The organism is Lactobacillus xujianguonis (genome assembly GCF_004009905.1).
GTDB classification, from domain to species: domain Bacteria; phylum Bacillota; class Bacilli; order Lactobacillales; family Lactobacillaceae; genus Lactobacillus; species Lactobacillus xujianguonis.
In genome coordinates this window covers 1-57671 of record NZ_ML136878.1, presented here as the reverse complement: position 1 = coordinate 57671, position 57671 = coordinate 1, and the positions used below count along the sequence as shown (strand labels likewise).

The following is a 57671-nucleotide window of genomic DNA, read 5'->3' as shown; positions in this document are numbered from 1 at the left end:
CTTTCTTTGCAGGATTATTATTAACCAATGGTTGGCATCAAGCTTACTGGGTTAATGCAATTGCTTTGCCAGTGTTACTAATGTTTGCAGCCTTTATTCCTCATACTTTGAAGATTGAACAAGCTGGAAATGTTGATGATGTTGATGTCAAAGGAAGTAAGAAAGTTGATGGCAAGATTTGGGCTTTAGCAATTTTCATTTTCTTCTTTAACACTACTTTTGCCTTTGTTTCAATTAAGTTTGCATCATTAGTTATTGAACAAGGTTATGGTAATGCTCAAAGTGCAAGTACCTTACTTGGAATTATGTCCTTTGCGATGGCTGCTGGTGGTTTTATCTTTATGGCAATGCCACAAGCATGGAAGAGATTCTCTTTAACTATTTCAATTGCGGCTGGTTTGATTGGGTTCTTTATTTTTACAGTTTCTAAATCACTGGTTTTAAGTGGTGTTGGCGTTGTTTTAGTAGGGATTGCTGTTTCAATGACCATGGTTTCTACGATGTCTTGTGTCGGAATGTTTACTTCACCAGCTCAAGTACCATTTTCAACTTCAGTCGTAATGACAACTGCTAATGTGGGAACTTTGCTTGCTCCATATACTGCTCAACTTTTAGCTAAGATTTTCCACGATTCTAGTTCTCACTTCACTTTTGTTTGCGGAACGATCATCTTTGCTTTATTGTTGATCTTTGTTCTTGTGATTGGATTTAATTACGAAAAGTTAATGTATCAAGCAAAGAAATAAGGAGAAAATAAATGCTAAGTAAAGAAGCACAAGAAGCGATTGCTTTTTCAAGAAAATATATTAAGCCAGATCAAGATAAACCATTAACTCCAGAAATTGCCTTAGCTGCTAGAAAAGGTGGCGATGAAGGCAATAAGTGGGATTTGCCAGATGAAATTGAATTGAAAACCATTGATCAAAATGGCGTCAAAGGTGAATTTTATGGTCGTAAAGATCAGACTCCAACAAAGACAGTGCTATTATTTTTGCATGGTGGAGCTTATGCAACTGGGACGCTTTATTCTCGGAGAAAACTGGCAGTTAAATTAGGTAAAGCAGCAGACATGGATGTCTTCGCTTGTGATTATACTCAATATCCTGAAGGACGACATCCCGATGCCCAAAACGACATCTTACGAGCTTACAAATATTTGCGTGATAAATATGATCATGTAGTAGTATTTGGTGAATCAGCTGGTGCAACGCTTGCTTTAACTTTAACTTTGCAATTAAAAGATGAACAGCAAATTTTGCCAGATCGCATTGCTGTTTTTTCACCGGTTATTAATCAACTGAATACAGCCGCTTCAGAATACTTACGCAATGAGAGAGACCCAATGTTAGTTGGCGCAACCGATCCAGTACCTTATTTTGATGAACCAGCTAAAAAAGATCCTTTGATTTCACCAATTTATGGCGATTATCGAGGATTTCCTCCTTTGTTAATCAATTGCGGAAGTGAAGAAGTTAAGTATGATAGCTCGGCGATTTTAAATAGTTTATGTGAAAAAGCCGGTGTTGATGTGCAATGGCATGTTTGGCAAGACTTATTCCATGTCTTTGTTTTATTTGATATGCCAGAGACAGATTTGGCAATTAAACAAATTGGAGAATTTTTGCAAATGGGGATGAGCAAGAATGACTAAATATCTTGCGATTGATATTGGTGGTACGAATGTAAAGTCAGCCTTACTTGATCAAGCTGGTAATATTTTAAGTAAAGAAAAAATGCCGACAGCACAAGATAAGCAAGCTTTTTTACAAAAGATGGATCAATTGGTAAAAAAGTATGCTTCGGATGTTCAAGGAATCGCATTTTGTGCTCCAGGAAAAATTGAGGAAACTAAGATCAGGTTTGGTGGCTCGTTACCATTTTTAGACGGGATTGATTTTGCTAAGCGTTATGGCAGTGAATATCGTTTGCCTGTTGCGGTCATCAATGATGGTAAGGCCAGTGTTCTAGCTGAAAATTGGCTAGGCAGTTTAAAAGATGAGCAAAACTGTATTGCCATCACTCTTGGAACAGCCGTCGGTGGCGGAATTATTGTCAATGGCCGACTTTTACGCGGAGTTCATTACCAAGCCGGCGAATTGAGTTTCATGATCCATGATTATCAACATGCCAAAGACATGGTTGGTAATGTTGGTGGCAGTGATTCAGCGGTTGGTCTAGTTGAACAGATTAATCAAGCTGATAATTATGATGATTTGATTGATGGTTTGCATGCTTTTTCACTGATTAAGCCAGGCAATCCTACAGCGATAAAACTTTTCCAGCAGTATTGCTTAAAAATTGCAATTTTGATTTTAAATATTCAAAGTGTAATTGATGTCGGTAAAGTGGCAATTGGCGGTGGAATTAGTGCTCAACCAGTTCTAATTAATGGGATTAATGAAGCATATGATCACTTAGTTAATAAGAGTAATCCCATGATTGGTGAAACTTTAGTGAAACCAGAAATTGTTAAAGCTCATTTCCAAAATGATGCCAATTTATTCGGCGCTCTAGATAATTTGCTCCTGCAGATTAATCATGAAGACAAATATTAGAATAGTTGATGAGAGACTTAGGATTTATTCCTAAGTCTTTTTTAGTCCGTCATTTACAGGACTTTCATAATGAGTCTAATATCCGAAAAATAGAGGAAAAGATCACTATTTAAATGTTATTTGAAAGAGCCTGTAATATAGATGAATACAAGGCTTAAGTTAAAATTAATGACGATGATTTTGTTATTAAAAACAAGACAGAGAATGATATAAGTATAGAAAGAAAATAAGTCTTCTTTCGGAGAGGATCACTATGTTTAATAATCAAATGAACTCAAGACAACGTTTTAGCTTGAGAAAGTTGACGGTTGGGTTAGCTTCAGTGATGCTAGGCTTGACTTTTATTACTAGTAGCAATCAACCAGTTAAAGCTGATGAAACTGAAACAAACCAAGTTAAAGTGACCAAGGTTGAAACGAATACTCAAACTGCGGTAAAAGAAGAGCAGAAAGCTGCGGATTCTAAGCAAGCAGAAGTAGCTTCAACTAAGAGGGTTGATCAGGACTCAGAAAAGCCAGTTGCTGTTAAAGCTGAAGATACTACTAAGGCTGATAATCAAGCAGACCAAGCTGAGCTTGAAAAACAAAAGAAGCCAGTTGATCAAGAAACAGCGGCTCACATTGTTCAAACGGAAAAGAACTTGCCTGATTTTCAAAAGGACATTAATAAGGATTGGGTCAAGCGTCATGATGGAAAGAATCCTGTTACTCCAATTCCAAATCAAAAATTAGCAAAAGAAGTTCTAGGGATTAATCGGCAAGATTTGCCTGAAGAACAATTGAAGAAGTTGGGCTTAACTAAAGATACCTACATTTACATTGAAAATCCTAATGAACAAGACGCTAAGAAGCAAATTAGGACAATTGTGAAGTATGACAAGATCTACTTAGCTTATACTTCTGCAGATGGTAGATGGGCTTCTAAAGTTTACGTTGTTAACCCGACTCATGCTAGTGATGGTACCTTATATGATGCTGATGATGATTTCTTCATGGAGATCGATGACGAAGGTACAAATAAATTTATGAAATCCAACGTTGGTGGTATCTTTGAAGAATTATATCCAGTGCCATTAATTAATGGTAAAGATATTTATGTTAATAAGGGTCACAAATTAAGCGAAGCCGATGCAGTTAGAGCGTTAACTTCAGAAGCAGCGATTAAATATGGGACACATGTCTGGAGTAATGATGTCGCCCACATTATTGACACGAATAAGGCTGGTCAATATCCAGGGATGATTGATGTTGTTTATACTACTAAAATTGGTGATTCTGTCGGGACCACCGTTCACGTGGTTGATTTGCAAGGACAAACTTTGCATGTACAATTGAATGATCCATTAACTGATTTAAAGAATAATCCAGCTAAATACATTGATGGCATCCCTGCAGGCTCAACAGCTGTAGATTGGATCACGCAACCAGTCACAAACAAGGTGACAACTGAAACCGATCCAGCCAAAGGCTTGGTTAAGGTAGTTTATCCAGATGGCACTAGTGGAGAAGCATTGATTAAGGTGATTGTCAGTGATAATGGTGAAAAGCATGACCCAACTCCTACACCTGATCCAGATCCGCACCCACAGCCAACTCCTCAACCAGATCCAGAGCCGGTTCCAACCCCAACTCCTGAACCGGAACCAGCTACACCAGAGCAACCAAGTACTCCAGTTGAAGCTGAGGATCCAGATAACGCTGCTCCCGTTAAGGCGCAAAGTACTGACGATCAAGACCAGCAACCTGCTAAAACGGCAGCAAAGCAAAACTCTAAGCAGTCAACTAAGACTAAAGCTGTTAAGGAACATAAAGTTGGTCAAGCCGCTCCTGTTAAAGCAGCAAAGCCAGCTGGCAAAGCTGCAACTGCAATGACAGTAGCTAATGTCAAGAAGACTAATCGGGCTACTTTACCACAAACCGGTGAAAATGAAGATAGTTTCATCCAACTTGCGATTTTAGGTGGTTTGGCAATCTTCCTGAGTTTCCTGGGCTTAGGTAGCGACGAAAAGAAGAAATAAGATAATTAAGGCAGTTCGAATTGATGAGCTGCCTTTTTCTTTGCCCTCGAATTACGATAAAATAGATTTATTAGAAAGTGACTAGTGGGGAAAGATAATGAGAAAGATTTTAGGAAAAATTGGTTCAGAAGATCGGCACACTTTTCAGGCTGACTTTGGTAAATATGGCTACAAACGTTATCACGATAGTATGCGTGGAGAATTATATAGTCCAACGATGGTTGTTCGTAATTTGATCATGGTCGATGATCCGGAGCATCCGCAAATAATTGCTGATCATTTGTGGCTTAATCTGACTAAGGGCTTTGCTGACTTAGGTTTGCTGCAAGAAGGGGATCGGCTCCAGTTCAACGGTCGGGTTTCAGAGTACAGCAAAGGCTTCATTAACAAAGACAAGAAGGATTATGAATTGTCTTATCCAACTAAGATTCAACTTTTGAATGAACGGGAGACGAAAGCTATTCCTGAAGAACACGCTGCGATTATCGGGATGATCATGAACCTTAACTATAAGTTCTATGACAAAATGGGTCGACCACTGGTGCCGTACTTCATGGATGCTTTTGTAAAATGGCAAGACCAACAAGAAAAGCCACTACCCATTGAATGTCACAAGGGTAATGACTTTGAGAGTGATATTAAATACGATGTGCTTGATTATGAAACAGAAAAAGCTGAGCTAGAAAAGAAACAAAATCTGGTCAAAGAAAAGCAGGCACAGTTGCAAAAAGCCGGCGTTGAATTACTTAAAAAGCATGATGACTTGGTTGAAGAACTAGTAAAAATCGGTAAACAAGCTAAAGAAGATAAGGCTAATTCTAATAGTGAATACTGCTATATTTCTAACAGTAAGTTGGCTAAGGCTTTAGAAAAATATGGCTTAGACAAGGACGTTCAACCGAAAATCAAGCAGGCACTAGCTTCAGATTGGTTCCATGAGCAGTTTTCGGGTTCTAATAAGCAGGAATTATCACCGCTCGAGGCATTAGCGCAAAAGTTTAACCAAAAATAGAATATATTCAGAGACTCCATTTTGATGGAGTTTCTTTTTTGAATTAAATTATAATAATTATGTTTACGATAATTACGATTACAGTAATCATAATTACGTAATTGTAATTACTGAAAAGTAATATAAATCAGATTTTTAATACTTCTTCAAAGAAAAATCAAATTTGCTTGCTAACATAGGACAACAAACTAACAAAAAGAGGGGATTTTTGTTGAATATTTACGGAGAGTACGCACCCACATTGGATAAATTGTTGACTCAAATGATGGGGCAATTTAAAGAACTTAATCAAAATTATGAAGCACAACATCATGAACGATTGTATGAGCACTTACGTGGCCGCGTTAAAAGTGAAAAGAGCATGGAAGAGAAGTGTCAACGTAAGGGCCTGCCGCTAAATGAACATTCAGCTTTACGAGTAAATCGCGATAGTGTTGGCTTACGTGTTGTTTGCAACTTCATCGATGATATTTATCTTTGCATTGCTGCAATTAAAAGTTGGGATAATGTCAGTGTTGTTAAAGAAAAAGACTACATTACTAATGCCAAGCCCAATGGTTATCGCTCTTACCATATGATCTTAGATGTTACAGTTCCCGACAAAGATCTTGATGGCAATATTCCAGGACACTACTTTGTTGAAGTACAGCTCAGAACGATTGCGATGGATACTTGGGCAAGTTTGGAACACGAAATGAAGTACAAACATCAAATCAAAAATCCAGAGATGATTGGACGAGAATTGAAACGTGTCGCTGATGAATTAGCATCTTGTGATGTTAGTATGCAGACGATTCGCCAACTAATTAGGGAAGAGGATTAATGAATGAAGATTTTAGTAGCAGAAGATGAACCACAACTATTAAGAGTGTTGACCGTAGCAATGGAAAAGTCCGGCTATGAGGTTGATCCCGTTGATAATGGTCAAAAAGCTGTTGAACATGCCAAGGAGAATTCTTATGATGTCATGATTTTAGATATCATGATGCCAGTGATGGATGGAATTACTGCCTTAAAAGAGATTAGACATAGTGGTGACAAGACCTACGTGATCATGTTAACTGCTAAAGCAGAGGTCGATGATCGCGTAACTGGCCTAGATAGTGGTGCTGATGATTACCTGACCAAGCCATTTTCTCTAAAAGAATTGTTGGCACGTCTGCGTTCAATGGAAAGACGTGAAGATGACTATACCCCTGATGAATTAGCGGTCGGGGATGTTAAACTCAAGGTCGCTGAGCAAGAATTAGACAGTCACAATTCGATTCGGTTAAATCGACAAGAAACACAATTAATGACTTATTTCATGTTAAATGAAAATAAAGCATTATCAACGCAAGAGATTCTAAACCATGTTTGGAAAAATGATGAAGATGCTAATAGTGAAGTGGTCTGGATTTATGTTTCTTATTTGCGCCAAAAATTGCAATCAATTCAAAGTTCAGTTCACATTGAAGGTGAAAAGGGCGGTAGTTATCAGTTAGCTAAGTAGGTGAGAACATGATTCAGAAATTTCGCTGGAAGTTTATTGGCGCGGCCATCGGTGCGCTATTTTTAGTCTTAATCCTTACTCTTGGCAGTTTAGTTGGTGTGTCTTATGTTCAAAATCAAAAAGAAGTTGATCGGGTATTAACTACTTTAGTTAAAAATGAAGGCCATCTTTCACCACATAATGCTCAACCAGCTTTCGGAAATCAAAATGACCCAATTAACCGCAATTTTTTAGCAGGTAAATATAACCCAGAAGCAGTTTATCAGTACCGGTACTTCTCCGTTGTGGTCGGTAGTGATCAGCGAATTAAGATGATCAATGATAATAATGTTTATAAGCTGAAAAATTCTGAAATCAATAGTTTTTTAAAGAAGGTTTTAGCAAGAAAAGATAAGCGTGGTAACATTAAATCAGGCGAGAATACTTATGCTTATCAAGTTTCTAAAGATTCAATGGGACATAAATTAATCGTTTTCTTAAATGAAACTTTAATTTATCAACGTTTTTGGTTGATTCTTCGTTTGGCGATTGCCTTAGGAATTTTAGCCTTATTAATTTTCTCGTTGGTGTTAATTTTAGTATCTGGTAAAGCAATCAAGCCAATCAAAGATACTTATCATAAGCAGCAAGAGTTTATCACTAATGCAGGGCATGAATTAAAGACGCCATTAGCTGTCATTTCAGCCAATACCGAAATGGAAGAGATGCTTGGTAATGATTCTGAGTGGAATCAGAGTAATAAAGAACAAGTAGCCAAATTAACTAAATTGGTTAATCGCTTAATTTCTTTAGCAAGAGCTGGTGAGACAGGTGAATTGACCTTAAGTAAAGTTGACTTTTCCAAGATTGTGGAAGATGGCGCGCAAGACTTCAAATCAGTTATGAAAAAGAATGACCTAACTTATCAAGTTTCCATTCAAAAGGACTTGAAGGTAATCGCAGAGCAGCATTCTTTAGCAGAGGTGGTTAACATCCTGCTTGATAATGCTCGTAAATATTGTGATCCACATGGTAAAGTACGTGTTGAGTTAGCTAAAAGCACCTGGAGCAAAAATGTGGTTTTGCGGGTAAGTAATACTTATCGCAAGGGTAAAAATGAAGATTATACTCATTTCTTTGATCGTTTTTACCGTGAAGATGAATCACATAATTCGAAAAAAGACGGCTTTGGCATTGGGTTAGCTATGGCACGTGAACTAATTGAAATCTTTCATGGTAAGATTTCCGTTAGCCATAAGGGCGAAGACATTATGTTCACGGTCAGCTTGAAGAATGTGAAGTAAATCTAATTTAAATCAAAAAGCAGTTACTCTCAGAAGAAGAGTAGCTGCTTTTTAACGCATAAATTAAAGCGAATATGTGCATAAGTTTACTTCACTTTTGCATAACTTCTGCAATAATATGCAGAAAAGCCGAATTTTATGGATATTAGAACAGGTATGGAATATCATTAAAACCGTAAAGAGATGCAAGCGCTTACTTAACTGGAATGATTCCTAACCTCTTTACTCATAGTTTAGGTGATACTCCCGTGAAAGGAACTATCTAATGGCAACTTTAAAAGATATCGCAAAACTGGCACATGTTAATGAAAGTACGGTTTCGAGGGCTTTAAACAATTCAATTTACGTGCATCCTAGTACGAAGAAAAGAATACTAGAAGCTGCAGAAAAGTTGAGTTATAATCCTCAAACTTTACGTAAGGTAATCGAAAGGGGTAAGACCAAAACAATCGGAATCATAGTACCTAATTTGCAATATAACATCTTTATGGATTTTGTCCAAAATGCAGAAAAAGATGCGAATGCCATTGATTACAAAATTATTATTGGAATTTCTGATGATGATGCCGAAAAGGAAGCTGATCTTTTAGAAAGAATGCGGTATGGCCTAGTTGACGGCATATTGATTGCAGGAACTGGAGAAAATAACCATTTACTGGAAGACATTCAAATAAGTGGTGTCCCAATTGTTCAGATCTTTAGAAATGTCAATAAAAATTTAGATAGTGTTTCCGTAAACTATAAACAAAGTATACAAATTGCAATTGAAAATTTGAGAAAAAATGGAGCTAAAAATATCGGATTGATCAATGGTTATGCTAAAGATCAATCTTATCAAGAAAAACTACTTGCCTACAAGCAAATTACTAAGCAACTTCATATGACTCCAGTTTATAAGTGTTTGAATGAATATCCAAAATCTTATAATAAATCAGGATATGATCTAGCTTCTGAATTATTTACTGATTGTCCTTCTTTAGATGCACTCTTAGTAGCAAATGATGTGCAGTCTTTAGGTGTAATGCAATATCTGAAGGCTAACAAGTATAAAGTTCCTGAAAAAGTTAAAGTAGTTAGCTTGGCAGGGTGTAGTGCAAGTAGTTTTTCGCAAACACAAGTTAGTGCAACGATTTTCCCAATTAAAAGTATTTCAATGCGGTCATTGAGTTTGTTGATTTCTAGAATTGAAAATTTAGAGGATTTACCAGTTCAACATCAAGCATTGAATACTGAGTTTATGAGTCGAATGACTTGTTAGGAGATTTAAAATGGTTAAAGTTAAGAATTTTAAAACTATTTTTCCAGCTATTTCCGTTCCAATGAACGATGACGATTCAATTAATGAACCAGAATTTAGAAAGTACTTAGATTGGCTTGAAACTTTTTATGATGATGGTGTTCAAGGAATTGTTACCAATGGTCATACTGGTGAAATCACTGCTTTGAGTAGAGAAGAACGTAAACGCATCACTGCAATTGCTGCTGATGAAGTCGGTGACAAGATGACGATTGTATCAGGTGTAAGTAGTGAAAATACTAGAGAAGCAATTGAAACTGCTAAAGATGCTAAAGAAGCAGGTGCAGATGCTATCTTGCTTATGCCACCACATATGTGGTTAAGATTCGGTATGAATCCTAAATCACCATTTGAATGGGTTAAAGATATTGCTGAAGGAGCAGATATTGATATTATTATTCACCTTTACCCAGCTACTACTAAAGCATTCTATCCATTAGATACTTTAATTAAAATGTGTAAGGAGATCCCTCATGTAAAGGGAATTAAGATGGGTACTCGTGTACAATCTGTTTATGAAGAAGAAGTACGTACCTTGAGAAAAGAAACTCCAGAAACTGCTTTGCTTACTTGTCACGATGAAACTATTTGTGATTCATTATTCCCAGGCATGGATGGTGCTATCTTAGGATTTGCAGGTTGTATTCCAGAATTAATCTCTAAAGCATTCAAGACTTATCGTACAGGGTCATGCCAAGAATTACATGATGTTGATGATAAGATCTTCCCAGTAGAAAGAGCAATTTATAGAGGAGGTCAACCTTCAGGTGAAGCACATGCTAGATTAAAGCAAGTATTAGTTGACCGTGGTGTATTTAAGAATGCTCATATGCGTAAGCCAGTATTACCTTTAACCGAAGAAAGCAAGAAAACTATTGCTGAAGGTGTTAAGGCTAGTGGATTGAGTAAAGTTGATATGAGTAAGTTTTAAAATGTTTAGCAAATAAAAAAGGCGTTGTTAGGGTTATAACACAACTTCTAATAACGCTTTTTTAGTAAGAGGAGATTACGCCATGTCTATTATGAATCCTAAAATGTCAATAATTATTTTGGCAGTTGTAGTCATTTATATTGTGATAACGTCTTATTTAAGTTACAAATGGAGTGGACATTCAAATTCCGATTTCATGCAAGGTGGGAAGGGAATACCATACTTCGTAGTAGCGGTTATGCTATTTTCTAACTATAACGGTATTATGGCGGTAATAGGAACTGCTCAAAGAGCCTATACAAGTGGCTTTGCAGCTGCTTGGTCTGTGTTTGCTGCAGCTATTGGTTTCTTTTTGTATGGGATGTTCTTTGTTAAAAGATTATACAAAACTGGCAGTTTTACGATTTCTGGAGCTGTAAAGCAAAAGTATGGCCGTTCGACTCAAATAATAGTTTCTTTAATTATGATCTACGCAATGTTGATGCTTAACTTAAATACTTATTTCAGTGGAGCAAGCGTGTTGCATGAAATATTAGGGACTAATCTACCAATTTCAATGATAATTATTGCAGTGGTAAGTACTATTTATTTCAGTATTGGTGGGATGAAGAGTGTAGCTAAAACTACCATGATTCATACATTTTTTAAGTATTGCGCAGTATTAATTGTTCTTGCTGTAGCATTAGTACTTTCTCACAATGCTAGTGGTGAAATGATTAAGTTACCAAGTTATTACTATAGCATCACTGGTAAAGTAGGTTGGGGAACGATTATTGGTTGGATTTTGACTTCAACTGGTGCCATTTTTTCTACACAATTTATCGCACAAGCGATTGCTTCAACTCCATCTGCTAAAGACGCTCAAAAAGCGTCATTCTGGGCAGCATTTTTAGTAATACCTTTTGGCATCGGCTTGGGCTTGATTGGTGTTTATGCAAAAATGTTGTTCCCACATATTAATCCACTCTATGCTTTGCCTGTTTTCTTAGGACATATGAACGTGGCCTTAGCTTCAATAACAGCTATTGGTCTTTTGGCTAGTGTGTTTATTGGTGTAAGTGCTTGTTCGTTAGCGATCGTTGCATTAGTTGTCGATGACTTCTATGTACCACATTGGAAGCCAGAAGAACATACACAGTTAAAGGTAACTAAGATAATTTCAGTAATAGTTGGCTTCTTACCATTAATTTTCATGTTCATGTCGCCAAATATTTTGGCATTATCATTCTTTGCTAAAGCCTTAAGAGTATCAATTGCTATTGTTGCTGTATTAGCCTTCTATTTACCATCCTTTAGAAATACTACAGTAGCTAATATTGCTTTAATTGGGACTACGATTTTGACAACTGTTTGGTATTTACTAGGTGATCCTTTTGGAATAAATGATACCTATATTGCTATTTTTACTCCTTTAATCGTAATGTTGATAGGGAGATTGTTTAACAAAAAAGAAAAGGTGGTATAAATATTTAAAACAACCCTTTAAACTTTAAAAGGTTGAATTGTATAATCAAAAAGCAGCTACTCTCAGAAGAGTAGCTGCTTTTTTTGCTGGATTTATTTCAAATATTTTTGTGCATGTTGAGCAGCGTTTCTACCTGAGTAGAATGCATAGCCAGCACAGGTACCAGGCATGTTTGGACCATAAGTATCTCCAGTTAAACCTGAAGCATCATTTCCGGCTGCATATAAACCAGGAATAACCTTCCCATCGTTGTCTTCGACTTCGTTTTCAGGAGTAACTTTTAAACCACCCATTGTACAGAAAGCACCGATATTCAACTTAAAGCCATAAAATGGACCTTCTTCAACGGCTTGTAAGTATTCTGGATCTTTACCAAATTCCTGATCTTCACCGCTTTTGGCAAAATCATTATATGTCTTAATAGTCTTGACTAATTTGTCTTTTGGTAAGCCCATCTTTTCAGCAAGTTCCTCAATTGAATCTGCTTTGAAAATAAATGGTTTCTTATCGGCAACCGCTTGGTCAATTTCAGCTTGCAGCTTATCCATCTTTTGACCACGCTTAACATAAACACCGAGGCCCATAAAGTTGCCGTCTTTTGCCATCTTCTTGATAACTTTAGTGTCGAGAATGCTATAAACTTCATTTTGAGTGTATAAAGCATTACCAGCCATAGAGAAGTTGTAAATTACCGATTCATCAACAAAACGTTCACCATTTTCGTTAATCCATAATAATGGTTGTTGACCAGCAGCGGCGTTCATTTGGCTGCCCATCATCTTGAAAGATGGTTCGTTAGGATCCTTTAAATATCCACCAAAGAGCATTGCCATGCCAGTTGAGTATTTGCGAGCACCAACACTCCAACCTAAACGTAAGCCGTCTCCAGTCCCCTTACCAGAAGAAACTGGAATTAAACGAGATAAGTCGTAGTTAGTTTCTTCAGCCATCATTTTTTCATTGTTCAAGTAACCACCGGCAGCTAAGATAACCACTTTAGCAGTGATATCTTCAGTTTCACCAGTAGCTTCATCTTTGATGGTTACGATTTTAGTATGATCATCATTAACTTTTAAATCTACTGCAGAGGTTGAAGTAAGTAGTTCACCACCTAGTTTTTCAAATTTAGGTTGTAAAGCTTTGTGCATGACTGCATCCCCAAAGCCTTTGTAGATGTGCCAGGTAGCTTCACCAGCACCCATAGCTTGAACACCTTCGTATTCAACGCCTTCATCATGGAGCCATTTAACGTTTTCGGCGCTTGAATCCACATAATCACGCCAAATTCGTGAATCAGCTTTATATTTTGAATATTCTACTTCTTCTTTTAAGACATCAGTTCCAGAAACATTGATACCTTTTTCTTGTTGTAAATATGAGTTAACAGCGAAAAGTCCTTCACTGTAATTTGCGGAACCACCAGTGTGGCGTCCTTTTTCAAGCATTAAAACACTTGCACCATTTTCGCGAGCAGTTAATGCGGCAGCTTGACCAGCTGCACCCGAACCAACAACGACAACATCATAGTTTTTATTTTTAGCAATCATTATTGTTATACTCCTTTGTTAATCGCTTTCATACTTTTATTATAAGGAGAGTGTAGTTATAATTGGAGTGAGTAAATAGTTTAACAGTAGAAGTAGGAGATTCGGGTAAATGGACTTTTCAAAACTAAGAACTTTTGTCAACGTAGTGGAATCAGGAAGTTTTCAAAAAGCAGCAGCTAAGGAATATATTTCCCAAAGAGCTGTTTCTCAAAATATGTTTAAGTTGGAAAATGAATTAGGCTTTTCTTTATTTATTCGAGGAAAAAATAGAATCAATGTTACCAAGCAAGGAGAAGAGTTTTATCTTAAGGTTAAGGATATGCTTCATAGTTTCGATGTTGAAGTGAATTCACTAAAGTATCAGCAAAAAGAAAAATACACTGAAGTCAAAGTGGGATACTTTTCCCCATTTGAAGGTAGTTTGTTAAAGCAACAACTTTTTGCATTTTATCAGAAGGAAGAACGGCATCATTTTGTAGTTTCAGAGCAGAGTATTGAAAATCTGATTTCCAACGTTTCTTTAGGATTGCTTGATTTTGCCTATATTCTAGATTATGGTTCACAGAATTTTTTAGCTAACAATTTGACTAATATGACCATGTTTGAAAGTGAAATGATTATGGGCGTGTCGCGTTTGAATCCGATCAGTAAATTAGATAAATTTCCCAATGAAGAGCTAGAGAAAAAGCCAATTCTGTATTTTAGTTTGGAAAATTCTAATTATATTAAGCGGTGCTTTTTAAAAACGTTGCCGCAAGATTTACAAGATCTACGTGTTTCACGAGTTTCTAGTATTGAACAAATGCAGATGATCGTTGCACTAGATGATGCTTTTGCTTATTATCCAAAAGATTTAATTGATTTAACTTGGAAGAATGAGAATCAGATTCACTTTATGCCACTTGCGACTAAAAATGAAAATCAAAATTACAGCATCCAAGCTATTTATCAAAAAGATTCCGCAAAGAAAAGAAGAATTGAGAAGTTATTACAAACTTTGAAAGACTAAATTAAAATTAAAAAGCAGTTACTCTCAGAAGAAGAGTAGCTGCTTATTTTTATAAGAAAATATAATGTAAAATCATCAAAATCCATAAGTGGACAGGGTAGATGATGTAGAAGAAGTATTTGGTGATCCAGCTTTTCTTACCGCGTTGTCCATTGTAAAGCAAAATCAACGGTATAACGTTGATCACATCCATTCACTATCAAAAGTTAGACTAGAATAAAGTGAAACCCCGGGATTATTGGCGTTCATCACTGCTTTAATGAAGAGCAAGAGACACCAGATGAAAATTCCAATTGATTCAATTGCAGGCTTGTGATAGGCGAAGTAAAAGATTAATAGAACTGGCAGTAGGTAAAGCCTACCTTCAAACATCAAACTAATGACCATTAAGACAAGTGCTAGTAGAAGATAATACCAGCGTTTTTTATTTTCTCTGAATAATTCCAAGGCCCACATGATACCTAAGTAAATTGCTAAGGTGACCAAGATATTATTGCCTTCAAGTAAAGAATAAATCGTCATCTTATGAGTGAGCGGATCGACATTATGAAAGGCAAAGTTGATGATGATTTCACCAATCCAAGTAATCGCTGCTGCTTCAATGATTCGAATTAAGTGGCGCTTGCGACTAGAAGTATGGAAAAATCCTTCAACTAGCATAAAAACAAATAGAGGCGCCACAAAGCGAGCAATTAAACTGCACCAGGCTGGCAAGACATCAAGGAGCAGATAGCTGTAGATGTGGTCAAAAATCATGAAGACAACCGCAATTAATTTTAGCTGATTGCCGTCAAGACTAAAATTTCGTGATTTCATTCAAAAAATTCCCTTCTGTTTAATCATCTTTATGATTATAGCGGATCAGATAGACTAGGCAAGCTACTTTAAAGAAAATTAGAAAAGTTAAATATAGAGGTTGTATAGATAAATTATATACAATATCTATAATTTTATAGAAGGCGAAGCTATTTATGGTTCGTTTAATCAAGAATTATAGATAAACTATATAAATTGTATAGATGATCTATATGGTTTTATAGAAGAATAAAGTCTTCGAAATTTTTAGTCTAAAATTGTATAGAAATTATGTATATGAAATATAGAGCTTGTATATAACATTTTAAATTTTACTCAAACTTTACTTTAGTGTGTGAATACTTTGGGGTATTTAAGCTGGCAAAAAGATTCAAAAAAATAAGTAAAAAATGCAATTTGTTTTTGCAATTTTTTATACCCAATTTTGTGCAAATGAGAAATTCAAAAATGCTTTAGTAACCCCGTTGTAACAATGTTTTGATTCCACCTTTTTTGCAATTTTTTAATGCCCTACTCCTATACCTTTTAGCACCCCAATTTTGCGCATCGAGATGATTAAACATCTTCCTAATAATCAATTACCAAAATTAAACAGGATTTTTTAGCTATTTCTGAATGAAAAACAGCCTAAAACCCTTTCAGGAGTAGTCATCGAGACGATTTTCTGCTATATTTAGGAAAACAAGATACATAACAGAGGAAAATACGTATGAAAAGAATAACTAAGCTCATCACTTTTTGTACGATGCTAATTAGTTTCCTGATAATTAGTAATCAACCAGTCAAAGCTGATGGGCCAGATTACGATATTACGTCGGTTCATGTCAAAGCCAAGGTGCAGTCTAATGGTTCTTTGCAGATGGAACGACGAATTAGTTATAGCTTCAATGGTAAGGCTCATGGTGTATTTTATAGTCAAGATTTGGAAGATTATCAGACACTTGAACAACCTAAAGTTGCAATCATTAGTAAGGGCAAGACTCAACAGATTAAAAAAAGCAAGAGTAATGCCAACAACACTTATGAGTTAGAACATTATAGTGGTGGAGATTATGATTTCAGAATCTACCACCGCATTAAAGATGGCAGCAAACTGACGGTTGTTTACCGCTATCTTAACTAATGCGATCAAAAATTGGGCTGATACTGCCGAGCTTAATTTTAAAATTATCGGATACGGTTGGGATGTCCCCTTGCACAATGTTAAAGCTGAGGTAATATTTGCTAAACCTGTTAAAGGTCTGAAGGCATGGGCTCACGGTGACTTAAATAGTTATATTGATGTGTTGCCACGCCAAGGAAAAATCGTTCTGACTGACAAAAAGATGGCAGACCACCAGGATATCGAAGTTCACGCACTGTTTCCAACAAGTGTCACCGAGTTAAATGAATCATCTGATTATCGGCGCCAAGATGTTCTTGATGAAGAAAAGCAGTTGGCCGACGAAGCTAACCGTACACGTCATATTGCGGAATTTAAGTCCTTTTTCGCTTGGGGAATTAGTGCCTTTTTCTCAATTTGGGGAATTTATGCTCTCATCAGAAAGAAAAAGAAAGGTGCCTTTCCCAAGAAAGAGTCTGAACTAAAGCGTAATTATGAAATTCCAGCAGTTGATCCAGTCATGGCCTTAGTTTTAGATAAGGGTCGAGAATTTGCCTTTCCTACCAATGATAAGAAATTTCCCGCTTTTACGGCTTATCTAATGTATTTGGCGGGCAAGCATAAATTAAAAATCGAGCCCTTTGAGCAAGGTAAACTCCATAAAACGACCTATTATTGGATTACTTTGCTTGATAGTTCATTATTGAATCGCCAGCAATTGCTAGGATATCTCTTCAGAAGAATTGGTGATGGGAAGAGTTTTACTACCTATGATCTGAAGCATAATAGTGAAGCAAGGCACTTATATGATATCTATCTCAGGTGGCTAGATGCTGGAGAAACCAGAGCTGAGCGCGAAGGCTACTTTGATAAAAAATGCTTGATGATAAATTCTTTTTTCAGATCTTTGATGGCTTTGCCGTGATGATTAGTATCGGAGCGGCTCTCTTTAGTCTTGCCTTTGCCAAATTACCAATTGGCTTCTTAATTGGAGCTTTAGCCTTAGCTCTACTAAATCTAATTCTAATGATTTATATTTCTAAAAAACGGATTTCCATATACACCCAAAAGGGTGCGGAGATGACTAACCAAGTGCGCGGTTTTAAGAAAATGCTGGCGGATGTTGGTCATTTTAGAATGAGAAATGTTGGCGATATCATCCTGTGGGAAGATATTATGCCTTATGCGGTTGCCTTTGGTTTAGCTAAAAAAGTCTTGAAGCAATTAAAGGTAGAATTCGGTCAAGAAGTGTTATACAGCGCTGGCTTTGACTTTGCAGCAACCTATTACAGTCCTGGCAAGGTGGCTTTGCTCAAAACTTCTCGTCATGCTTTGGGGCTGGAGAAGCAGCGATCGATGTCTCTAGTGGTTCCAATTCCAGTTCAAAGTCAGGGGATTCAGGTGGCTTTTCTGGCGGAGATTCCGGAGGTGGTGCCTTTAAAAAAATATTTTACAAAAGTATTCGCAAACGATATGCATTCGATATATAATATTAATAAGCTCAAAAAGGAGGGATTCATATGGCTGAAAAAACATCTGGCCTTTATGTCCGCATGAGTCCAGAAAAGAAGGAAAAAGCAGAAGAGATTCTGAAGAAGCTTGGTCTTAACTCTGCAACTGCAATTAATATGTTTTATGACCAAATTATCTTACACAATGGCATTCCCTTCAGAGTGGAAATACCAAATGCCTGGGATAATCTTGATCAGATGAACAAGTATGAGTTTACTGAATATATTAATCAGAAACTCAATCGCTTAAACTCAGATGAAGATATCTCTTTAGGCAGATTAGTTAGTGAAGCTGAAAAAGCTAAAGATTCAAAGAAAGAGGAGTAATGCTCCTTGGAGGAAATATGATGGGTATTATTTTCGCTATTCTAGTTGTTTTAATTTTAGTTTATGTTGTATGTGGTTTCCGCATTGTCCCACAAAACAATGAAGGTCTGGTAGAAACTTTGGGTAAGTACTCCAAAACAGTTAAAGCTGGTTTTGTGTTTATCTGGCCACTTTTCCAAAGAATTCGCAAAGTTCCTTTGGCCTTGCAACCACTTGAAATTTCTAAATATTCAATTATTACCAAAGATAACGCCGAAATTACTACTAGTTTAACTTTAAACTACCTAGTAACTGATTCATACAGATACTTCTACAACAACACTGACTCAGTTGAATCAATGGTGCAATTAATCCGTGGTCACTTGCGTGACATTATTGGACGGATGGATTTAAATGCTGCTCTTGGTTCCACTAAAGAAATCAATGATCAATTGTTTACGGCAACTGGTGATTTAACCGATATCTATGGTATCCGTGTTGTCCGGGTTAACGTTGATGAATTGCTTCCAAGTCCTGAAATTCAAAAGGCCATGGACAAGCAATTAACTGCTGACCGTGAAAAGACAGCTGCCATCGCTAAGGCTGAAGGTGAAGCACGGACAATTGAAATGACTACTAAAGCTAAGAACGATGCTTTAGTGGCTACTGCTAAAGCCCAAGCTGAAGCGGTTAAGACGCAAGCTGATGCTGATGCCTACAGAGTTAATAAGTTGCAAGAAGCTTTGTCTAACGCTGGTGAAGGTTACTTCAGAAACCAAAGTTTAGACAGCTTTAACCAATTAGCTCAAGGTCCAAACAACTTAATTGTTGTCGGTAAGGATGAAATGACCGATTTAGGTAAGGTTCCAGTCATCAAAAAAGTTTGGGATCAAAGCGGCGACAATGCTGAATAAAAGATAACGAAAAAAGATATTAATTATTATATTTATAATCATTAATATCTTTTTATTTTGCGTAAAATTGTTTATTTAATAAACTTCAAAAGAAAGTCAATAATGGTACAACTTGCAGCCGCGATGGAAATGGCTGTAGTTATCATCCAGACTTTTTGCTTTTCGAATTAGGTGTTGACCTGTTCGAATTTAGAATTTATCTGTTCGAACTTAACGTCAATATCATCAAAGCGCTTGTCGATATGGCATAGCATTTTTTCGTTGTTAAGTTCTTGGTTAGTATTATTCGTCATATTTTTTACCTCTATCTTTATTATGCCTTGGAGATATTTGAATATCTACATGACTAAAAAATATTTTATTTCTAGCTAAAAAAGAGCAAAGAACTTCAAGAGAAAAATCTTTGCTCTTTTTTTTATTAAAACTAACTAACTTAATCGTTGTGCTTTCTGTAACCTGAAAGGCCAAAGAGAGCAAGAGCTGCAGCAAGACTTAAACCAATGATACCAAGGTTAGAGTTGGATTTCTTTTCACCAGTTTCTGGCAATACTGTTTGACCAGAGTGAACTGGGACTTGATGATCATTGTGGTTTTCATGCGTTGCAAATGGAGTGTAGGAATTAGAGTGATGGTTAGAAGTTTTATTAGTCTTCTTGGTTTTATTATTTTTGCCATTCTTATTAACCAAATTAGAGTGAGGAGTTACATAAGAATCAGGAATATCTGATTTTGGTTGAGAGCTTTGCTTATCCCTGCCTGTTGGAATGACCGGTTTATCAGGAAGTGGTTCAACTGGAATTGATGGTTGAACTACTGGATTAGTAGGAGTTGGTGGATTGGTTGGAGTGCCAGGGTTATTTGAAGGTGAGGTAGTTTGAGGTGTAAGGAACCACGATCTCAAGTTGAGCGACACCTTTTTCTGGCAAATTGTTGATCATATCTTGGGTGAAGTTGATAGCGTTGACTTGATCAGCAGTGATAGTTGCAAAGGATGTGGTTGAACCATTAAGCTTTTGACTAACGTTCTTGGCATCAACGGTGTAGTTGGCAACTTTAGGATTATTGACTGCTGCAAAGGTATTAATTGATGCGTTCCAGTTTGACCATTTAATAAAATCGCCAGTTACTGCATCTTGTTCTTCTGTTCTGGTGAAAGTAATCGTTGAAGTTTGATGAGCTGGAGCAATCTCATGGTTAGTACCTTCTTCAACATAGCGAATTACTTCTTGAATTTGCTTAGTTTGAGTTTGACCGTCTTTAGTGCCGTGGTAAAGGTAAACGTAGTAGTTTTGGTCATCTGGATCTTCGGTGTTATCGAAGGTGAGGTACATACTGTCATATGAATTACCATTTTGATCAGGTTTAAAGTTCTTAGTGGCTAGATCTGCAATAGTTTTATGACTATCTGAACCATTGACTGTAGCATCCCTGTCAAAGACATAGCCAAGATCAGTTAATTGTTAAACAGAAGCTGGGGCGAGATTGATTCTTCTTTCGTTTGGCTTACCAGTGTATTCTGTGATCAATTGTGAATCATCAACATTCGGATTATTTTCATGATTGATTTCGTCACCAGTTTCTTCATCGATGTAGTGAACGTGGATGTTCTCATTAAGTTTATATGGAACGGTGATTGTGAATATAGTAGTTACGCCGTCGCTTTGATAATCAGAAGGATTTATTTCACTGATTTTAACTTCATCATCTTTTTTGTTAATTGAAGGGATGGAAGAGCTGGTTTTAGAAGAATTGTCTACAGATTTAACAACAGTAATTCCTGACCGATCAAGTTTGTATAGTCCAACTTGATTACCATCATAGCTAGGCATGGAATTAGGTAAAGTAATAGTATCGAAGGAAGAACGGTTATTATCGGTAGATTTCCATGATGACCGGGTACTATTATTGTGGACATTAACCTTATCGACGGTTCTGCTTCTGGTATAGGTGATAGTCTTATTAGTTATAGTTCCAGATGGCAAATTGTGTTGAGGAATTGCACCTTTATGTGGTCCGTTGCCATACTGATAATTAATGATTTCTTTAATAGTAGTTTCTTGAGTTTCTGTTGTTGTTTTATGAACAAAATGTAAAACAAAGTTTTGGTCAGTATTTTCGTCTTGATCAAAAGTACCAAAAGAAAGTTCAGAACTATCGGCGGCTCTTACATTACCTTGATCATTCCTATGGATTATAGGATTTGAATCTCCATATTTTGTAGCACCTACAAAAATATATCCTTGAATTTGCAAGCTAGAGATGATGTCTGCTACAGATTCAAATTTTATAGGATGATTGGTGTCAAAATTTGTGGTGTACTGATATTGAGTAGAAAGGTAATCTTTACCTTGGTTTCCCACCGGCTTTTCTTCAGAATCAAGAAATTGGCTAACCTTCTTACCACTAGTAGAAATATAGTTGTTGTTAGTATCATCATGAAAACCTAAGTAGGCATATTGATGATGAACATCAGAACTAGTACCGCTTCCTGTACCATGATTATTCCAATGAATAACTTCTGGTGCTTTTTTAGATCCTTCAGCCCAGAAAGTACTGGTTACATTATATGGGATACCGTTAGAAGTATCAGTGCGTGGTAAAACTATATCTAATTGAATAAAATACGCATATTTTGAATAACTAGAGTCGTTATCGATAGTGAAAAGCTTATCTGTCCCTGGCTGAGAAAATACAATCGAAGTCTTATCTTGAGATGTGTGATCTCGTAAATATTTATCAAAAGGAGTTCTTTTATGAGCGGCAGTTATGATCTCTTGATAGTATGTTTTGCTATTTGGATGGTTAGGGTCAATTTTGTCATCAATCCATGACGGATATCGTTACCATTATCATGAACTAATTCATCAGGTACTTCATAAACTTTGATTGAAGACGGTAAGATGACTTGATTACCTCCAAAAACTGCTTTGAAATAGGTGTCTACTAAATCTTTAATTTTTGGTACTCTATTTCCGTAATTAAAATACATGCCCCATTGAAGGACAGAAATTGTAGTATCATCTGCGGAAAGATTGTTGGCTTGTAGATCTGTGTTTGAGATATTTCTATAACCAACTTCTTTTTTTACAGTAGTTTCACCAAGTTTAAAGCCTTTGAGAATTTCTTCTTTCTTTATATGATCTTGATAAGGAGTGAACTTAGCTGTGAATGCTGACTTAGTTTTGCTTTGATTATTTGGATATGATAATTTAATTTCGATAGGGATGTCGGTATTCAGTTGAATATCTTTGTCACTTCTGACACTAATTGTTGCGGAAAAACTTTCAGGTTGCTTATTAGATTTAAGAAATGTGGCAATATATGTGTTATCGCCAATATTCTGGAAACTCCATTCGCTGTCATTGCTATCGATAGTATCAGAAGTTATTAAATGGTCAGCATTATTTTTAGCTGTGACTTGGAAAGTAATTGGTTAATTAAATCCAATAGGTGCATTATTAATATCGACTTTAATCGTGATGTCTTTCCAACTGATACCTGCTTGCATGTCTTCCGTTGGATTGTTTTTATTATCGACGCTTACTGTTGATTTATAAGTTGTAGTTGATTCTTCCTTATTCTCTTTAAAAAATTGCTTTAAAAGAGAACCAGACTCAGAATTACGCTCTACCTTCAAAGTAGTAGTTTTAGCAACATCTTGTTCAACATTTTCTTGATTATCAGTTTGATTAGCTTTAACTAATTCATTAGTATCTTTTTTATTGGTATGAGCATCTCCGGCAGAAGATTGAACACGATCTTCAGTTGTAACTGAACCATCATTATTTTGTTGATCAGCAGACACACCTTTATTTGAAGAAAGGTAATTTACGCCATGTTCACTTGCTTGATTACCTTGCTTTTGGTCTTGAACTATTTCAGCTTGATCGCCATTCTTAGCAGCATCAGCATGAACTAGTTCGCCGTTACTGATTAAAAAGCTAGTCCCCAAAGCCACTGCAGCTAAGCCAACAGATAACTTTCTGAAACCAAATTTTTGTTTACCATATAGTTTCTCATTGAATAAATTATCATTCTTATGTTTCATATCTCTCGCCTTAATTTCAATTACTCATCACTTAATTTAATAACAGTTCTCATATATCATAGTATCTGCAATTGAGTTAAAGTAATTTTAAATTCTGTTATTTTTGTTTATACAAGCCTATAAATATCTATACATCAAGCTGAAAAATGAAAAACAAGCCTGTAATGTTTGGAATAACATACGTGGATATAATTAATATTATTGAATAATAGAATAACACTTATCGATATTAGCTTTTAATTATATACAAGTGCCCAAATAATAAAATTCAGCACAAACAGAATGAATATAAAGCACTTGTATAGCTTTAAATTGATAGTAATAAACGAAAGATTTACTAATCTTTACTAAAAAATCCTTTTTACCATCATATGTAAGCGCTATAATAGCGGCATGAGGGAAATAGAAAGGAAATGTATGCAAGCAGATATTAAATGGCTGGATGACCCAGAAACTTTTCGGGTTAATCAATTGCCGGCTCATAGTGATCATTGCTTTTATCGCAATTATCGTGAATGGCAAGATAAACGTAGTAGTTTGAAACAAAGCTTGAATGGTCAGTGGAAATTTAAATTTACCAAAAATCCCATGGAAAGGCCAACCGGCTTTTATCACACGAACTTTGATACCAATGATTTCACTCAAATTGAAGTGCCAAGTGAAATCGAGATGACAGGTTTTGCCCAAAACAATTACATCAACGATCGCTATCCTTGGGAAGGAAAGATCTATCGCCGTCCTGCTTATGCCCTTCGTCCAGATGACAAGCAAGAAGGTTCTTTTAGTCAGGGAAAAGATAATACGGTTGGTTGCTACCTTAAGCATTTTGATTTAGATGAAAAAATGCACGGCTTACCAATTCATCTTTATTTTGAGGGAGTAGAGCGGGCCATGTACGTGTGGCTGAACGGCCACTTTGTTGGCTATGCCGAAGATAGTTTTACACCATCAGAATTTGATCTGACGCCTTTTATTAAGGACAAAGATAATCTGTTAGCCGTCGAAGTATTCAAACACAGCACTGCTTCTTGGTTAGAAGATCAAGATATGTTCCGCTTCTCTGGAATTTTCCGTAATGTTAGCCTGCTAGCATTACCAGAAACACATTTGGAAGACTTGGCGCTGAAGCCACTGGTCAACGATGATTTTAAGTCCGGCATTTTTAATGCTACGCTGAAATTGACTGGTAAGTTGGCAGGTAAAGTTCGTGTCAAAGTTCAAGATGAAGAAGGCAAGAGTCTGCTTGATTGTGAGTATCCTCTAGCTAAAAAGTTAGAACTTAAGGATGAAGAGTTTAAGCAAATTCATCTGTGGGATAATCATGATCCTTATCTATATCAATTATTAATTGAAATCCATGACGAAAGCGGTCAGTTAATCGAATTAATTCCTTATCAATTTGGCTTTAGAAGAATTGAAATTGATGAAAACAAGGTAGTCCGTTTGAATGGTCAGCGCTTGATCATTAACGGTGTAAACCGCCACGAATGGGATGCCAAGCGTGGTCGAGCTATCACCATGGATGATATGAAGCAGGATATTCAAATTTTCCAAGCAAATCATATTAATGCGGTGCGGACTTGTCACTATTCAGATCAAATTCCTTGGTACGGAATGTGTGACCAAGCTGGTATCTATATGATGGCTGAAAACAACTTGGAAACGCATGGTACTTGGGCTAATGCCGATTACAACGTGCCTGGTTCGCATCAAGAATGGCTCGCAGCGGTCATTGATCGAGCTCGCACAAATTACGAAACTTTCAAAAATCACACGGCGATTTTATTCTGGTCACTTGGAAATGAATCCTATGCTGGTGAAGATATTGCTCAAATGAATGAGTTTTATAAGAAACATGATGATACCCGTTTGACGCACTATGAAGGTGTTTGCCATGTGCTAGAATTACGCGATCGCATTTCAGATCTTGAAAGTCGGATGTACATGCCACCAAAAGATGTTGAAGAATATCTTAAGCATGATCCAGCTAAGCCATTTGTCGAATGTGAGTATATGCACGATATGGGTAATTCCGACGGTGGCATGGGTTCATACATTGAGCTCATTGATAAGTACCCACAATACTTAGGTGGCTTTATTTGGGATTACATTGATCAGGCCATTTTAGTTAAGGATAAAATTACTGGTCAAGAAGTCATGCGCTATGGTGGCGACTTTGATGATCGGTTAGCTGACAATGAATTTTCCGGTGATGGTTTATTATTTGCAGATCGTAAGCCAAAGCCAGCAATGCAGGAAGTGAGGTACTACTATGGCTTACACAAATAAGATGCAAGTAGTTTACGGAACAGAATCATTAGGTGTACATGGCAGTGATTTTAGCTATATTTTTAGTTATAAGTTTGGTGGCTTGATTTCTTTGAAGAAAAAGGGCAAAGAATGGCTTTACCGGATGCCAACGCCAACTTTTTGGCGGGCCACTACTGATAATGACCGTGGAAATGGGTTTAACTTGAAGGCTGCAACTTGGCTGGGTGCTGACATGTTCACCAAGTGTAAAGAGATTCAAGTCACGGTCGATGATCATCACTTTACAGAATTACCGAGTGGGCCAGCTAGTGACAAGTTTAGTAATGAAGAAACAGCTGAAAAAGTTAAGCTGGCTTTTACTTATCAAGTATTAGCCACTCCGAAAACTGAAGCGAAGATCGTTTATGAAGTGGCAACTTCAGGTACCATTAAGGTGATTGGACATTATGTAGGTCATGCTGATTTACCAGAATTACCTGTCTTCGGAATTAGAATGATTATGCCAACCTTGGCTACTGGTTTTGATTACCAAGGCCTATCAGGTGAAACTTATCCTGATCGAATGGCAGGGGCTGAAAAAGGTGAATTTCATGTAGTAGGTTTGCCAGTAACCAGGTATTTGGTACCTCAAGAAAACGGCATGCATATGGCGACAGAGAAATTAACAATTACGCGGGATGATACGCAAAACAATGCCGATCATGACCGGACCCCATTTTCATTAACCGTTGAACAAGATCAGAAGCCATTTAACTTTAGTTGTTTGCCATATACGGCGGAGGAGTTAGAGAATGCGACTCATATTGAAGAATTGCCACCAGCTCGGCGGACAGTTTTGGTAGTTGCTGGCGCTGTGCGTGGTGTTGGCGGAATTGATAGCTGGGGTAGTGATGTTGAAGACCAATATCATATTGCTAGTGATCAAGATTTAGAATTTTCGTTTCTTATTAAGTAAGAGGGTAATACAAAAAGGGATGCATTTGCATCCCTTTTTAAGTGGGCTTGGAAATTTCCAAGCTCTTTTCTTATGATTGAATTTATTTACTTGCTTCTTGTTTGTTTTGCTTAAAAGTAACAATTGCGGTTGCAATAATTAATAAAACTGCTCCCCAAATAATCTTAGGTGTGATTGAAATTGGGAAGAAGAAGTAAGAATAAACAATAACGACTAATGGTCCTAACGCACGTACGATATTAGCTTTACCAGCAGTAATATATTTTAAACTAATGTAGAAAAGTAAGAGTGATAAGAAGCCATTAAAGAAGGCCCCACCAAAGTTAAAGGCAACACCTTCGAATGGAATCTTACTGTAGGTTCCGGAGATAAAGAAACCTGAAACTAACAAAAGCACAGCAGAAACAACGTGGTTGAAGAGAAGGACATCGGATGGATTATTATCTTTAACCAAGTATTTGGCAATCACATTGTTTGCGGCATACATGAATGGGTAAATAAAAGCACAAACGATTGCGATTGCTGAGTCAAACTCGGCTCGTCCTGAAGAAACTAACATTGATCCCGCAATACAGGCAATAATTGCAACGTAATCCCAACCAGAAATCTTTTCACCTAAGAATAAGAATCCTAAGAGGAAAACATAAACTAGATAAATCCGTGCAATTAAGGTGACTGTTACAGGACTAAGTATTGATAACGCAATGTATTGAAGTAAAACTCCCACAGCATTGGTTAATCCTAATAAGATAACCCACTTATTTTTGACAATTTCAACTTTTTTAAATTTAACTAAAACCACAATTAAGGTGAACAAACTGGCAAAAGCTGATGTTAAGACGCCACCTAAAATTGGATTTAAACTGACTAACGAAAACTTATTTAAAACTTTCGCTACACCAGAAAATAAGATTGAAATTAAATTTAGTTCTACTCCCAAATAACGTTTTTTTGTAGTAGATGTATTAATGATGTATAACTCCTTCTGTTACATGCCTCCAATGCCTAAGGCAATTTTGGCATAGCGTGACATTTTATCCATTGACCAAATTGGATACCAGACTAAATTAATCTCGACATCGTTGATACCGTCGACGCTGCGGGCTTTTTGATCAATATCATGATTTAAAACGTCAGAAAGAGGACAACCAGGGGTAGTTAAAGTCATATTAATTTTGCATTTACCTTGGTCGTCAACATCGACATCATAAATTAAACCTAAATTGACAATATCAATTCCTAGTTCTGGATCGATTACATCCTCCAAAGCTGCAATGACGTCATTGGCGATTTTTTTGTTGTCCATTTTTTTCGTCCTTCCTAAGATGATCAATATCCACTTTAAGTCTAGATGGAATCTTAGGAAATAGTATTAGGTAAATCCCTATAAAAATTCACAAAGTGGATAGTCTAGCTCAGGAGTAGTAAAGACTTTAAGCTGGCAGTGATAGAGTTGCTCTAAATTGGCAGTGGTCATGATTTCTGCACAGTTACCAATTAGAAATTGATGGTCAGGATAGAGTAAGCCAACTTGATCATTAAGAAAGAGGGCATGATTAGGAGTATGGGTAGTAATCATAATTGCCATCCCTTGGCTAGCTAAGTCCTTTAACTTTTTCAAAATCAATTGTTGATAACCAAAATCAAGGGCAGCTAACGGTTCATCTAAAATCAATAGTTTTGGTTCTTGAACTAAAGCTTTAGCTAGCGCCACCAATTGCATTTGTCCGCCGCTTAAGGTATTGACAAAGCAATTGCGTAAAGAATAGATATTTAATTTTTTGAGTACTTGTGCAGCCAAAGCTTCATCTTTTTTGGTGGGAATTTGGTAAAACTTCAAGTAAGCAACGCGAGCAGTTGTAATGAAATCCATGACGGTTAAAGAATTAGTGATTTGATATTTTTGTGGCATAAAGGCAATCTTTTTAGTAATTGCTGAATGTTTCAAACTAGTTAAGTCTTGTCCATCTAAGTAGATTGTCTGTTTAGCAAGGGGAAGTTGAGCTACTAAACAAGAGAGTAAAGTAGATTTTCCCACGCCATTGGGTCCGAGAATAGTTAAAATTGAACCGGCATTAATTGAAAGATTAATATTTTTGAGGACGATTTGTTTTTGGTAAGTAAAGCTGAGATTGTTAGTTGTTAAGAGTGCCATTTTTGCCTTCTTTTTTTACTAAGATATAAATAAAAATCGGAGTGCCAATAAAGCCAGTCAAAATTGACAAAGGAATTTCGGCATTAGAAATAGTTCTGGCTAAGGTATCAATAATCAAAAGAAAATAAGCGCCAATAATTCCAGCCATTGGTAAAGAATAGCGTGAATTACTGCCAATTAAACGCCGAGCTAGATGAGGAATGATTAGTCCGATCCAGCCGATCGTCCCTGCTAAACATACAGAACTAGCAGTTAACATTGTGGCACAAATAATAAATAGCAGACGTTCAGTTTTAACATTAATTCCACTAGTTTCCGCACTTTGGTCACCTAAAGATAAAATAGTGAGATGCCAGCGCAGAATTAAAAGAATGAGAAAAGTGAGTAGAAAAACTGGCAGAACAAGAGTGATATTTTTTAAATCAATCTTGGTTAAGCTACCCAATTGCCAATAAACAATACTTTGCAATTGTGAATCAGGATCAGCTAAGTACTTAATTAAGCCAAAAATTGCCTGCATGAAACCAGAAACAACAATGCCTGTTAGTAAGAGAATTAAGCGGGTATTATTTTTTAATAAATAAGGAATCGAAAGTGTCAAACAGACTGCAATTATTCCTCCGATAAAAGCCCATAACTGCATAGTCCATAATGAAAGACCTAAAATAATGGCTAATCCAGCACCCACACCGGCACCGTTAGCAACACCTAATAAATCCGGTGACACTAAATTATTAGCAAAAATATCTTGGAAAACCAAACCAGCCATACTTAACGCCGCTCCGATTACTATGGCACCAAGAATTCTGGGTAAACGGACATTGCAAATTAAGTTGGTGATTAGAGGATTAGTTTGCGGATTAACGATAGCTTGATAGACATCCGTCATTGATAGCTGATAGCGTCCAATTGTCAGAGCTAGTAAGGCAACCGGAATAATCATTACCAAGCTAATGGTTAAAACTAGTATTTTCTTTCTACGTAAATTCAAAAAATCAGTCTTTTCTAAAAGGTTACTATTAAGTATAACATTGAAAAAACATTGCTATTATTAGGGATTTAACTAATTCATTTTCAACTTTTTCTTTGTCATAATTTAAGTGATAAAGAGTATATGAATAGGATTGGTGTTTCGTTGTATTATTTAAAAATTTCAGAAGATCCACTTGATATAAATTTTTTATATCAAAAATTATTAGCACCAGAATACGGCGGCATCTGCATGTTTGCGGGTACTGTTCGGCAGTGGACTGGTGAGATTGAAACTAAAAAGATCGAATATACTGCCTATCAAGAAATGGCAGAAAAAGAATTGAATAAATTGGCTGAGCCGATTGAACAGGCTGGTGGCAGAGTCGTTGTTGCTCATCGGCTAGGGGTTTTAGATGTCTCAGAGACAGCAGTTTTTGTCGGAGTGGCGACGCCGCGTAGAGCAGAAGCTTTTAAAGGATGCCGCTATGTCATTGATACTTTGAAAAAAGAAGTCACAATTTGGAAAAAAGAGTATGACACCGACAAAGTAAGATGGGGTAAATAAGTGATGAAAATTAAAGTTAAACTTTTTGCCTTTTTAGGTGAACATTTAGGTTCAGAGGTTGAGGTTGATTTACCTGAACAAACCAATGAACAGGAAGTTAAGCAAAAGATTATTGCTCTTGATCCACAAGTTAAGCAAAACGTGGAATTAAGTCGCATTGCACTGAATCAAGAGTTTATTACTAAGCCAGAGTTTTCAATTAGTGAAAATAGTGAATTGGCTTTAATTCCGCCTGTTAGTGGTGGATAAAAGAAAAAAAGGGTTTATTAAAAATATTAGGAGGGGAAAATTATGACTGAACAAACACAAGGATATGGTAGTCGTAAAGATGCCTATTTGGCCTTAACTTTATCAACGGTGGCAATGATAGCGTGCTTTATGTCATGGTCTAACTTTGCACCGTTGGCGACACAAGTGGGACAAATGTTTCATTTAAGTGTTGCTAATCGAACTCTATTATTAGCAACACCTGTTTTATTGGGATCAATCATGCGGATTCCAGTGGGAATTCTATCTGATAAGTATGGTGGTAAGAAGGTTTACTTAATTTTAATGGCCTTTATTTTAATTCCATTATTTATGATTCCACATGTTCATTCTTTTGGGATGCTCTTATTTGCGGCTTTATTAGTCGGGATGGCCGGAACCTCATTTGCGGTAGGGGTTTCTTATGCTTCTGTTTGGTTCCCCAAGAAACAGCAAGGGTTAGCTTTAGGAATTGTTTCCATGGGTAACATGGGTAATGCAGTAGCTGCCATGACTTTGCCATATATTTCAAAATCATATGGCTTTGACGCTGTTTATTATTTCTTAATTGGATTAACTGTTGTTTTAGGGATTTTATTTGCTATTTTCTGTAAGGAAATGCCTGTAGATAAAACTAAAACCCTTAAAGGCGCACTTTCGGTTACTAAAGAAAGTTCAACTTGGTATTTGTCATTATTCTACTTTTTAACTTTTGGTTTATTTGTTGCTTTCACCAACTTAACGCCAATGTTTTTAACCGGACTTTTTGGTTATAGTCAAGTGACTGCTGGTTTATATTCAGCTTTATTTGCGGGGCTATGTACTTTAATTCGGCCTATTGGTGGTTATTGGGCTGATAAGAAGCGACCAATGACTTTACTTTTATGGACTTTTAGCGCAATTATTGTCTTTGCAATTGTCATTATGCTCAGCTTTAAGAATGAAGCATTGTTTATTGCTGGAATTGTCTTAGTTGGTCTTGCAGCTGGGATCGGTAACGGAGTTATCTTTAAGATGGTTCCGTTTGTTTCAAGCGGTAATACTGGTGCAGTTACGGGCTTTGTTGGAGCCATGGGTGGTCTAGGTGGTTTCTTCCCACCATTAGTGATTGGTTGGATCAAAGAGTGGACCGGTAGCTATGAATTAGGAATTGCCTTATTAGTACTGACTGCCATTATCTGTTTATTTGCTTTGTGGAAGCACTTCATTCACGATGCAGTTCATATTGTTAAATAAAAGATTATCAAAATAAAGCAAAAAAATAGGATCTTGAAAAGATCCTATTTTTTCATGGACTTTGCTAAATCAGTTAAGGCTGGTTGAGCTTCACTGGGTAGTACCGTGATATCTAACAGTGCTTGACTGATTAATTCTTGTCCCATTTCTTCAGCTTGCTTGATTTCTGCTCGCGTTAAACTAAAGGCTTGTTGGAATTGTTCTTCGCTTGGTTTATGTGTTTGATGGAAGAAATTTTGAAACCAATCAGGATTTTCTTCACGCGCAAATAGTAAAGCCAAAGGAGAATTACCAACAATAATTTGTTTCTTTAAAAATGAGTCAGAGTTAATTTGGTCATTTTCATGACTAATATGATGAGCAACGGCTAAATTTTTGGTAATTTCGCCGATTAAAGAAATTGTTTCTTCTGACTTAGTAATTTTTGCGGCCGCTTCTTTGCCTAAAATATTGGCTAAAAGACCAGTCCGATTTTTTAAATCATTTAAATAATTGGCTACTTTAAAATGGTCATTATAGTTAAATTGTAGGCGCTGAATTTGAGCAATCATTAAGTCACCCGCATCAGTACTTAATTCATCAATTAATCTACTATCAAAACCAGCCTTGTCCAAGCCGTTTAAGTAGCGGTTCATTAGATAATTAGCAGCAAAAGAACCTGCTTTCATCCGGGCTAAATCAGCTGGAGAATTTTGACTAGGATTAAAGAAAGGCGGATTTAAATTAACCGCTAGGGCTAAAAATTCGACAAGACTTGCTGCTTGGACTTGGTCCATCGTGAATTCACTAACTTTAGCACTCGATACTGTTTGGAAAAGTAGTAGGCGAAAATTGCGTTCATCTTGATTTGAATCAAGATCAAGCATTTCACGAATTATCGGTGGAAACTGTCCAATTAGTGTTAAAAAGCCTTCTGATAATTGTTCATTTACCTTCAAGTTCATCATTTTTGATCCTTAAAATTAGTAATTTCAGTGGCTAATTGTTGGGCAACCGGAATAAAAATGTCAGTAAAGTAATGATTAAAGTCAATTTGATTTTTCGGATTAGTTAATTGCTCTTGGGCACGATGAAAGGCATCATTACGCATATTAACGATCCAAGTATCTTTATGATGTCGTAAGTATTTTTGCATTTTCTCATGGTCAGTCGCGTACTTTTGGTAGAAATAATAAAAGATTTCGTAAAAAGTATTATCTAGTACCCAAAATAAAGTCGACCGCCGAACATTGTCATTCATGATGTCTGCAAACAAATTTTTCCCTAGTAATTCATTAGTTGAAAAAGAGGCTGCTGAAAGAACAATTGCTTGTACTTCATGCATATCTGCCATATAGGTCGCAAATTGAGCAATTTCTTTTTCGTCTAAAGCAAAACCTAAAGCTTCTTTTCGCTGATCAGCTGACATTTTAGAAAAATTGGTAAAATATTCTTTTTTCACATCGTGGCTATCCGCAATTAAATCAGCTTCGATTTCAGTTAAAATCTTTTGGTTTTCCTTGAGAAAATCACGAATTGTATGCCAAATTTTAGGGAAAGCCTCGTTGAAGTTACCGAATAGATCTTGGGTGGTCCCAATAATTTTTTTCACGACTTGTCCATGTTCAGTATGTGGTGAAAATTGGACTAACAGAGGAATATCTTCTTTGTTGTAATTAAGACCATATTTAGCCCGTTGTCGATCTTCGTATTCTTTTAAATCATTTAAGTCGACTAAGCCTAGTGGCATCACGTTGATTTCACTGTTAGTAGTCATGATTTGTAAAGAAAATTGGGTATCTCCGTGTTGATTCATGGTTAATGATTTTAAACTATCAAATAATTTGGTATGAGTATTTAGTTCATCTTCTGGATCAGCATAAAAGCCAGAAGTATAAATCGCTGAATTTTGATAACTGCGATTTAAACGATCTTGTGCATCCATTAGTCGGTTCCTTCTTCCAATTCAGTCAATTCTGCTAATTTTAATTGGCCCTTCTTGGTTAAGCTGGCGTTAGTTAAATTCATCATTGCCAAGGTTGAGTTAAAGTCTTCATCAACAATGGCGTCTTTAACGTAATCATGCTCAATGGCAAATTTAGTTGTTTGAAATAAATTTGATTGTGGATTTATTTGCCGACTATTAGTAAATTTTTTGCGGGCAATATCACTTAAAATGCCTTTTAATTCATCATTTAAAGGGAGATTTGTTGCCATTTTTTTGACCTCCAATATTAGTCTTAGCTTGATTATAGCAATTAAATTAGTTTAGAAATATTGGGGTTAACACTAAAAAAGCGAATGGAAAAACATTCTTTCCATTCACTTTTAAATATCAATTAAATGATGGTGAATTGCATACCTAACTAAATCTGCGTGACTATGAAGGCCTAACTTTTGTACAATGTGGGCTTTATGAGCTTCAACAGTCTTAGTAGAAATATATAATTTAGCCGCAATTTCTTTATTAGAATAACCCAAGGCTACAAAAGGTAAGACTTCTTGTTCACGTTTTGATAAATCATTAAAACCTTTTAAATTATCATCAATTCCGGCTGCAGAATTAATCTCGTTAATGTCAGATTTAGTCAAAATAATGTTGCTATCAACATAACTTTGATTCAAAACGACATGTTTTAAGGCATTCAGTAATTCTGAGTCAGGTGAGCTTTTAAAAATATAAGATAAAGCACCATTATGCATGGCATTATTGATATATTCTTGTTCCTCATGCATGGACAGGATAATAATTTTTACCTTTGGAAATTTATGGTGAATTCTTTGCGTTGTGATTAGACCACTTTCACCAGGTGGCATGGATAAATCCATAATTAAAATATCGATATCGCCTTGCTCGACTCGTAGGTAAGTATCAGTTCCATTGGAAGTTTGATCAACCACTTTGAATTGTGGTTGTTTTTCAATTAAACTAGCAATTCCCGAGCGGATAAAGGCATGATCATCAGCGATCAAAACATTATACATCTTTTATTACCTCTATTTGTTTTTGATAGGAAATTTAACACTAACGGTCGTGCCTTTTCCTGGAGCAGATTCAATATTAAAGAAACCGTTGAGCGCCCGGACGCGTTCATCCATGTTCATTAATCCAAGAGAATGCCCGTTAAATTGACCGGCATGGTAGTCAAAGCCGACACCATCATCAATAACTTCTAGCTTGATGAAGTGATCATGAGAAACCAAAACAATTGATATTTCATTAGGGTTGGCATGTTTAAGGGCATTATTGATGGATTCTTGGGTAACCCGGTAAAGTACATTTTGCATCTTTTTAGGTAAGTGATCGGTTTGAGCATGATCAATAAAGTCAATCTCAATCCCAGTATTCTCAATGGAGCGTTTCACTAAAGCGCGAATAGCAGCTGATAAGCCGAAAGAATCAAGGACTGTTGGCCGAATATCTAAGGCCATGGTCTTAACTTCATGCAAAGTATCATCTAGTTGGGCTTCAACCATTGAATTCAAATATTGTCGTTCACTGTCAGGTAAATTATCATCTTCAAGTCGGCGTAAACCGCGAATCGCTGAATAAATTCCTTGAGCAATGCTATCATGTAAATCCTGCGAGATTCGCTTCCGCTCATCTTCGTGTGCTTGGTTAACATATTGAGTTAACTGTTTTTGGAGTTCAACTTGATCAACACGTTTAAGGGCATCATGACTCTTTAAAACTAAGGAGTAGACATTGTTGTCAGCATCGATCACTGAATAAATCAATGAGAACTCTAATGGATGAGTAGAATCCTGATCCAAAGTTAGTGGAATACTAATTTTAGACATCTTTTTCAGAATCTCACAGTTATTGCAATTGTTAAAATCGGTATTTTGACGATCAATTTCACTTTGAACGAGTTCTAATAAATAGTTTAAGTCCAAGTTAAAATCACGTTGTAAGTTTTGAGCAGTACGATTAGCTAGAACCAATTGATCATCTTTAAAAATCATAATGGCATCAGCTGCCTGGTCAAAAAAGGTATTAAGCCAATTATCTTTTGCTAACAAAAAAGTTGACACCTACTTTCCTAATCATTTAGGAATTGGGACAACTTGCTAACATCTTTTTCTGAGACTTGATGCTCATGTGAGCGGTAGCCAACAAGTAAAACGCCAATGGCAATCTTAAGAAAGGGATCAGTGATCGGAATTGCCGCAACTTCTAGTAGTTTCTCAACGCGCGCAATAGGTGTATATAGCCGATCGCTATAATCTAATTCAAGGATATTATTATGCCAGAAAGGCTTATTGGTTTGCATGACTAAGCCAGCAATCCCGATTCCTTTACGTAAAACGATCCTTCTAAAACTTTCATCTTGATTACCTGAAGCATAAACCCAGCGCGTTAAATGTGGGGTAGTGGCTTCTTGAAGAGCAACAGCTACAAAGTCATAGTCAGTATTTTGGTAAATTGTATTGGTTAAAGTTTGATAATCGCTCTTAGTGTTTGGTTGATTAATATTCATAATTCTACCTAGTTATTATAGTCTATGACTTAATTTTAATTCAAATTATAGCTTTTATTTTATTCCACGATAATATTTATCCAAATCTAAAGCAAATTTGGGATCAACAAATTCTTTGTAATGATCATAATCAGCTTGAACGGCTTGGACTTGATTATCTAGTTCTTCTAATTCGCGATCTTTTTCTAGTGAGCGTAGTTCTTCATTAACTTCACTTTCGCGATTTTCTAATAGTGTTCGGCGAATGGCTAAATCGTTTAAGACTAAAGCTAATAATTTTTGAAAATCAGCTTCGGTCATGTCTGACATTTTTTTCATGTTTTTACTCCTGATAATTACAATTTTTTAATTCACGCTCGGTCCCTTGATAGTTAAGAGGCTGGCAGTGGCAAACATCTTGAAGAAAAGGTCCTAACGCTCGATTACCGGCTGAAAAATAGTTTTCTAATCGATTATTTCTCAGTGTTAGATGACATAGAGTGTAGTGCGCAGCAGTTGCAGTTGTCAAATAAGAATTTGGATGATTTTTTAAAAACTTAATTGCGTCTACCTTTAAAAAAGGATAGTCACAGGCATTGATAATTAAATCCTTAACACCATATTCTTGAGCTGTCATTAACCCGGCTAGTGGACCTTGTCCTTGATAAGGAATTAAGTCTGCAGTTACCAAAACTTTTTCGTTGGCTACTAATTCTTGAATGGAGATTTGGTTATAGGGATTAGTAACAACTAAAACTTGGTCGCAAACCAGCTGTAAACGATTAACGGTCAGTTCGACATTAGTTAATTTTTGCCCCGGCATAGTAAACAAAGCTTTATCGGTCCCGAAACGGCGCGATTGACCTCCTGCTAAGACTAATCCAGTTAACATTTTCTTAGCTCTTCTTTTAGATAATTGATTAATTTAGCCACTATTTCTTCTTGTCCACAAATATTCGCTGCAGGATTAGCCGTTAAGGAGGCAAAGGCAATTACTGCTTCACTTTGAGACCAATTGGCTTTAGTTTCGCCTTCCTTTAAAAGGATCACTTTAGGAAAATTTTCGCCGTGGTGCCCTTCAATTAGAATGACATCATAATCTTTTAAACGCTCCACTTCTTCTTGCAGGGTGGGGACGGATCTTTGATGTAAGAAAAAGCCATGCTGTGATTCTAAAATCACACTGCCAGCTCCAGCTTCAAAAAAGCGTTCACTGTCAGTTCCAGGTACATCCATTTGCCCGACGTGAGCATCGTGTTTAATGGCTGCAACTTGGATTTTTTTAGCGGTCAAGGCCTTAATCAAAGCCTCGGTAATTAAGGTTTTACCGCTTTTTTTATGACCAATTATTTGAAGGGTAATAGCCATGTTTCTACCTCCGAGTTCACTTTAATAGGCTCTGTTGAACTAGGGATGACTCCTAAGCAGGTAGTGGTTTGTAAATTGGCTAATGAACCTGAGCGATTGATCCCATTTGGATAAACATAATATTTGCCGTCCTTCTTTTCGAAGGTGCACCGTAAGTAGCGATCAAATTCATTAGTTTTACGGTAAGGTGCAGCTAAAATACCTGTTACTTTTTGAATTCGGCTTGGCAAATTAGAGTAGCGTCTGATTAATGGCTCAACGTATAAATAAAAACCAGTATAACAGGCACCTGGATTACCAGATAAAGCCATGACTAAGGAATGATCTTTGATAAAGGCGGTAGTTACGCTACCGGGTCTTTGTTTAACTTTATTAAACAATAATTGATCGGTATCCCGGGCAATGTCACCGATGTAATCATAGTCACCAACGGAAACACCACCGTCAGTAATTACAATATCGTAGTTAGTAATGGCTTCATTTAAAGTAGTCTTAATTAGTTTTTCTTCATCTGGCAGTTGCTTGATCATTTTTACACTGCCACCAGTTTCTTCAACTAAGTTCTTAAGCATAATCCCATTACTGTTAAAAATTTTACCTTTAGCAATGGCTTCACCTGGAGTTAATAGTTCAGTCCCTGTCGCAATAATGGCCACAGTAGGCTTGCGGTAAACTGTCACTTCAGTGATCCCAAAGGCAGTTAAAACAGCTAGTCCACCAGGATTAATCTCTTGATGGGCTGCCATAACAGTTTGCCCTTGCTTAAAGTCGGCCCCAATTTCGGTAATATTGCTATGAGTTTCACTTTCGTTAATCATGACACTCGTGTCGGTATTATCACTAGTCTTTTCAATCCGGATTACCTTGCTGGCATTATCAGGTACGCAGGCACCCGTCATGATTCTGACAGTTTCGCCTGGCTTTAGATCACGATCATAAACAGCCCCAGCTTGCACGTCACCAACTACTTTGAAACGATGAGGAAAATCATGATCGTCATCTGCTAGAATGGCATAACCATCCATTGCAGCTCGGCGAAAGTGAGGATAGTCATATTTAGCTTTAGCGACTTCTGCTAAAACGCGGTGATTAGCCTCAGCTACTGGAATAGTTTCCGTCATTAAGTTAAGTGGTATTTCGTTAATTTTTCTTTGTGCTTCTTTAACACTGATAGGCGTTCTTTTAGTGAGCATGGTGATGAAGATCCTTTCTTAAATTACTACGTTCAAATAATAAATGTTCATATTCAGGTAAGATTAATTTGCTTAAAGCAGTTTGACAAGCATTAGTTGAGCCAGGGATGCAGTAAGTCAACTGATTATAATAGTTGAAGCCGCAAAGCGCATTGGAAGCTAAAGCGCGGGTGCCAATTTCATCAAAAGAGATTTGACGAAAAGCTTCCCCAAAGCCAGCAACTTCCACTTGTAATAGAGGAGAGATTGCTTGAATTGTACAATCTTTTAGCGCAATCCCAGTTCCGCCGTTAACGATAATTAGATCTGGATGTAGCATTTCTTCAGTTAAATAAGCTTGCTGCAAGGCTGCTAGATCATCTTTGACAACTTTTCTAGTTAAAATTTCAGCACCTTCAGCTTTAAACAATTTTTCAATTAATTGACCTGATTGATCACTTTCTAAATTACGACTATCACTAGCCGTTAAAATTGCTACTTTTGTCATTTTTCTTCTTTATTAATTTGATATTTTTGACAACTCGGACAAGTTCTATTTTTGGGAACCTTTATTTTGTTAAAAGCTAGTTGCCAATTGTCAACAGTAATTAGTTGATCAAAATTTAAACTTTCTTTGTCAATTAGATAATGCATGGCTAAAGAAACTTGTAGTGAAGCAACTAAATTGACCAATGGCGCATTGTTACCAAAGATCTTACCATCGTTTTTGGCTAAATTAGTGAGATTGGTAAAAACACAATTTAGGCAGGGATGCCGGCGAGGTGAAATCGCCATCGCGTTGCCAAAAGTTTCAGCACAAGAGCCAAAAATATAAGTAAAATTATCTGCTAAAGCACAATCATTAATTAATTTTCTAGTACTGTAGTTGTCGAGACAATCAATTAACAGATCAAATTGCTGTTGATGAATTAATTCAGCTGTTACCGGTTTGGCAATTGTAGTAATTTCGACTTCTGAATTGATTAAGTTTAATTGTCTTTTAGCGGCTACAACTTTCAAAGTTTTGTCTTCGGCATCTTTTTCGGTGAATAAGTTTTGGCGGTGAATGTTAGTTAAAGTTACATAGTCAGGATCAACAATGATTAACTTCTTTACTCCTGAACGAGTTAATTGATTAGCTACATTACTCCCTAAACCGCCACAACCAATGATCATGATAGTTGCTTGGGCGAGTCTCTTCTGACCTGGCGTGCCAATTTGTTTGACTCTAATTTGTCGATCGTAACGATTAATAATTTTTCACCTCTTTGTCAAAAATATAGGTAATTCCCTAGTCGTAGTATAACAATTCCGGTGCTAATCTTGATATTAGGGAAATGGCTTACTTTGCTGTAGGCAAAATTACTGAATGTTTTAGATTAGGGGGAGACGAATGTGTTTAAGTCGCGTTTCTTTCATAAAGTAGAAAAATTTAATGGGACTTTTACTCAACTTGAAGAGAAAAGTCGCCGCTGGGAAAAACTTTATCGCCAACGTTGGGCCCATGATAAAGTAGTTAGAACTACCCACGGAGTTAACTGTACTGGTTCATGTAGTTGGAATGTTTATGTTAAGCAAGGCATTATCACTTGGGAACACCAGGCAACGGATTATCCATCTTGCGGTGCTAATATTCCTGGCTATGAGCCTCGTGGTTGCCCGCGTGGTGCCAGTTTTTCTTGGTATGAATATAGCCCAGTCAGAATCAAATATCCTTATATTCGCGGACGTTTGTGGAAACTATGGACTGAAGCTAAAAAGCAATTTGATAATCCAGTTGATGCTTGGGCAAGTATTGTTGAAGATCCAGCTAAGGAAAAGGAATATAAGTCAGTCCGTGGACATGGTGGCATGATTCGGGTACACCGCCAAGAAGCACTAGAATTAATTTCTGCTTCACTGATTTATACCATTAAAAAGTATGGTCCTGATCGAATTGCCGGCTTTACCCCAATTCCAGCGATGTCAATGATGTCCTTTAGTGCTGGGGCCCGCTTTATTGCTTTACTTGGTGGGGAAGAGTTATCCTTCTATGACTGGTATGCGGACTTACCGCCAGCATCCCCACAAGTTTGGGGTGAACAGACTGATGTCCCAGAATCAGCTGATTGGTACAATTCTTCCTACATCATTATGTGGGGGTCTAATATTCCATTGACGCGGACACCTGATGCGCACTTTATGACTGAAGTTCGTTATAAAGGATCTAAAATCGTCGCCGTTAGTCCGGATTATGCTGAAAATGTTAAGTTTGCTGATGACTGGCTTGCACCAGAACCGGGAACTGACTCAGCTGTAGCTCAAGGGATGACTTATGTCATTTTGAATGAGTTCTATCAAAAGCGCCATGAACAACAATTTATTAATTATTCTAAGCAATACACTGACTTACCATTCATCATTGAGTTAGTTAAGAGTAAGGCTAATGATGGTCATTTAACTTCAGGGCACTATGTCAGAATAACTGATCTTAAGGGTGCAGGAGAAAAGAATGGCGAATGGAAGACCATTGTCTATGATCAAAAACAACACAATTTTGTTGTTCCTAACGGAACCGTTGGTCAAAAATATGATCCAAGTCAAAAATGGAATATTGAACTAAAAGACGAAGCTGGTCATGACATTGATCCTGCCATGAGTGTCCTAGATCAAGATGCACCAACTGAAGAAGTAGTTGTGGATTTTCCGGCCTTTTCAAATGAAGGTAACAGTGTTGTAGCCCGGCATTTGCCAGTAAGAAAAATCACCTATGCGGATGGTAGTGAACACTATGTTACTACTGCCTATGACTTGCTTTTGGCTCAATATGGGATTAAGCGTCATGACAATGACGATCTGGCTGCTAAAGATGAAAATGATGCTAGTTCTGCATTTACTCCTGCTTGGCAAGAACAGTATACTGGCGTGAAAGCCAAATTAGTTACCCAAATCGCCCGTGAATTTGCTCAAAATGCCTTAGACACCGGCGGTAAGTGTATGGTCATCATGGGTGGTGGGGTCAACCACTGGTACAATGCTGACATGAACTATCGGACAATTATTAACCTGTTAATGCTTTGTGGCTGTGTTGGTGTACAAGGTGGCGGCTGGGCTCACTATGTTGGTCAAGAAAAATTGCGTCCGCAAGAAGGATGGGCTAACATCACCTTTGCTAATGATTGGGTTAAAGGTGGTGCTCGCCAACAGCAAGGTACGACTTGGTATTACTTTGCCACTGATCAATGGCGTTATGAAGAAATGGATAACCAAAAGCAGTACTCACCTGTTTATGGTAGCAGTCACCAATATTTGCATAATGCCGACTACGTTCAAATGGCGATTCGCTTAGGGTGGCTACCTTCATATCCACAATTTAACCGTAGTTCTTTATCCTTTGTGAAAGATTATGGTACTAAGGACATTAAGGAAATTTCAGCTAAAGTAGTTGATGAATTAAAGAAGGGAACTCTGCAATTTGCGGCAGAAGATCCTGATGCCAAAATCAACCAACCAAAGAACTTCTTCTTATGGCGGTCTAACTTATTTGCTTCTTCTGGTAAGGGAGCGGAATACTTTATGAAGCACTTACTAGGAGCTGAAAATGGACTGCTAGCTAAGCCGAATGCTCGTTTAAAGCCAGAAGACATGATTTGGCATGACGAAGAAACTACCGGTAAGCTCGACTTAGTGGTTGATATGGACTTCAGAATGGTTTCAACTGCGATGTATTCTGATGTTGTTTTGCCAGCAGCTACTTGGTATGAAAAAGAAGATTTATCTTCAACGGATATGCACCCGTTCATTCACCCATTTAATAAAGCAATTAGTCCAATGTGGGAATCAAAGAGTGACTGGCAACAATTTAAGTTGTTAGCCAAGACTTTCTCTGAAATGGCAAAGAAATACTTACCTGAAAAAGTTTATGACTTAAAGACACGGCCTTTAGGTCACGGCACGCCAGGTGAAATTGGCCAAGTAGGTGGTGAAATTCGTGACTGGAAGAAGGGTGAAGTTGAACCAATTCCAGGTAAGACGATGCCAAGTTTATCTTTAGTTGAACGTGACTATCACCACTTATATGATCGCTTTATCGCCTTAGGACCAAATATGGTTAACAACTATGGCTATGAAGTTCAAGATGCTTATGATGAATTAAAGGACAGCTTAGGCACCTTTGATGAAGGTTATGATGCCGGTTTACCAAAATTGGATGAAGACGTTAATGTCTGTGAAGCTATCTTACATATGTCAACTGCTTCTAATGGTCGCTTATGTGATCGAGCTTGGAAGAAGAAGGAAACAGTTACCGGTGAGAAGTTAGAAGACATTGGACGCGGTCATGCAGATGACTGGATGACCTTCCAGAAGATTACCGCTCAACCACAAGAAGCTTATCCAACGCCAATTGGGACTTCTGCCAAACACGGTGGGGATCGTTATTCACCATTCTCCTTAAATGTTGAAAGAAAAATACCTTGGGTTACTTTGACTGGACGTCAGCAGTACTATGTTGATCATGAAATCTTCTTGGACTTTGGTGAAGGACTAGCCACCTTTAAGCCATCCTTACCACCACAAGTTTTGGCACCACAAGATGTCGACGTTCAACCAGCTGATAAAGAAGTAACTCTGCGGTACATGACGCCACACGGTAAGTGGAATATCCACACCATGTATTACGACAACTTGGAAATGTTAACCCTCTTTAGAGGTGGCCCAACAGTTTGGATGAGTCCACAAGATGCAGCTAAGATTGATGTGAAAGATAATGATTGGATTGAACTTTATAACCGTAACGGGGTAGTAACTGCTAGAGCAGTTGTTTCTCACCGGATGCCAGAAGGTAGTTTGTACATGTACCATGCCCAAGATAATGAAATTTATGAACCATTATCAACAATTACGGGGAATCGCGGTGGATCTCACAATGCTCCAACGCAAATTCACGTTAAACCAACTCACATGGTTGGGGGTTATGGGCAATTATGTTATGGCTGGAACTATTATGGTCCAACTGGAAATCAGCGTGACCTTTATGCCAATGTTAGAAAATTGAAGAAGGTGACTTGGAGTGAAGATTAAAGCCCAAATCGAAATGGTCTTAAACCTTGATAAGTGTATCGGGTGTCATACCTGTTCCGTAACTTGCAAAAATACTTGGACTAATCGTCCAGGTGCTGAATATATGTGGTTTAACAATGTTGAGACCAAGCCAGGTGTTGGTTACCCTAAGCGCTGGGAAGATGAAGATCAATATCATGGTGGTTGGAAGCTCAACAGCAAAGGAAAGTTAACTTTAAGAGCTGGTGGTAAGTTAAATAAGGTTGCCTTAGGTAAGATCTTTTACAATAATGATATGCCTGAAATGGATGACTATTATGAGCCCTGGACTTATGACTATAAGACTTTGTTTGGTCCAGAGCGTAAGCACCAACCAGTAGCTCTTCCTAAGTCCCAAATTACCGGTGAAGACATGGAATTAAAAACTGGTCCTAACTGGGATGATGACTTAGCTGGGTCAACAGAATATGTTGAGCAAGACCCTAACATACAAAAGATCGAGTCTGACATTAAGAAGAACTTTGAACAAGCCTTTATGATGTACTTGCCTCGTCTTTGTGAACATTGTTTAAATGCACCATGTGTGGCTTCTTGTCCTTCAGGTGCGATGTATAAACGTGATGAGGATGGGATTGTCTTAGTTGACCAAGAAAGATGTCGGGGTTGGCGTTTCTGTATGACGGGATGCCCTTATAAGAAGGTTTACTTCAACTGGAAGACGCATAAGGCAGAAAAATGTACTTTCTGTTATCCAAGAATTGAAGAAGGACAACCAACTGTCTGTGCTGAAACTTGTGTTGGCCGGATTAGATATATTGGTGCCTTGCTTTATGATGCTGACAGAGTAGAAGAAGCAGCATCAACTCCTGATGAAACTAAGCTTTATGAAGCACAAAGAGAATTATTCCTTGATCCTAATGATCCAGAAATTGTTAAACAAGCTTTGGCTGACGGTATTTCTGAAGAAATGATTGCCGCTGCCCAGAAGTCACCAATTTATCGGATGGCGGTTAAGGATCAAATTGCCTTTCCACTGCATCCGGAATACCGGACAATGCCAATGGTTTGGTACATTCCACCACTATCACCAGTCATGTCATATTTTGAAGGACGTGATTCTATTAAGAATCCTGAGATGATTTTCCCTGGAATTGATCAAATGCGGGTGCCTGTGGAATACTTAGCTAACTTGTTAACCGGTGGTAATGTGCCAGTAATTAAGAAAGCCCTTTATAAATTAGCAATGATGCGGCTTTACATGCGGGCTAAGACTAGTGGTAAGGACTTTGATACCAGCAAATTAGAAAGAGTGGGCTTAACTGAACAAACTGCCACTTCACTTTATCGCTTGTTAGCCATTGCTAAATATGAAGATCGTTTTGTTATTCCGCAAAGCAACAAGGCTCAACTCGAAGATGCTCAAGCTGAACAGGGCGGCTTAGGGTACGATGAATGTGAAGGCTGTGCTTTAGCACCACAACACTCAAGTATCTTTAAGAAGGCTGAGGCTGGCGAATCAACGAACCAGATTTATGCTGAAAGTTTCTATGGAGGAATTTGGCGTGATTAATTTTGAACGGATTAATCAGTTGTACGATGTATTTGTGACGCTCTCCAGAATCATTGATTATCCTGATGAGCAAACTTTTACCCCTGAAGTGCGACAATTAATTGCAAATAATCCAGCTTTAGAAAAAGATCTTAAAGAAGCAATTCTTACCCAATTTGATTTATTGGCTAAACAAAGTTTTTTGCAGCAGCAAAGTCATTACGCCAACTTGTTTGAAATGAATCGGCGCTATACCTTGTATATGTCTTATTACAAGATGACTGATTCACGTGAACGGGGGACCATTATTGCCAAGCTAAAAATGTTATATGAAATGTTTGGCATTTCGGAAACGAGTAGCGAATTGGCAGATTATCTACCAATGATGCTAGAATTCTTTGCTTATGCTGATTTTATGAATGATGAGCGTAAGAATGATTTAAATTTGGCTCTCGGCGTAATTGAAGATGGAACCTACACTTTATTAAAAAATGCGGTTCCAGATGCTGATGATCCTTATATGAAGCTGATCCGGCAAATTCGGAATGTTATCAGATCATGTATTGAAACGGAGGCGAGGATTGATGCATAGTGATAGTTGGTCGATCTTGCTTTGGGTTTATTACCCATATTTAATGTTATTGTCCTTTATCGTAGGTAATTTTGTCCGCTTTAAATATTTCCACGCGTCAATTACAGCTAAATCGAGTGAAATCTTTGAAAAGAAATTATTGATTATCGGTAGTACGCTTTTTCACGTAGGAATTATCTTGGCCTTCTTTGGTCACTGTTTAGGGATGCTGGTTCCAATGGAATGGACCTCATATTTTGGCATTACCGAAAAGATGTACCACATGTTTGGTTCCTTAATGATGGGAATTCCTGCTGGTAGTCTGGCTTGGATCGGGATTGCCATCTTGACTTATCGCCGCATGACCGTTGCGCGGGTATTTAAGACTTCGTCAATCAATGACATTATTATTGATTGGGCCTTATTAATTACTATTACCTTAGGGATGTGTTGTACCATTTACGGCGGATTTGTTGATTATAATTATCGCTTAACAATTGGTCCGTGGGTAAGAAGTTTATTTACTCTTCACCCACAATGGCAACTGATGAAGAATGTACCATTAATCTATAAGATTCACGTTTGTTGCGGATTTGCCATTTTCGGCTATTTCCCATACACCAGATTGGTTCACGCTTTAACTTTGCCATGGCAATACATTTTCCGGAGATTCATTGTTTACCGCCGGCGGATTGCCTACACTAAATAAAACTCCTCTCATAAAAATAGCTTTGGAATTTTCCAAAGCTGTTTTTTTGCAATAAATTAGTTAATTTCCTAATATCCGTCAGGTTTTTTGTTTTCTAAAATATAGACTGGAAGAAAGGACTAAATTTATGACGCAATTTAACTTTGATTTAAATCAAAAAATTCGCAAACAATTTGAAGAACAACAATTTCAAAATGTTTTTGACTATCCTGACTTTATTGAAATGCGACCTATTTTGCGCGAAGCAGTTCGCCAAGTCGCCCAAGAATCCTTTGATAAGCCAGTTCTTCCAGTAAAAGTTGAACGGATGACAACAGCTTTGGAAGAACAAATGGAACGCGAAACCCGTAAATATCAACGGCAAGGTGGCTTTTACGAGAATCAGTTAAAAGAAAAGAATAATTTGTCGCGATTATTTACTCATGTCTTGCAAGTGATCTCGGCACGAGAAGAAATTGATCAAGAGGTAGAAGATATTATCTATGCGATTGATCAGACTAGATTGTCGATTAATAAACTGAAGCAATTGCCCGGTGAAGGTAAGTTATATGAGGATAATCATGATCGAGAATTAATTCCTGGAACTTACTATTATTTAGTTGCAGAATTTTTGGTGCGACCTTACTTAATTGATCCGCAGGGGAAAATGGTACCTGAAAATATCAAAAAGCCAGGCAAGAAGTTAGTTTTGCAGATGACCACTTACGCTTACCGTGATTGGGATGCTTATTTGACTCACCAATACGATGAACAACATAATATCAAGAACCGTAAGGGATTAACGGATTTAGAATATTATGATCTGTTTGAAAAAAATGAATTGAAGTATGCTGACCACGCTTACTCTGAAGTTTTAGCTGATAGTTTTAGCCAACTAGAGAAACTTTTAGTGCCAAAATACTGTGATCATTTACAAATCATGTCAACCGACTTGGAAGCTCTTTTTAAGAAAAATCCGTTACTCAGAATGCAATTTAATCGGATTATTATGACTAACTTTAAAGTTGATACTCAAGGAAAAGAACACGTGATGGATGCACCACTCAAGGATATTCATCAAAAGTATGATTTTTATAGGAAGAATTTTATTTAGGTGAAAGATGCGTTTACAAGATATTATTACCCCAGAGATGAAAATGGGTCGGCCAGATTTTGAAAATACCGTCTTTCTGCTCAAAACACAGCCAACAGCCTTAAATATTAAGCAATTTGCTTTACAAGGGAATCTTTATCCTGAACCAATTGATGATGTGGCCTGGGCTTTACCAGCTTATTTGTCAGATGATTATAACGTTTTCTTTGTCTTTGCGCCTAATATTCTAGGGCATTGGTCTATTTTCTGTTCACAAGTAGAAATCGAAAATGGCAATGATATTACAGCCATGAGTGAGCTGGTGCCAATTGGGACTGGGTTAAATGCGATTAATGCAGTCAGTCCGTCAGCCGCAATTGAATTAATTGCCTATCTCAAAACTTGGGAAAGTAATAAATTAGGCTATTTTGATGAAAATATCTGGAAGAAAATGGTATAAGGGATGAAATTAAAGAAGAAATCAAACTTTTTCGCGTTGACATTAGTGCTTACTTTACTGGTAATGTTGACTGCTTGTGGGAAAAATAGTGCAACTGCTAAAAACACTAGAACAGTAGTTGATATGACTCGCACGAAGGTTAAAATTCCCAAGCAAGTGAAGCGCGTAGCAGATTTGTGGCATGCCAATAATCAAATCGTTTTGTTATTAGGTGGTCAACAGAAATTAGTAACGACTACGCCAATGATTCAAAAACAAGGCTGGTTTAGAAAGGTTGATCCGCAAATTGCCAAAGTTAAGGCGCCGTTTGTTGGGCAAGATTTGCAGATTGAAGAAATTTTAAAAACTAAGCCAGATGTAGCGATTGCCGCGAATCCTGGACAAGTTAAGCAATTGCGTCAAGCTAAAATTCCGACCGTGAATGCCATGTTTACTGATTTTCCTGGTTTAAAAAAATCAGTCAATTTGACGGCCAAAATTTTAGGTAAAAAATATCAAACTGTCGCTAAAAGATATAACCAGGAATTAGCTCATAATTTGTCTTATGTGCAAAAACGGGTTGCCAACCAGAAACGAGTTCGGGTACTTCATATCACGGATGCGACAAATTTAAAGCAAGTTGATGGGCAAGAAACCATTATCAATGAATGGATTAAGTTTGCTGGTGGAAAAAATGCGATTAAGGCTCGCGGCAATATGGTCCAAGTTAATCCAGAAGAAATTGTTAAGCAAAATCCGCAGGTGATCATTATTGGTCAAACCACTACTGCTAACGCGCGCCGACTAGTTAAACATGATCCTTTATTGCAAAAGACAACGGCAGCTGAAGAAGGAAAAGTTTACGGTAATCCGCAAGGAACCTTCCCTTGGGATCGTTATAGTACAGAAGAAGCTTTGCAAGTATTATGGGCTGCTAAGTTACTACATCCAGCTCAGTTTACGCAGTTAGATATGGTCGAAAAAACGCGTGACTTTTATCAAAAGTATTACCATTATCGCTTAACTAAACAACAAGCTAAGCAAATCTTAGCTGGCTATGTGCCTAAAAAATAGGTAGTTGTTAATTTGAATAATCTTAAAAGACTTATAGTACAATAAATTTATAGAAGAATAGGTACAAAAAATGACAGACAAAAAACTAACAAACAAAGAAAAAATTACCGCTGCTCTAAAACAAGTATTGGAACCTGAGATTGGTATTAATTTAGTTGATTTAGGTTTAATTTATCAAGTAGCCGTTCAGGATGAAACAGCAACAATCACCATGACCTTGCCTGTAGCAGGTAGCGCGTTACCCAAAGATTTAGAAAAAGAAATTAAGCAGGCAGTAACTAGTGTTAACGGCATTAAAGAATGTGACATCAACTTAGTTTGGTATCCGGTTTGGTCACCAGATAAGATTAATGAGGCAGGTAAAGCAGAATTAGCGGCAAAGAAGGTAGCTAATGATTCGACTGCAGATGATACGCAAAAGGTCATCAACTTCTCAGAACCAATTATTAAATTAGCTAAGCGTTACCCCGACTTTGTCGAGATTATGGCTGATTGTGGCTTTACCAAGATTAAAGAACCAGGCCTGCTTAAAACCATTGGCCGAGTAATGACCATTTCCATGGGAGCCAAAGTAATGGGCGTTGATAAAGAAAAGGTTAAAGCCGCTTTTGAAGCTAAGGGCTATCAAGTAATTGAAAAATAATGGAGAAAAAGATGGATAGTAAAGAAAATAAAAGCAGACAAGATCAAATTTTGGAAGTATTGCACTATATCCAAAAAGGCGGTGATTTTGAAACTGCTAAAAAAATGTTTAAAGAACGCTTTGACAAAGTCGATGTATCTGAAATTACTTCTGCTGAAAGACAATTAATTGCAAGTGGTCTTGATCCGCGGCAAATTCAATATTTATGTAATGTCCACGCTGAAGTATTTAAGGGGAGTATTTTACCGGTTGATGAATCTCCTGATTATGAAACTCCCGGTCACCCGGTTCACACTTTGAAGCAAGAAAATTTTGTCTTAAAGTCCTTGATTAATGACTATTTATTGCCAAATTTAGCTAAGTACGAGGATGGAGATGACGCTGCTTTAACGAAAATTCGTCAAGCTTTGAAAGATTTAGCTAAAATTCATTATCACTATGCCCGTAAAGAAACTTCAATTTTTCCCTTAATGACCAAATATGGGATTACTGCTCCACCAAAGGTCATGTGGGGTGTTGATGACAAGATTCGTAAATTGATTGGACAAGCTAATCAATTAGCCGCTGCAGAACAACCAGATAAGGCTAAATTAGCTGAAGCCGTTAAGTCGGCCTGTCATGAAGTGCTCGAAATGATTTTTAAAGAAGAATCAATTATGTTGCCAATGATTACGGAAGTGGCGAATGCGCAGGACTGGCTTAATGTCAAAGAAGAAGAAAAGCAAATTGGTTACACCTTGATTCAGCCACCAATGAACTGGAAGCCAGCTGAAAAAGACCTGCCACACCTGGAAAAATCACCAATTGAGTTGGCTAGTTTAAGCAGCTTAGCCATTAACTTTAAAGAAGGTAAATTAAACCTTGAGCAATTACAGGCGATCATTGATTTATTACCATTTGCATTAACCTTTGTTGATGAAAATGACAAGGTGGCCTTTTTTGGCGGTGGCGCAGCTATTTATCCGCATTCTAAAAATGCTTTAGGTAATGATGTCTTTTCTTGCCACGTTGCTGGTAGCGTTGATAAGGTGAAGGGGATTTTTAAAGAGCTACATGAAGGCAAGCGTGATAAGTATGAATTCTGGTTTGAGCCTAAGCACATGGGTCGCTACCTTTACTTACAATACTTTGCCGTTCGTAATCCAGAAGGTAAGTACTTAGGCTGTTTAGAAGTAGCCCAAGACGTTACTGAGATTAGAAGTTGGACTAACGAAAAGCGTACAATTTAATCAAAAATAGCAAAAAATAAGCCTGGATTTTTTCCAGGCTTATTTGGCAGCTAAATTACTGATGACCACGCCAGCAATAATTAACGCAAAGCCAAAGATTTCCATTAAACTAATGTGTTCGTGCCATAACAGATAAGAAACAATCGCGGTCGCAACAATTCCTAGGCCGCACCAGATGGCGTAGGCAAGGCTGAGTTTGATTGTTCTCAATGATAATGAGAACAAGTAGTAACAGATGATGTAGGCAATGATGGTGCCAAGGGTAAATTGTATTTTGGTAAAGCCATTTGAGGCTTTGAGCAAGTTGGTGGCAATGATTTCGAAAATAATTGCGCCAGCTAATTGTAGATATCCCATATGTTTTATTCCTTATTTTTCTTGCGTTTTAATTCAAGTTTACGTAGTAATGGCAAGATAAATCCAGTACCGAATAGGAACAAGACTACTACGATATTCATCCATAATTGTTTAAACCATTTATCACTACCGAATTGACCGTTTTGTGGTAAAAAGGCCATCGTAGCACAGGTGAAAGTCAACAGGAAGCACCACCAGCCAACAGCTAATGCACCTTTTCGATTTCGAATGAAAACATATTCGTTCTCGCCAAAACTCTTACGTTTATAGCGAAGAAGTAAAAAGGCTAAAAAGACAACTGAAGTCTTATAAGGTGAAACGATGGTATTTAAATTAAGTAACCAGTTAACGAAGTCATTAATTTCTGGTAAGGTACCACCCAATAAGATCAAGATTAAAGTGGTTCCAGCAGTAAAGATATAACTGTTTAATGGTCGACCAGTCTTAGTCTTCTTAAGTAACCAGCTTGGCATGTATTGTGCAGTTGTGTCAGAAGCAAGGAAACGACTGGCAGCATCGATAAGGGCTGCAATTTCGGCTAATAAAGTTACAAGACATACAATGGAATAAGCTAACATTAAGCTGTTACCCATGCCAGCTTCTTGACCAAGTAATTGAAAGGCGTAGTAATCACCGTTCATCTTAAAGTCATTAGGAATGTGTTTTGCATCAAATAAAACAGCTAAACCTAAAGTTTCAAGGATAACCATCATTGCTGTAACAATGAATAATAGCCACATTGTCTTAGGAAAGTCGCGCTTAGGGTGCTTCAACCTAGAAATATACGGAGCGGCTAATTCAGCACCTGACATAGCAAAGATCAACATACTTGCAGATGAGAAGTAGTGCAGGCTTAAGTGAGGCTTGATGTTAGACCAAGTTAATTTTGTTGCAATATGTCCGCCGTGAGTTAATGACCAAATAATCATTACAAAAAAGACAAGAACCATGACAACCATGGCAATACCACCCCATAGAGAAGTGGCATCTAGTGCGTCTTTAACCACGTTTTCAAAGATGATGAAAACTAAGATAATTGCAAAGGTAATCAAACTAAAAGTGAAGGACGACATATGCTGTCCTAAAGATCTATTACCTAAAATTACCCATGATACTGATACAACAACTGAACTAGCACAGTCAATTAGGTATGGAATTGTTTGCGCCCAGTACATCCATCCAGTCGCGTAACCTAAAAGATCACTACCCGTTCCGCGCCGAATCCAGGATGACAATCCACCTTCTTCTTCACCGTTATAAGCCATTCCCAACTGTGTTGAAATCAAGGTATAAGGTAACTGGTAAAAAAGTAGCATGAAAATCCATAATACCAGAACGAATAAACCGTATTCTTGGTATGGATAAAATGGGTCTTCAAAACTGATGACTGTCAAGTAGACAAACATTGTTAGGGTGACCCAACCCATATAATTTTTCTTATTATTTTCTTCAACCATAAAATATTATCTCCCCTTTTTTATCGTTGTTGTTTTTTACCAAAAACATGGGGGTTTATTTTGATGTTTAAGAAATTCTCTGATTAATTGCACATCTATCCTCTTGTAAAATAAAAGTAATATCTGTATTTTAGAATAATTTTTAAAATTTTTCTATTCTTTTTAAGTATTTTGCTAAAATTGTATAGAGAATGACAGTGAAAAACAAAGAGGAAAAGAATCATGCATTATTTGAAAATTGCAGCGCGTAAGGAGTTATTACCTTATTTGCCTAAGAACTGGCCACATTGTGAATTAAGCGAAAACTTAAACGGTGCTTATTTGGCAGCTGTTGTGGTTAAAAAAGATGATAGTCGCGGTAAGGGGATGCAAAGGGTTTTTGCCGATGAATTGAAATTAAATTTACCGCTAATTGAATTTGATCCTGCAAAGAATATGGCAAGAGTAATTGATCAAACTGCTAAGAAGTATGAACAAGAAGTAGTACCACAATTCTTATTGGATCTAACAAATTTTGCTGATCAGGATGATTTAATTCTGAGTACACCAGGCCATCATAATGGACACTTCTTTGATCGACATCCCGCTGGAGCAGTAATGCGACAGTTCTTTGGAAAGAATTATTTTAGGGCTGACATTTCCGATAGTGTCTTTGAGCTTGGCGATACGATGGGCCATGAAGGTCAGCCACTCAAAGCTGAAGAGGAAGCGGCCAAAGCATACCATGCTGATAAAGTATATTTTTGTACAAATGGGACAACCAGCGCGAATACAATTTGTGCCACCGCGGTTTTGCGCGAAGGAGATCTAGTCTTATTTGATCGAAATAACCATAAGAGTTTATACAATAGTGCATTAGTAATGACTGGGGCTAAGCCAGTTTACTTACCAACTGATCGCAATGCTGATGGTTTAATCGGTCCTTTAATTGCTAATGATTTAGACGAAGACAAGATTCGGGCAGAGATTGCCAAAATCGATCCTGCAAAGGTTAAAGCTAAGAGACCTTTCAGAATGGCAGTTTTACAGCAAGAAACTTATGACGGTGTTTTCTATGATGCTAAATACATTATCAAAAAGTTAGGTAAGCTTTGTGATTATATTTTGCTTGATTGTGCCTGGGGCGGTTATGAACAATTTGTTGATGTCTTACGTGACTTATCACCGTTGCAGCAAGAATATGGACCAGAAGATCCAGGCATTTTGGTTACAGAATCAGTTCACAAACAACAAGCTGGTGTTGCTCAGGCATCACAAATCTTGAAGAAAGATAGCCATCTTAAAGGACAAAAGCGTTATGTAGACCATAAGCACTTTAACCATGCATATTTAAAATATGTCACTACTAGTTATTCTTATCCAGTTTATTCATCTTTGGCAGTCAATGCAAAAATGGCCAATTCAGCAGCCAGTTGTTCATGGTGGGATGAGACGGTTAAGCTTGGAATTAATTTTAGAAAAAAGTTACTTGCAAAGAGCAAATTATTTAGGCCATTTGTCCCAGCAATGGTTAATGGCGTAAAATGGGAAGACATTCCTACTGAAAAATTAGCGCACTCTTCTGCAGCCTGGCGATTAACACCACAACAAAATTGGCATGGCTTTGCTAAAATTGGTCAAGGTGAAGTCATGCTTGATCCGTTAAAACTAACGATTCTCAATCCTGGGATCAATTTAGAAACAGAAAAATATGATCAGGAAGGTATTCCTGGAGTAGTAATGGAAACATACTTACATGAAAAACAAATTATTCCAGAGAAATCTGATATTTATTCAACGCTGTATTTAATTACTCCAGGGGAGAGTAAGGTAGATATGCAGACCTTATTTGATGCCTTAATGGACTTTGAAGATGCGTATTTACAAAGAAGAAAACTAAGCGAAATTATGCCTCAATTAGTCGCTGAATTTCCGAAGCGTTATCAAAATTATACTTTATATCAGTTGTGTCAAGAAATTCATCATTATTATCAAGAGAATGATATCTTTAAATTAGAGCGTGATTTGTTTATCAAGTCTGATTTTCAGAACTATTCCTTACAACCAAGTGCAGCAGATAGAGAGTTTAATGAAAACAATAGCAAACTTGTTGAACTTTCTAATTTACCAGGTGAAATTGCATTAGAAGGGGCATTGCCTTACCCACCAGGTGTTTTCGTAGTAGCGCCAGGGGAGAAATGGCATCAATTGGATGTTAAGTATTTTCAAGTATTGTTAGATGCGGCTAAGAAATTCCCTGGATTTGATCCAGAAGTACAAGGAGTTTATGAACAGGACGGAAAGATTGTCGCAGAAGTTTTGAAATAAATGAAAAATGTGATATCTACAGCAAGTTGTAGATATCACATTTTTTAAATCCTTTATTTTTCATTATTTTGCAGTTTAGAATGCTTTAAGCCGAAGGCAAAGTAGATAATCCATCCGACAACAATCCAGATTGAGACCATTACCTTAGTTTCCATTGGCAACATAATAATGAAGTACACACTGAGTAAGCCTGCAATAATCGGTAGCACAGGGTAGAGTGGCATCTTGAAGCCGTCATTTGGAATGTCTTTACGTTTACGCAATGGAATGACGCCAAAAGAAATGAAGGCAAAGGCGAGTAAGGTGCCGGCATTGATCAGGGATGCCAGCTGCATCAAAGGTACTAAACCCGCGAAAACTGCTGCCACGATTGTTGAAATAATGATGGCATTGTCAGGAATCATCTTTTTATGATCAACTTGGCCCATGGCTTTTGGCAGTAAACCATCACGTCCTAAAGCATACAGCAGGCGAGAACCACCTAAAAGCATAGTGATCATTGCAGTAAAAATTCCGACTAAAGCTCCTAGTGTGATCAATTTATTCCAACTATTTAAGCCAATAACTTTTAAAGCATAAGCTGCAGGGTCATCAACATTTAACTGTTTGTAGTTAACCATCCCCGTTAACACAAATGAAAACCCAACATACAGCACAACGGCAACAATGACGGTACCCAGAATACCTTTAACGACGTTTTTACCTGGATTAATTGTTTCTGCAGAATTGGAAGCTAAGGCATCAAAAACAATGAAGGCAAAGAAAACCGTTGCTGCAGCGGTAGAGATCCCACCAAATCCCCAAGGCTCTGAGTGAAATTCTTTTGGATAGAAAGGCACGTAGTTTTCAGTTTTGATATAAAAAACGCCAACCACGATAAAGAGAACGATAATCGCAACTTTCAAGATAACCATTGGCATCTTCGATATGCTTGGAAAGGTTAGCGCCTTGATACAAGATAAAGGCTACAATTAAAACGACTAAGACCGCCGAAAGGTTAACTACGCCGCCTTCCATTGGACCAGCTTGTAAAGATTTGGGTAAATTGATTCCAATCGCACTTAAAATATTATTGTTAAAGTAGGATGTAAAACCAGTTGCTTCGGCAGAAACTGCTAAGAAATATTCTAGCAAAAGTGCCCACCCCAAGGTCCAACCGATCACTTCTCCAAAAATTGCAGAGCCAAAAGAGTAGGCTGAACCGGCAACAGGCATGGATGAAGAAAATTCTGCGTAAGCCATACCGACGATCCCAGACACAATCGCAGCCAGTAAGAAAGCGATTGTTACTGCTGGACCAGCATGTTGCGCAGCTTCATGACCAGGTAAGATGAAAATCCCCGTTCCGATAACTGCACCGATGCCTAGGGCTACTAAATCACGTGCGTGCAAGCTTCGCTCTAGGCGTGAATCAGCCCGTAAGTAATTTTTTACCGGCACTTTTTTGAAAATATTTCTCATTATTCGTCATCTCCTTTAAGGTATTTCCAATATTATACACAAATGTGGCCATAATTCCATTTACATTTAAGAAAAAACAGCGAATAATTTTGAAAAGCAACAAAAAACAGCCCATGAAATTTCATGAGCTGTTTTTTAATGAAAATGAAAACTAGTCGACTAACTTGCCAACAACTTTTAGATGGGCCATGACTTTATCTCCGTGACCAGAGCGCATAATTGCTTCAGTGATGTCTTGACCAGCTAAATTGCCGTGGTGAGCACTAGCTTTAACATGTGGGTTACCAGTCATGTCGTAAACAACACCATTCACAGCAACGTAGGCTTCGCGGCCATCTTCGCCGTCAAATTTAGCTAATTCTTCTCTAGTAAAAGTTCTTTCTGTCATTCTCATTACCACCTTTGAATTTATTTTCTAAATAAAAATTATCATAAATTATTCGATTAGCCAAACATTTTAACTCTTTGTGGACATTTCAGTGAAGGCTTTTTTCAGATAATCAGCTAGTTCAATAATCTGTTCATTGGCACCTTTTTCATACATGATGGCATTATCAAAATTGAGAGTATTTTTGGGTAAACTCAATAAGTTATAGTTGCCGTTAGGAAAGAGCTTCTGAGCGATGTATTGGTTAGTTAAAGCCATTCCTTGGTGTCCTAAAATGATGGCCGTTTGGATCGCGTCGATGACCGAATCGACTTGAATAGTTTTAGTAATTTGGATGCCCATTTCACTAAAACGACGATTAATATAATCTTGAACTCCAGCAGAATTTTCAAATAATACAAAAGTAGTTTCTTTCATTCCATTTAGATATTTTGAAGTGAAAGGCAAAATATGTTGCTTATTGTCATAAATTTGGCAGTATTCAGAAATAAAAACTGAAAGTTGAAAGCTAGAAATCATGCTAACTTAGCGTGGCTTCTGGCTTTTTTCGTCCAAAAATAAAAGCGCAAGATCTTCCTGCGTTATACTTTAAGTGTCCAAACCAAAGTTAAAGGAGATCTTACGCAATGAAAAGTATACCGCAAATTGATGATGAAAAGGACACTAAAGCTTTAATTTCTTCATTTACTAA

At 37.2% G+C, this 57671-nt stretch carries 57 protein-coding genes and 2 pseudogenes (1 of these 59 running past the window's edge); 31 read left to right on the top strand and 28 right to left on the bottom strand.

The window, feature by feature from the left end; translation table 11 throughout:
* The 11 genes from EJK17_RS04705 to EJK17_RS04655 form a co-directional block, all read left to right on the top strand.
* Nucleotides 1-746, top strand: the 3' portion of a protein-coding gene (locus EJK17_RS04705) for an MFS transporter (RefSeq protein ID WP_103662240.1). It extends 451 nt beyond the left edge of the window; the window shows 746 of its 1197 coding nt (coding positions 452-1197); the start codon falls outside the window, past its left edge; its stop codon occupies nt 744-746.
* 11 nt (nt 747-757) lie between these two features.
* Complete coding sequence (locus EJK17_RS04700; protein ID WP_127796246.1) at nt 758-1651, top strand: alpha/beta hydrolase; 894 nt, start codon at nt 758-760, stop codon at nt 1649-1651.
* Nucleotides 1644-2555 (top strand): ROK family protein, encoded by a 912-nt coding sequence (locus tag EJK17_RS04695; RefSeq protein WP_103662242.1) that lies wholly within the window; start codon nt 1644-1646, stop codon nt 2553-2555. The genes EJK17_RS04700 and EJK17_RS04695 overlap by 8 nt, the downstream gene beginning before the upstream one ends.
* A 253-nt stretch (nt 2556-2808) precedes the next feature.
* The gene (locus tag EJK17_RS04690; protein WP_103662243.1) at nt 2809-4572 is read left to right on the top strand and encodes a YSIRK-type signal peptide-containing protein; all 1764 of its coding nucleotides are present in this window, start codon (nt 2809-2811) and stop codon (nt 4570-4572) included.
* 97 nt (nt 4573-4669) lie between these two features.
* The gene (locus EJK17_RS04685) at nt 4670-5584 is read left to right on the top strand and encodes a hypothetical protein (RefSeq protein WP_103662244.1); all 915 of its coding nucleotides are present in this window, start codon (nt 4670-4672) and stop codon (nt 5582-5584) included.
* Nucleotides 5585-5795: 211 nt separating this feature from the next.
* The gene (locus tag EJK17_RS04680) at nt 5796-6407 is read left to right on the top strand and encodes a GTP pyrophosphokinase (RefSeq protein ID WP_201738271.1); all 612 of its coding nucleotides are present in this window, start codon (nt 5796-5798) and stop codon (nt 6405-6407) included.
* Between the two features lie 3 nt (nt 6408-6410).
* The gene (locus tag EJK17_RS04675) at nt 6411-7076 is read left to right on the top strand and encodes a response regulator transcription factor (RefSeq protein ID WP_127796245.1); all 666 of its coding nucleotides are present in this window, start codon (nt 6411-6413) and stop codon (nt 7074-7076) included.
* Nucleotides 7077-7084: 8 nt separating this feature from the next.
* Nucleotides 7085-8359, top strand: coding sequence for a sensor histidine kinase (locus EJK17_RS04670; protein WP_103662248.1), 1275 nt, complete (start codon nt 7085-7087; stop codon nt 8357-8359).
* Nucleotides 8360-8624: 265 nt separating this feature from the next.
* Nucleotides 8625-9617 carry a LacI family DNA-binding transcriptional regulator gene (locus tag EJK17_RS04665; protein ID WP_103662249.1) on the top strand — a complete coding sequence of 331 codons (993 nt, stop codon included), beginning with the start codon at nt 8625-8627 and terminating at the stop codon, nt 9615-9617.
* Between the two features lie 10 nt (nt 9618-9627).
* Nucleotides 9628-10587: a dihydrodipicolinate synthase family protein gene (locus tag EJK17_RS04660; RefSeq protein WP_103662250.1), complete on the top strand. Its 960-nt coding sequence runs from the start codon at nt 9628-9630 to the stop codon at nt 10585-10587.
* Nucleotides 10588-10669: 82 nt separating this feature from the next.
* Nucleotides 10670-12052: a sodium:solute symporter family protein gene (locus EJK17_RS04655; RefSeq protein ID WP_103662251.1), complete on the top strand. Its 1383-nt coding sequence runs from the start codon at nt 10670-10672 to the stop codon at nt 12050-12052.
* A 92-nt stretch (nt 12053-12144) separates the two neighbouring features.
* On the opposite strand, the gene vprA is transcribed toward EJK17_RS04655, so the two are convergent.
* The gene (gene vprA / locus EJK17_RS04650; RefSeq protein WP_168180736.1) at nt 12145-13602 is read right to left on the bottom strand and encodes a vinyl phenol reductase; all 1458 of its coding nucleotides are present in this window, start codon (nt 13600-13602) and stop codon (nt 12145-12147) included.
* A gap of 106 nt (nt 13603-13708) precedes the next feature.
* Between vprA and EJK17_RS04645 the strand changes: the two genes are divergently transcribed.
* Entirely contained in the window at nt 13709-14608 is a 900-nt protein-coding gene (locus EJK17_RS04645; RefSeq protein ID WP_103662453.1) for a LysR family transcriptional regulator, read from the top strand.
* Nucleotides 14609-14657: 49 nt separating this feature from the next.
* Here the strand turns inward: EJK17_RS04645 and EJK17_RS12125 are convergent, their stop codons facing one another.
* Nucleotides 14658-14801 carry a TraX family protein gene (locus EJK17_RS12125; protein ID WP_127796244.1) on the bottom strand — a complete coding sequence of 48 codons (144 nt, stop codon included), beginning with the start codon at nt 14799-14801 and terminating at the stop codon, nt 14658-14660.
* Nucleotides 14792-15424, bottom strand: a complete 633-nt coding sequence (locus EJK17_RS04635; RefSeq protein ID WP_127796243.1) for a TraX family protein — start codon at nt 15422-15424, stop codon at nt 14792-14794. Before EJK17_RS04635 ends, EJK17_RS12125 begins: the two co-directional genes overlap by 10 nt.
* Before the next feature lie 709 nt (nt 15425-16133).
* On the opposite strand from EJK17_RS04635, the gene EJK17_RS04630 reads away from it, so the two are divergent.
* From EJK17_RS04630 to EJK17_RS04610, 4 genes and pseudogenes are all read left to right on the top strand, one after another.
* Nucleotides 16134-16547: a DUF2207 domain-containing protein gene (locus EJK17_RS04630; protein ID WP_103662454.1), complete on the top strand. Its 414-nt coding sequence runs from the start codon at nt 16134-16136 to the stop codon at nt 16545-16547.
* Nucleotides 16525-18083 (top strand): annotated as a pseudogene (locus EJK17_RS12120) (DUF2207 family protein). Before EJK17_RS04630 ends, EJK17_RS12120 begins: the two are co-directional and overlap by 23 nt.
* Nucleotides 18047-18364: a type II toxin-antitoxin system RelB/DinJ family antitoxin gene (locus EJK17_RS04615; RefSeq protein ID WP_103662457.1), complete on the top strand. Its 318-nt coding sequence runs from the start codon at nt 18047-18049 to the stop codon at nt 18362-18364. The pseudogene EJK17_RS12120 and the gene EJK17_RS04615 overlap by 37 nt, the downstream one beginning before the upstream one ends.
* Before the next feature lie 17 nt (nt 18365-18381).
* On the top strand, nt 18382-19257 hold the full coding sequence (locus EJK17_RS04610; protein ID WP_103662473.1) for an SPFH domain-containing protein: 876 nt from the start codon (nt 18382-18384) through the stop codon (nt 19255-19257).
* 433 nt (nt 19258-19690) lie between these two features.
* Here EJK17_RS04610 and EJK17_RS04605 read toward each other — a convergent pair whose 3' ends face one another.
* From EJK17_RS04605 to EJK17_RS04590, 4 genes are all read right to left on the bottom strand, one after another.
* Nucleotides 19691-20158 (bottom strand): LPXTG cell wall anchor domain-containing protein, encoded by a 468-nt coding sequence (locus EJK17_RS04605; protein ID WP_161494933.1) that lies wholly within the window; start codon nt 20156-20158, stop codon nt 19691-19693.
* The gene (locus EJK17_RS04600) at nt 20112-20588 is read right to left on the bottom strand and encodes a mucin-binding protein (RefSeq protein WP_103662459.1); all 477 of its coding nucleotides are present in this window, start codon (nt 20586-20588) and stop codon (nt 20112-20114) included. Before EJK17_RS04600 ends, EJK17_RS04605 begins: the two co-directional genes overlap by 47 nt.
* 129 nt (nt 20589-20717) lie before the next feature.
* The gene (locus EJK17_RS04595) at nt 20718-21509 is read right to left on the bottom strand and encodes a mucin-binding protein (protein WP_127796242.1); all 792 of its coding nucleotides are present in this window, start codon (nt 21507-21509) and stop codon (nt 20718-20720) included.
* A gap of 1181 nt (nt 21510-22690) precedes the next feature.
* Nucleotides 22691-23305 carry a YSIRK-type signal peptide-containing protein gene (locus EJK17_RS04590; RefSeq protein WP_103662462.1) on the bottom strand — a complete coding sequence of 205 codons (615 nt, stop codon included), beginning with the start codon at nt 23303-23305 and terminating at the stop codon, nt 22691-22693.
* Between the two features lie 417 nt (nt 23306-23722).
* Between EJK17_RS04590 and EJK17_RS04585 the strand changes: the two genes are divergently transcribed.
* Nucleotides 23723-25594, top strand: coding sequence for a glycoside hydrolase family 2 TIM barrel-domain containing protein (locus tag EJK17_RS04585; RefSeq protein ID WP_103662463.1), 1872 nt, complete (start codon nt 23723-23725; stop codon nt 25592-25594).
* The gene (locus EJK17_RS04580; protein WP_103662464.1) at nt 25578-26531 is read left to right on the top strand and encodes a beta-galactosidase small subunit; all 954 of its coding nucleotides are present in this window, start codon (nt 25578-25580) and stop codon (nt 26529-26531) included. The genes EJK17_RS04585 and EJK17_RS04580 overlap by 17 nt, the downstream gene beginning before the upstream one ends.
* Before the next feature lie 82 nt (nt 26532-26613).
* Here EJK17_RS04580 and EJK17_RS04575 read toward each other — a convergent pair whose 3' ends face one another.
* The 4 genes from EJK17_RS04575 to EJK17_RS04560 form a co-directional block, all read right to left on the bottom strand.
* Nucleotides 26614-27471, bottom strand: coding sequence for a DMT family transporter (locus tag EJK17_RS04575; RefSeq protein WP_236629383.1), 858 nt, complete (start codon nt 27469-27471; stop codon nt 26614-26616).
* A 48-nt stretch (nt 27472-27519) separates the two neighbouring features.
* A complete protein-coding gene (locus EJK17_RS04570; protein ID WP_103662466.1) occupies nt 27520-27837 on the bottom strand; it encodes a metal-sulfur cluster assembly factor in 318 nt (105 codons plus the stop codon).
* A gap of 78 nt (nt 27838-27915) precedes the next feature.
* A complete protein-coding gene (locus tag EJK17_RS04565; protein WP_103662467.1) occupies nt 27916-28686 on the bottom strand; it encodes an ABC transporter ATP-binding protein in 771 nt (256 codons plus the stop codon).
* Entirely contained in the window at nt 28667-29629 is a 963-nt protein-coding gene (locus tag EJK17_RS04560; protein WP_103662474.1) for a FecCD family ABC transporter permease, read from the bottom strand. Before EJK17_RS04560 ends, EJK17_RS04565 begins: the two co-directional genes overlap by 20 nt.
* A gap of 171 nt (nt 29630-29800) precedes the next feature.
* On the opposite strand from EJK17_RS04560, the gene EJK17_RS04555 reads away from it, so the two are divergent.
* Genes EJK17_RS04555 through EJK17_RS04545 form a run of 3 tightly spaced genes read left to right on the top strand, consistent with a single transcriptional unit; the run spans nt 29801 to nt 31705 of the window.
* A complete protein-coding gene (locus tag EJK17_RS04555; protein WP_103662468.1) occupies nt 29801-30223 on the top strand; it encodes a molybdenum cofactor biosynthesis protein MoaE in 423 nt (140 codons plus the stop codon).
* A gap of 3 nt (nt 30224-30226) precedes the next feature.
* Entirely contained in the window at nt 30227-30472 is a 246-nt protein-coding gene (locus tag EJK17_RS04550) for a MoaD/ThiS family protein (protein WP_103662469.1), read from the top strand.
* 42 nt (nt 30473-30514) lie between these two features.
* Complete coding sequence (locus EJK17_RS04545; RefSeq protein WP_103662470.1) at nt 30515-31705, top strand: nitrate/nitrite transporter; 1191 nt, start codon at nt 30515-30517, stop codon at nt 31703-31705.
* Between the two features lie 44 nt (nt 31706-31749).
* Here EJK17_RS04545 and EJK17_RS04540 read toward each other — a convergent pair whose 3' ends face one another.
* The 12 genes from EJK17_RS04540 to EJK17_RS04485 all read right to left on the bottom strand — a co-directional run bounded on the left by EJK17_RS04540 (nt 31750) and on the right by EJK17_RS04485 (nt 39917).
* Nucleotides 31750-32652, bottom strand: coding sequence for a polyprenyl synthetase (locus EJK17_RS04540; protein WP_103662471.1), 903 nt, complete (start codon nt 32650-32652; stop codon nt 31750-31752).
* The gene (locus EJK17_RS04535) at nt 32649-33629 is read right to left on the bottom strand and encodes a hypothetical protein (RefSeq protein ID WP_127796241.1); all 981 of its coding nucleotides are present in this window, start codon (nt 33627-33629) and stop codon (nt 32649-32651) included. Before EJK17_RS04535 ends, EJK17_RS04540 begins: the two co-directional genes overlap by 4 nt.
* On the bottom strand, nt 33629-33901 hold the full coding sequence (locus EJK17_RS04530) for a hypothetical protein (RefSeq protein WP_103662472.1): 273 nt from the start codon (nt 33899-33901) through the stop codon (nt 33629-33631). The genes EJK17_RS04535 and EJK17_RS04530 overlap by 1 nt, the downstream gene beginning before the upstream one ends.
* Nucleotides 33902-34012: 111 nt before the next feature.
* Entirely contained in the window at nt 34013-34669 is a 657-nt protein-coding gene (locus EJK17_RS04525) for a response regulator (RefSeq protein WP_127796240.1), read from the bottom strand.
* A gap of 12 nt (nt 34670-34681) precedes the next feature.
* Nucleotides 34682-35707, bottom strand: a complete 1026-nt coding sequence (locus tag EJK17_RS04520) for a sensor histidine kinase (protein WP_103662449.1) — start codon at nt 35705-35707, stop codon at nt 34682-34684.
* Nucleotides 35708-35727: 20 nt separating this feature from the next.
* On the bottom strand, nt 35728-36165 hold the full coding sequence (locus EJK17_RS04515; RefSeq protein ID WP_103662448.1) for a GAF domain-containing protein: 438 nt from the start codon (nt 36163-36165) through the stop codon (nt 35728-35730).
* Nucleotides 36166-36219: 54 nt separating this feature from the next.
* Nucleotides 36220-36483 carry a hypothetical protein gene (locus EJK17_RS04510; protein WP_103662447.1) on the bottom strand — a complete coding sequence of 88 codons (264 nt, stop codon included), beginning with the start codon at nt 36481-36483 and terminating at the stop codon, nt 36220-36222.
* A gap of 4 nt (nt 36484-36487) precedes the next feature.
* Entirely contained in the window at nt 36488-37036 is a 549-nt protein-coding gene (locus EJK17_RS04505; protein ID WP_103662446.1) for a molybdenum cofactor guanylyltransferase, read from the bottom strand.
* Entirely contained in the window at nt 37030-37512 is a 483-nt protein-coding gene (mobB, locus tag EJK17_RS04500; protein ID WP_103662445.1) for a molybdopterin-guanine dinucleotide biosynthesis protein B, read from the bottom strand. The genes EJK17_RS04505 and mobB overlap by 7 nt, the downstream gene beginning before the upstream one ends.
* Nucleotides 37491-38705 carry a molybdopterin molybdotransferase MoeA gene (locus EJK17_RS04495; RefSeq protein WP_103662444.1) on the bottom strand — a complete coding sequence of 405 codons (1215 nt, stop codon included), beginning with the start codon at nt 38703-38705 and terminating at the stop codon, nt 37491-37493. Before EJK17_RS04495 ends, mobB begins: the two co-directional genes overlap by 22 nt.
* A complete protein-coding gene (locus EJK17_RS04490) occupies nt 38695-39192 on the bottom strand; it encodes a MogA/MoaB family molybdenum cofactor biosynthesis protein (protein WP_103662443.1) in 498 nt (165 codons plus the stop codon). The genes EJK17_RS04495 and EJK17_RS04490 overlap by 11 nt, the downstream gene beginning before the upstream one ends.
* Nucleotides 39189-39917 (bottom strand): HesA/MoeB/ThiF family protein, encoded by a 729-nt coding sequence (locus EJK17_RS04485; protein WP_255409202.1) that lies wholly within the window; start codon nt 39915-39917, stop codon nt 39189-39191. Before EJK17_RS04485 ends, EJK17_RS04490 begins: the two co-directional genes overlap by 4 nt.
* A 162-nt stretch (nt 39918-40079) precedes the next feature.
* On the opposite strand from EJK17_RS04485, the gene EJK17_RS04480 reads away from it, so the two are divergent.
* From EJK17_RS04480 to EJK17_RS04440, 9 genes are all read left to right on the top strand, one after another.
* A complete protein-coding gene (locus EJK17_RS04480) occupies nt 40080-43745 on the top strand; it encodes a nitrate reductase subunit alpha (RefSeq protein WP_103662441.1) in 3666 nt (1221 codons plus the stop codon).
* Nucleotides 43735-45294: a nitrate reductase subunit beta gene (gene narH / locus EJK17_RS04475; RefSeq protein WP_127796239.1), complete on the top strand. Its 1560-nt coding sequence runs from the start codon at nt 43735-43737 to the stop codon at nt 45292-45294. The genes EJK17_RS04480 and narH overlap by 11 nt, the downstream gene beginning before the upstream one ends.
* Nucleotides 45287-45865: a nitrate reductase molybdenum cofactor assembly chaperone gene (narJ, locus tag EJK17_RS04470; protein WP_103662439.1), complete on the top strand. Its 579-nt coding sequence runs from the start codon at nt 45287-45289 to the stop codon at nt 45863-45865. The genes narH and narJ overlap by 8 nt, the downstream gene beginning before the upstream one ends.
* Entirely contained in the window at nt 45858-46553 is a 696-nt protein-coding gene (gene narI / locus EJK17_RS04465) for a respiratory nitrate reductase subunit gamma (RefSeq protein ID WP_127796238.1), read from the top strand. The genes narJ and narI overlap by 8 nt, the downstream gene beginning before the upstream one ends.
* 127 nt (nt 46554-46680) lie before the next feature.
* On the top strand, nt 46681-47646 hold the full coding sequence (locus EJK17_RS04460; protein WP_103662437.1) for a hypothetical protein: 966 nt from the start codon (nt 46681-46683) through the stop codon (nt 47644-47646).
* 7 nt (nt 47647-47653) lie between these two features.
* Nucleotides 47654-48085, top strand: coding sequence for a hypothetical protein (locus EJK17_RS04455; protein ID WP_103662436.1), 432 nt, complete (start codon nt 47654-47656; stop codon nt 48083-48085).
* Nucleotides 48086-48088: 3 nt separating this feature from the next.
* Nucleotides 48089-49138 (top strand): ABC transporter substrate-binding protein, encoded by a 1050-nt coding sequence (locus EJK17_RS04450; RefSeq protein WP_103662435.1) that lies wholly within the window; start codon nt 48089-48091, stop codon nt 49136-49138.
* 70 nt (nt 49139-49208) lie between these two features.
* Entirely contained in the window at nt 49209-49781 is a 573-nt protein-coding gene (locus EJK17_RS04445; RefSeq protein WP_103662434.1) for an iron-sulfur cluster assembly protein, read from the top strand.
* Between the two features lie 11 nt (nt 49782-49792).
* Nucleotides 49793-51010, top strand: coding sequence for a DUF438 domain-containing protein (locus tag EJK17_RS04440; RefSeq protein ID WP_103662451.1), 1218 nt, complete (start codon nt 49793-49795; stop codon nt 51008-51010).
* A 39-nt stretch (nt 51011-51049) separates the two neighbouring features.
* Here the strand turns inward: EJK17_RS04440 and EJK17_RS04435 are convergent, their stop codons facing one another.
* A complete protein-coding gene (locus EJK17_RS04435) occupies nt 51050-51367 on the bottom strand; it encodes a DMT family transporter (RefSeq protein WP_103662433.1) in 318 nt (105 codons plus the stop codon).
* 5 nt (nt 51368-51372) lie between these two features.
* Nucleotides 51373-52824, bottom strand: a complete 1452-nt coding sequence (locus EJK17_RS04430) for an APC family permease (RefSeq protein WP_103662432.1) — start codon at nt 52822-52824, stop codon at nt 51373-51375.
* Between the two features lie 222 nt (nt 52825-53046).
* Between EJK17_RS04430 and EJK17_RS04425 the strand changes: the two genes are divergently transcribed.
* A complete protein-coding gene (locus tag EJK17_RS04425) occupies nt 53047-55131 on the top strand; it encodes a putative ornithine decarboxylase (protein WP_127796237.1) in 2085 nt (694 codons plus the stop codon).
* A 53-nt stretch (nt 55132-55184) separates the two neighbouring features.
* On the opposite strand, the pseudogene EJK17_RS04420 reads toward EJK17_RS04425, so the two are convergent.
* From EJK17_RS04420 to EJK17_RS04410, 3 genes and pseudogenes are all read right to left on the bottom strand, one after another.
* Nucleotides 55185-56592: pseudogene (locus EJK17_RS04420) on the bottom strand (APC family permease).
* Between the two features lie 151 nt (nt 56593-56743).
* A complete protein-coding gene (locus EJK17_RS04415; protein WP_103662430.1) occupies nt 56744-56980 on the bottom strand; it encodes a cytochrome b5 domain-containing protein in 237 nt (78 codons plus the stop codon).
* 69 nt (nt 56981-57049) lie between these two features.
* Nucleotides 57050-57499, bottom strand: coding sequence for a hypothetical protein (locus EJK17_RS04410; protein WP_127796236.1), 450 nt, complete (start codon nt 57497-57499; stop codon nt 57050-57052).
* Nucleotides 57500-57671 lie beyond the last annotated feature (172 nt).

Excerpts from the sequence above, each read along its gene's own strand:
- EJK17_RS12125 (WP_127796244.1), bottom strand. The coding sequence starts at position 14,801 with ATGGATGTGATCAACGTTATACCGTTGATTTTGCTTTACAATGGACAA.
- EJK17_RS04700 (WP_127796246.1), top strand. The coding sequence starts at position 758 with ATGCTAAGTAAAGAAGCACAAGAAGCGATTGCTTTTTCAAGAAAATAT.
- EJK17_RS04440 (WP_103662451.1), top strand. The coding sequence starts at position 49,793 with ATGGATAGTAAAGAAAATAAAAGCAGACAAGATCAAATTTTGGAAGTA.
- EJK17_RS04560 (WP_103662474.1), bottom strand. The coding sequence starts at position 29,629 with ATGATTATTCCGGTTGCCTTACTAGCTCTGACAATTGGACGCTATCAG.
- EJK17_RS04665 (WP_103662249.1), top strand. The coding sequence starts at position 8,625 with ATGGCAACTTTAAAAGATATCGCAAAACTGGCACATGTTAATGAAAGT.
- EJK17_RS04495 (WP_103662444.1), bottom strand. The coding sequence starts at position 38,705 with ATGCTCACTAAAAGAACGCCTATCAGTGTTAAAGAAGCACAAAGAAAA.
- EJK17_RS04410 (WP_127796236.1), bottom strand. The coding sequence starts at position 57,499 with ATGATTTCTAGCTTTCAACTTTCAGTTTTTATTTCTGAATACTGCCAA.
- EJK17_RS04525 (WP_127796240.1), bottom strand. The coding sequence starts at position 34,669 with ATGTATAATGTTTTGATCGCTGATGATCATGCCTTTATCCGCTCGGGA.
- EJK17_RS04455 (WP_103662436.1), top strand. The coding sequence starts at position 47,654 with ATGCGTTTACAAGATATTATTACCCCAGAGATGAAAATGGGTCGGCCA.
- EJK17_RS04655 (WP_103662251.1), top strand. The coding sequence starts at position 10,670 with ATGTCTATTATGAATCCTAAAATGTCAATAATTATTTTGGCAGTTGTA.
- EJK17_RS04515 (WP_103662448.1), bottom strand. The coding sequence starts at position 36,165 with ATGAATATTAATCAACCAAACACTAAGAGCGATTATCAAACTTTAACC.
- EJK17_RS04645 (WP_103662453.1), top strand. The coding sequence starts at position 13,709 with ATGGACTTTTCAAAACTAAGAACTTTTGTCAACGTAGTGGAATCAGGA.
- EJK17_RS04585 (WP_103662463.1), top strand. The coding sequence starts at position 23,723 with ATGCAAGCAGATATTAAATGGCTGGATGACCCAGAAACTTTTCGGGTT.
- EJK17_RS04630 (WP_103662454.1), top strand. The coding sequence starts at position 16,134 with ATGAAAAGAATAACTAAGCTCATCACTTTTTGTACGATGCTAATTAGT.
- EJK17_RS04550 (WP_103662469.1), top strand. The coding sequence starts at position 30,227 with ATGAAAATTAAAGTTAAACTTTTTGCCTTTTTAGGTGAACATTTAGGT.
- EJK17_RS04610 (WP_103662473.1), top strand. The coding sequence starts at position 18,382 with ATGATGGGTATTATTTTCGCTATTCTAGTTGTTTTAATTTTAGTTTAT.
- EJK17_RS04425 (WP_127796237.1), top strand. The coding sequence starts at position 53,047 with ATGCATTATTTGAAAATTGCAGCGCGTAAGGAGTTATTACCTTATTTG.
- EJK17_RS04635 (WP_127796243.1), bottom strand. The coding sequence starts at position 15,424 with ATGAAATCACGAAATTTTAGTCTTGACGGCAATCAGCTAAAATTAATT.
- EJK17_RS04695 (WP_103662242.1), top strand. The coding sequence starts at position 1,644 with ATGACTAAATATCTTGCGATTGATATTGGTGGTACGAATGTAAAGTCA.
- EJK17_RS04615 (WP_103662457.1), top strand. The coding sequence starts at position 18,047 with ATGGCTGAAAAAACATCTGGCCTTTATGTCCGCATGAGTCCAGAAAAG.
- EJK17_RS04415 (WP_103662430.1), bottom strand. The coding sequence starts at position 56,980 with ATGACAGAAAGAACTTTTACTAGAGAAGAATTAGCTAAATTTGACGGC.
- EJK17_RS04555 (WP_103662468.1), top strand. The coding sequence starts at position 29,801 with ATGAATAGGATTGGTGTTTCGTTGTATTATTTAAAAATTTCAGAAGAT.
- EJK17_RS04450 (WP_103662435.1), top strand. The coding sequence starts at position 48,089 with ATGAAATTAAAGAAGAAATCAAACTTTTTCGCGTTGACATTAGTGCTT.
- EJK17_RS04490 (WP_103662443.1), bottom strand. The coding sequence starts at position 39,192 with ATGACAAAAGTAGCAATTTTAACGGCTAGTGATAGTCGTAATTTAGAA.
- EJK17_RS04565 (WP_103662467.1), bottom strand. The coding sequence starts at position 28,686 with ATGGCACTCTTAACAACTAACAATCTCAGCTTTACTTACCAAAAACAA.
- EJK17_RS04510 (WP_103662447.1), bottom strand. The coding sequence starts at position 36,483 with ATGAAAAAAATGTCAGACATGACCGAAGCTGATTTTCAAAAATTATTA.
- EJK17_RS04670 (WP_103662248.1), top strand. The coding sequence starts at position 7,085 with ATGATTCAGAAATTTCGCTGGAAGTTTATTGGCGCGGCCATCGGTGCG.
- EJK17_RS04570 (WP_103662466.1), bottom strand. The coding sequence starts at position 27,837 with ATGGACAACAAAAAAATCGCCAATGACGTCATTGCAGCTTTGGAGGAT.
- EJK17_RS04690 (WP_103662243.1), top strand. The coding sequence starts at position 2,809 with ATGTTTAATAATCAAATGAACTCAAGACAACGTTTTAGCTTGAGAAAG.
- EJK17_RS04535 (WP_127796241.1), bottom strand. The coding sequence starts at position 33,629 with ATGGATGCACAAGATCGTTTAAATCGCAGTTATCAAAATTCAGCGATT.
- EJK17_RS04660 (WP_103662250.1), top strand. The coding sequence starts at position 9,628 with ATGGTTAAAGTTAAGAATTTTAAAACTATTTTTCCAGCTATTTCCGTT.
- EJK17_RS04540 (WP_103662471.1), bottom strand. The coding sequence starts at position 32,652 with ATGATGAACTTGAAGGTAAATGAACAATTATCAGAAGGCTTTTTAACA.
- EJK17_RS04545 (WP_103662470.1), top strand. The coding sequence starts at position 30,515 with ATGACTGAACAAACACAAGGATATGGTAGTCGTAAAGATGCCTATTTG.
- EJK17_RS04505 (WP_103662446.1), bottom strand. The coding sequence starts at position 37,036 with ATGTTAACTGGATTAGTCTTAGCAGGAGGTCAATCGCGCCGTTTCGGG.
- narI (WP_127796238.1), top strand. The coding sequence starts at position 45,858 with ATGCATAGTGATAGTTGGTCGATCTTGCTTTGGGTTTATTACCCATAT.
- EJK17_RS04590 (WP_103662462.1), bottom strand. The coding sequence starts at position 23,305 with ATGAAACATAAGAATGATAATTTATTCAATGAGAAACTATATGGTAAA.
- EJK17_RS04435 (WP_103662433.1), bottom strand. The coding sequence starts at position 51,367 with ATGGGATATCTACAATTAGCTGGCGCAATTATTTTCGAAATCATTGCC.
- EJK17_RS04530 (WP_103662472.1), bottom strand. The coding sequence starts at position 33,901 with ATGGCAACAAATCTCCCTTTAAATGATGAATTAAAAGGCATTTTAAGT.
- EJK17_RS04685 (WP_103662244.1), top strand. The coding sequence starts at position 4,670 with ATGAGAAAGATTTTAGGAAAAATTGGTTCAGAAGATCGGCACACTTTT.
- EJK17_RS04600 (WP_103662459.1), bottom strand. The coding sequence starts at position 20,588 with ATGTACCTCACCTTCGATAACACCGAAGATCCAGATGACCAAAACTAC.
- EJK17_RS04580 (WP_103662464.1), top strand. The coding sequence starts at position 25,578 with ATGGCTTACACAAATAAGATGCAAGTAGTTTACGGAACAGAATCATTA.
- mobB (WP_103662445.1), bottom strand. The coding sequence starts at position 37,512 with ATGGCTATTACCCTTCAAATAATTGGTCATAAAAAAAGCGGTAAAACC.
- EJK17_RS04445 (WP_103662434.1), top strand. The coding sequence starts at position 49,209 with ATGACAGACAAAAAACTAACAAACAAAGAAAAAATTACCGCTGCTCTA.
- EJK17_RS04460 (WP_103662437.1), top strand. The coding sequence starts at position 46,681 with ATGACGCAATTTAACTTTGATTTAAATCAAAAAATTCGCAAACAATTT.
- EJK17_RS04430 (WP_103662432.1), bottom strand. The coding sequence starts at position 52,824 with ATGGTTGAAGAAAATAATAAGAAAAATTATATGGGTTGGGTCACCCTA.
- EJK17_RS04675 (WP_127796245.1), top strand. The coding sequence starts at position 6,411 with ATGAAGATTTTAGTAGCAGAAGATGAACCACAACTATTAAGAGTGTTG.